Genomic DNA, 57,235 nt, shown 5'->3' with positions numbered 1-57,235 from the left:
GGTCGCCATGCCGGAGGCGCTGCGGGTGGCCGGGCGTCCGGCAGCGCTGCTCGAGGACCTGGTCATCGAACTCACCGACCCGATCGCGCGGTCACTGGCCGATTTGCCGGACTCGCCGCATCCCCTGGTGGCCGCCCTGGTCGGCGACATTCCGCTGGACAACGGCAGCTATCAGGTCGCCGAGGTGCTGGAGGGCTGGCGGGCCAGCCTGACCGGTGACGAGCCGGAACTGGTGCTGCGTCTGCTGGAAGCGGACGGCGAACTCGGCCTTGCCGACGAGTCGGTGGCGTTGTGGCGGCTGGAGGTGTGCCTGCGGCTCACCGGTGAGGCGCCCAGAACCGTTCCGCTGCACGATGACCCGAATCTGGTCCGGATCGCGGTGGACAAGCTCGGCGCGGCCAAGCGGGCGTATCCGAGGCTGCGTGACCTGCCGAGCGATCCGCGCAGCATGGATCTGCTGTTGCCCACCGAAGTGGTGCTCGACCTGGTCGCGCACGGCGTGCACGCCCTGCATGCGGTGGGGGTCCAACTGCTGCTCCCGCGCGCCTGGAGTGTCGCCGAGCCGAGCATGCGGTTGCGGGTGGAGAGCGCGGTGCCCGCCGCGGAGAGCACGGTCGGTCTGCGCGGCCTGGTGTCCTACCGCTGGGAACTCGCGCTCGGCGGCATGGTGCTGACCACGGCCGAGATGGAACGCCTGGTGCGCGCCAAATCCGATCTCGTCCAGTTGCGCGGTCAATGGGTGCAGGCCGATCACAAGGCGCTGGCCGCCGCGGCCAAGTACGTCGCCGCGCACGCCGACGACTCGCCGATCACCTTCGCGGACATGCTCGGCGAGATCGCGGTCTCCCGGGTGCCCCAGGTGCCGATCACCGAGGTCACCGCCTCGGGATGGGCGGGGGACCTGCTCGACCGCGCTCGGCAGCCGGAGGCGGTCGCCGCGCCCGTCGGGTTGAAGGCCGAGCTGCGCCCCTACCAGGAACGCGGCCTGGCCTGGCTGGCGACCATGAGCCGGATGAGTTGCGGGGCGATCCTGGCCGACGACATGGGACTCGGCAAGACCGTCCAGGTGCTCGCCCTGCTGGTGCACGAGCGCGAGAACGCGATGTCCGAGCCGGCGCCGCCGGGCCCGACCTTGCTGGTGTGCCCGATGTCGGTGGTCGGCAACTGGCAGCGCGAGGCGGAGCGGTTCGCGCCCGACCTGCGGGTGTGGGTGCATCACGGCGCGGGCCGGCGGGTGGGCGCCGAACTCGACGAGACGGTCGCCGCCGCGGATCTCGTGATCACCACCTACGCGCTGCTGGCGCGCGACGCCGGGGAACTCGGCAGACAGCACTGGGATCGCGTCGTACTGGACGAAGCACAGCACATCAAGAACGCGGGGACGCGGCAGGCGCGGGCGGCGCGGTCGCTGCGCGCGCGACATCGATTGGCGCTCACCGGCACTCCGGTGGAGAACCGGTTGGAAGAGCTGCGTTCCATCATGGACTTCGCGATGCCGAAAGTGCTCGGCAGTCCGCAGTCCTTCCGCGCCCGCTTCGCGGTGCCGATCGAACGCGAGCGCGACCAGAACGCGATCAGTCGCCTGCGCTGGCTGACCCAGCCGTTCGTGCTGCGCCGGGTGAAGACCGACCCCACGGTGATCAGCGACCTGCCCGAGAAGCTGGAGATGACCGTGCGGGCCAACCTCACCGTCGAGCAGGCCTCGCTGTACCAGGCGGTCGTGGACGACATGCTGGCCAAGATCAAGGACGCGAAGGGCATGGCGCGCAAGGGCGCCGTGCTCGGTGCGCTCACCCGGCTCAAGCAGGTGTGCAACCATCCCGCGCATTTCCTGGGCGACGGGTCGAGTGTGCTGCACCGAGGGGCACATCGCTCCGGCAAGCTCGCCCTCGTCGAGGACGTGGTGGACGCGGTGCTGGCCGACGGTGAGAAGGCGCTGCTGTTCACCCAATTCCGGGAATTCGGCGAGCTGGTCGCGCCCTATCTGGCCGAGCGGTTCGGCGCGGCCATCCCGTTCCTGCACGGCGGCGTGCCGAAGAAGAAGCGCGACGCGATGGTCACCGGCTTCCAGGCACCGGACGGGCCGCCGCTGATGTTGTTGTCGCTCAAGGCGGGTGGCACCGGGCTCAATCTCACCGCCGCCAATCACGTGGTCCACCTGGATCGCTGGTGGAATCCCGCGGTGGAGAACCAGGCCACCGACCGTGCCTTCCGGATCGGCCAGCAGCGCAACGTGCAGGTGCGCAAGCTGGTGTGCGTGGACACGATCGAGGAGCGGATCGACGAGATGATCAACGGCAAGCGGCAGCTCGCCGATTTGGCCGTCGGCGCGGGGGAGAACTGGATCACCGAACTGAGCACCGACGAATTGCGCGACTTGTTCGCCCTGGGCGCGGCGGCGGTGGGCGAATGAGTCCGTTCATCGACTACTCCGAGTACGGGAAGAAGCTGCCGGTGCGCGGCGGAGTGGAAGCACGTAGCAGACGAGGCGGTTTCGGGCGCACCTGGTGGGGCAGGGCGCTGGTGGAATCGGTCGAGCGAATGGCGGAGCCGGGGCGGCTGGCGCGCGGTCGCAACTACGCCAGATCCGGCCAGGTGGTGAACTACCGGATCGAGCCGGGCGCGGTGACGGCGGAAGTGCAGGGCAGCCAACCGCGTCCGTTCACGGCGGTGTTCACCGTGCGCCCGGTGCGCGAGGACGAACTCGAATTGCTCATCGAGACCATCCGCTCGGCGCCGGGCATGCTCGCCGAGATCGCCTCGGGGGCGTTGCCCACCGGGCTGGGGCCGCTGCTGCTGCCGAGCACCGCGGCGGACCTGGATTTCACCTGCAGCTGCCCGGACCCGGGATGGCCGTGCAAGCACGTTGCGGCGGTCTGCTACCTGCTGGCCGAGCGGCTCGACGAACACCCGCGCGAGATCCTGACCCTGCGCGGACTCGACCTGGACACGCTGATCGCGGGCATCGAACGCGAGCCGAGACCCACCGTTTCCGACGATCCGTACGGTGAGCGCGTTTCGCTGCCGGACTTGCCCACGGTCGAATTCCGGGCTGCGCCGGAGGATTTGGATCCGCTGCTGCTCCGTAAGGCGCTGCGGATGACCTCGGCGGACGAGACGATCGCCGCGACCGGTCTGCGCGATCTCACCGCGCTCTATCGGCGGTTCGACCGCTGACGTTGGTTGGCACCCAGCATCGGGGCTGTCGGTTACCGCCGGTCTGTCGGGGCGGGATCGATACCGGCGGAGCGAAGGGACCGGAGACTTCCCGACGCCGGGTGCCGTTATTCAGTGTCGCGCCGCTCAACCCCGCGCGGAACTGCCCCAGCCACGCCCGGATGCTGCCCTTGCACCGCACTTGCCGCATATCTCCCGGCGTGGCCCGATCGTCGCGGCTGGTCTCGCTTTGTCCAGAAAAAGCCGCTGACCTGCGTGAATCTTCTGTTATACGCTGAGAGCGTGGCAGGAAAGAGCCCAGCGGCCGGGTCGCCCCGAGACGACCTCGGTACTCCGGTGGATCTCCGCACACCCCCGCGCCGGGTGGTGTCGCTCGTTCCGTCGCTGACCGAGGCGGTGGCGCGCACTTGTCCGGAAGTCCTCGTCGCCGCCACGCAATGGTGCACGCACCCGGCCGATCTCGCGGTCGAGCGCGTCCGGGGGACCAAGAACCCGGATGTCCGCCGGATCGTCGAACTCGCCCCCGACCTGGTGCTGTGCAACAAGGAGGAGAACCGCCGCCTCGACGTCGAACGCCTGCGCGCGGCTGGAATTCCGGTGTGGGTGACCGAGATAGAGACCGTCGACGAGGCCATGGGCTCCCTGGCTCGGCTCTGCGTGGAGGCGCTCGGCGTCGACTTGCCCGCTTGGCTCACCGAGGCCCGATCGGTGTGGGCCGCACCATCGCCCGAGCCGGCGCGCGCCGCCGTCATCCCGGTCTGGCGCGACCCGTGGATGGTGGTCGGACGGAACACCTTCACCGGCGACATCGCTCGCCGTTTGGGCCTGCGGCTGGTGCACGCCGATCGCCCCGACCGCTATCCGCGCGTCACACCGGCCGAATTGATCGAAGGCGTCGACCTCGCGGTGCTTCCCGACGAGCCCTATGTCTTCACCGAAACCGATGGGCCAGAAGCGTTTCCGGACATCCCGGTCGCGCTGGTCGAGGGCCGCGCCCTCACCTGGTACGGGCCGTCATTGGCGACCGCCCGCGATACCCTCACCGCGCAACTGGCTCGGGCGGCGCAACCCAATTCGTAGTCGAACCAGAGGTGGTGCGTGCCGTCGGCGTCCACGTGCGGTCCGCCAGTGCCCGTGATGCCCGCGAGGTCACCGGTGCCGCTGGCGGGCACGATCACGCGGAATTCGTTCGTGCGGTCGGCGCCGCGGGCACCGACAACCGGCTCAGTCGGCGATCCGGTACACCCGGTGCGCGGTGGTCCGGAAGACCTGCTCGAGTTCGGTCGGACCGCCGCCGTGGCCGGTGACGGCGGTCGCGATCGCCTCGATGCTGTTCGCGATGCTGGTGACCGGCTTGTCCACCGGGAAGTTCGAACCCCAGATGAGACGGTCCGCGCCGAAGACGTCCAAGGCGTGTTCGACCAGCGGACCGATCCGGTCGAGCAGCTGCGGCACCGGCGTCGGCGTGCCGCGCGGCGGGATCGGATGGCCGAGGATCGGCATCATCAGCCCGCTCACCTTCGCGACCACGTTCGGGCGCGCGGCGAGTGCGGCGAGATCGTCGCGCCACCGCACCAGCAACTGTCTGCGCAGCCCGGGATTGGTACCGGTGTGCTTGCCCACCGCCCCGAAGATCCCCGCGGGCGTGCCGAGGTGGTTCAGCACGATCGGCACTTCGGGATAGCGTTCGGCCAGTGCGGTGACGTCGGGAATGGCATGCGAGTACACCCAGGCTTCGAACGACAGGCCGCGCTCGGCCAGCCGCGCGAAGCCGTCCAGGAATTCCTTGGTCGCGAGCTTGCCGGGCGCGTCGGTGAACGACCGGACGCCGGGATCGGGATGGTGGGCGACCATGGTGCGGATACCGCGCAGTAGCGGCGAGGCGGCCGCATGCGCGTCGAGGAGCTCCCCGAACCGGGGGTCGGCCGGATCGCCGCCCGCGAGGATCGCGCCGAGCCGGGGCGCCGCTTCCAGCGGCAGCCCGGCCACCCAGGCGGTCTCCCCGGCTTTCCCGAGCGGTCCCGGTTGCGACCATTCGACTTCGATGTGCGCGACCACCTCCACCGGCGCGTTCCCGGCGTCGGCGCGGTAGTCGAACGGAAGGTAGGGCCGCAGGTAGGCGACCGGGTCACCGACGAATTCCCGGTCCCGGCGCGGCGCGAGGCGCTTCGCGGCGTCCACGGGGACCGGCAACAGCCGGAACAGCTTCGCCAGGGCGCTGAAATCCCGGGGTGTGCCGAACGGATCCCACTGGTGGATGTGTGCGTCGATGATCCGGATTCCCGAGAGGTCCATGTCTGCCGTCCCCAACCGCGCCGAAGGTTTGCTCGGCGATTGTCACATGTCCGGCGCGTGGTGAGTTCGGAATCCGCGCCCGCCGAGTCGGCACGGCGGGTTCCGCCGGATTCGCGGGCGAACCCGGTCCGCGAGCGCGAACCGGGCCACCCGGGCAGACGGCTGCTCGAAACCCGCGCGAGCGACCGGCTCAACACGGCGCGCAAAAGACTCATACGTTGCGGCGATACTGACCTCCGACGGTGAAGAACGTGTCGGTGATCTGCTGCAACGTGCACACGCGGGCTGCGTCCATCAGCACCTCGAAAATGTTGTCGTCGGTGCGGGCGACCGCTTCGAGCCGGGCGAGCGCGGCATGGGCGGCGTCCCGGTTGCGCTGCTGGAACTCGCGCACCCGGCGTAGCTGCGACTGCTTCTCCGCTTCGGTGCCGCGCGCCAGTTCCAGCTCCCGGTGCGGCTCCTCGTGGGAGTTGCGGAAGGTGTTCACTCCGATGATGGGAAGCGACCCGTCGTGCTTGCGCTGTTCGTAGCGCATCGACTCGTCCTGGATCTTGCCGCGCTGGTACCCGGTCTCCATCGCGCCGAGCACGCCGCCGCGTTCGCTGATCCGCTCGAACTCGGTCAGCACCGCCTCCTCGACCAGATCGGTGAGCTCATCGATGAGGAAGCTGCCTTGTAGCGGGTTCTCGTTCATCGCGACGCCCCACTCCCGGTTGATGATCAGCTGGATGGCCAGCGCGCGCCGCACCGATTCCTCGGTCGGGGTGGTGACCGCCTCGTCGTAGGCGTTGGTGTGCAGGCTGTTGCAGTTGTCGTAGATCGCGATCAGCGCCTGCAACGTGGTGCGGATGTCGTTGAAGTTCATCTCCTGCGCGTGCAGCGACCGGCCGGAGGTCTGAATGTGGTACTTCAGCTTCTGCGACCGCTCGTTGGCGCCGTAGCGGTCCCGCATGGCCACGGCCCAGATGCGGCGGGCCACCCGGCCGATCACCGAATACTCCGGATCCATCCCGTTGGAGAAGAAGAAGGACAGGTTCGGCGCGAAGTCATCGATGTGCATGCCGCGCGCGAGATACGCCTCCACATAGGTGAATCCGTTCGCCAGGGTGAAGGCCAGCTGGCTGATCGGGTTCGCGCCCGCCTCGGCGATGTGGTAACCGGAGATCGACACCGAGTAGAAATTGCGCACGCCGTTGCGCACGAACCATTCCTGGATGTCGGCCATCATGCGCAGGCTGAATTCGGTGGAGAAGATGCAGGTGTTCTGGCCTTGGTCCTCCTTGAGGATGTCGGCCTGCACCGTGCCGCGCACCGTGGCCAGCGTGCGGGCCCGCAGGTCGGCCGCTTCGGCGTCGGTGGGCGGCCGTCCCTGCTCCGCGGTGAAGCGTTCCAGCGCCTGATCGATCGCGGTGTTGAGGAAGTAGGCCAGGATGGTCGGCGCCGGACCGTTGATCGTCATCGAGACCGAGGTGGTCGGCGCGGTCAGGTCGAAACCGTCGTAGAGCACTTCCATGTCGTCGAGCGAGGCGATCGACACGCCGGACGTGCCGACCTTGCCGTAGATATCGGGCCGCTCGGCGGGATCGTGCCCGTAGAGGGTGACCGAATCGAACGCCGTGGACAGCCTTTTCGCGTCGGAGTGCTCGCTGAGCACCTTGAACCGGCGGTTGGTGCGGAACGGGTCGCCCTCACCCGCGAACATCCGGGCCGGGTCCTCGCTGTCGCGTTTGAACGGGAACACTCCGGCGGTGAAGGGGAAGCGCCCCGGCAGATGCTCGGCGCGCAGGAAACGAAGCAGCTCACCGTGATCGGTGAAGCGGGGCAGGGCGACGCGCGGAATCGAGTTGCCCGACAGGGTCTCCCGGCGCAGCGGAGTGTGTATCTCCCGGTCCCGCACCCGGACCACCTGTTCTTCCCCGCGGTAGGACTCGGCGAGGGCGGGCCACTCGGCCAGCAGTGCGGCGTTCGCGGGGGCGAGGTCGGCGCGGGCGCGTTCGGTCAGTTCGGCCACGGCGGTGTCGTCCGGCAGTTCGAGCGCCACTTGCTCGAGCCGTTGCAGCCGTTGCGCGGCGACGACCTGCGCGGCGGTCTCGGCGTGGTAGTCGCGCACGGTCTCGGCGATCTCGGCCAGGTAGCGCACCCGTGCGGGCGGGATGAGCTGGGCGAACCTGGTGGACGCGCGGGTGTCCACCCGGGGCAGCGCGCCGGGCTCCAGCCGCAGGCCGTGGTTCGCGAGCAGTCCGGTCAGGTGCTGGTAGAGCGCCGTCACCCCGTCGTCGTTGAACGTCGCCGCGCTGGTGCCGAAGACCGGCATGTCCTGCGGCGCGGCGTGGAACTCCTCCCGGTTGCGGATCAGTTGCCTGGCCACGTCCCGCAGCGCGTCCGCGGCGCCGCGGCGCTCGAACTTGTTGATCGCGACCACGTCCGCGTAGTCCAGCATGTCGATCTTCTCCAGCTGGGAGGCGGCGCCGAACTCGGGCGTCATCACGTACATCGACACGTCGACGTGGTCGATCACCGCGGCGTCGCCCTGGCCGATGCCGGGTGTTTCGAGGATGACCAGGTCGTATCCCGCTGCCTTGCAGGCGGCCACGATGAGATCGATGTTGTCGGGCAGTTCGTGTCCGCCGCGGGTGGCCAGCGACCGGAAGAAGACGTGTTCGCCGTCGAGGGCGTTCATGCGGATGCGGTCGCCGAGCAGCGCGCCGCCCCCGCGCCGCCGGGTCGGGTCGACCGCGAGGATCGCGACCCGCACCTTGTCCTGCTGGTCCGAGCGCAGCCTGCGCACCAATTCGTCGGTGAGCGAGGACTTTCCGGAGCCGCCCGTGCCGGTGATGCCGAGCACCGGCACGGTTCGCGCCGCCGCGGTCTCGGCCAGCTTCCGCCGGTCGGCCTCCGGCAGCGCGTCCGCTTGCAGACAGGTGATGACGCGCGCCAGGGCGGCGCGCTCGCCCGCTAGCACCGCGTCGAGCACCGGCGGCTCGGCCGCGAGGTCGACGTCGCAGGCGCGGATGAGCTGATTGATCATGCCGGGCAGGCCGAGTCGCTGTCCGTCCTCGGGGGAGAAGATGGTCACGCCGGACGCGGCCAGTCGGGCGATCTCCTCCGCCACGATCACGCCACCGCCACCGCCGAAGATCCGCACGTGCTCGGCTCCGGCTTTCCGCAGGGCGTCCGCGAGATATTCGAAGTACTCGACGTGGCCGCCCTGATAGGAGCTGACCGCGACGCCTTGGGCGTCTTCGGTGAGCACGGCGTCGACCACCTCGCTGACCGAGCGGTTGTGACCGAGATGGATCACCTCCGCCCCCTGGCTCTGCAGGATGCGGCGCATGATGTTGATCGCCGCGTCGTGCCCGTCGAACAGGGCCGCCGAGGTAACGAAGCGAACGGGATGGGTGGGCGTGTAGAGCGCGCTGCTGTCGGCCACTGGGATTCCTCCGGGGATTCCATTGTCGCCCGATACTAGGACGTCAAACTAATTCTACGGTGACTGTGATCACACCGCCAGCCGATTGCGGCGGGTCGCGCCCGCTCGGTTTTATCGGACGACGGGCCCTGTGCCGACCGGTTCGCGTGGCCGATCGTGTTGTCATGGCGGCGGACTCGGACATACTGGGCGCATGGTGAGCGACGGCAAAGCGGAAGCCGCGATCGGACGGCTGGTCGCCGACGGCGTGCTGACTCGCGACCAGGCCGACGCGGTGCTCGCGGCGCTGGCCGTCGAGCGGGCCGCGGCGACCGCGCGCGGGAAGGTGCTCGCCGAGATCGCCGCCTACGTCGGCGCAGGTCTGGTGTTCGGCGGGATCGCCCTGGTGGCGGCTTCGTCCTGGGACGCGCTGGACCGGCCGGTCCGGGTCGGCGTGCTCGCCGTCGTGGCGGCCGGCTTGCTGCTCGGCGGAGTAGTGCTCGCAGGGGTGCCGTCCGGCCGCAGGAGCGCGCTGAGCGCCCGCGACAGGTTGGCGGCCGTGCTGTTCGCGCTGGGCTCCGTCGCGCTGGCCGGATCCGTCGGCACCGCGCTCGACGCGGCCGATGCCGCTTGGGTTTTCGCATGCGTGGCGGGGGCGGTGATCGCGGTACTCGGTTATCTCGCGCTGCCCTCCGTCCTCGGCATGCTCGTCTGCGCCTGCTTCGTGCCCGCGGCCGTCGCGGGGATGCTGACCGAAGTGTTCGGTCTCGACGACACGTGGGCCTGCGTGGCGGTGTTGCTGCTCGGTGCGGGGTGGTTCGCGCTGACCAGGATCGGCGTCCTGGTCGATATCAGGGTCGGATACCTGATCGCGATCGTCACCTCCGTCGCGGCCGCGCAGAGTCTCGATATCGACGGTCGTACCTGGGCCTACGCGATCACCGCGGTGATCGCGGTGGTCTGCTTCGCGTTGTATGCGACCCAGCGCTCGGCCGTGCTCGTCATCGGGGGTGGTGTGGCCATCGCGGTGGCGGCGGGGGAGGCGGTCTCGGAATGGACCGGTGACTCGCTCGGCGCCGCGGCGGTGGTCGTGGCGATCGGCGCGATCACGCTCGCGGTGGGCGCGTTCCGGTTGGCGCGGCCACGGCGGGAAAAGGAAGCCGACCCGGCGGTTCCGGTATCGCAGGCGTAGGCCATCCGCGCGGTCGTCCGTGGACACGTGGGATGAATCACATCGCGCCCGACGCCCTGCCAATACTTGGACGTCCAACTATAGGATGACCGCATACCGCTCCGCGGTGTCCCGATCGCTACGAGAACAGGACTGGCATGGTTCGCGAACTCACCCATTTCATCGGCGGACAGCATGTGCCGGGCACGTCCGGCAATTTCGGCGACGTCTTCGATCCCAACCTCGGCCAGGTGCAGGCGCGGGTGCCGCTGGCGAGCAAGTCCGAGGTCGAGGCGGCCATCGCGAACGCCAAGGCGGCGCAGCCGCAATGGGCCGCGTTCAACCCGCAGAAGCGGGCGCGTGTGCTGATGAAGTTCCTGACCCTGGTGCAGGACGAGATGGATTCGCTGGCCGCCCTGCTGTCGTCCGAGCACGGCAAGACCATCGCCGACGCGAAGGGCGACATCCAGCGCGGCCTGGAGGTCATCGAGTTCGCCACCGGCGTCCCGCACCTGCTCAAAGGCGAATACACCGAGGGCGCGGGCACCGGCATCGACGTGTACTCGATGCGTCAGCCGCTCGGCGTCGTCGCGGGCATCACGCCGTTCAACTTCCCGGCCATGATCCCGCTGTGGAAGGCCGGTCCCGCGCTGGCCACCGGCAACGCGTTCGTGCTCAAGCCCTCCGAGCGCGACCCCTCGGTGCCGCTGCGACTGGCGGAGCTGTTCCTCGAGGCCGGTCTGCCCGCCGGTGTGTTCAACGTGGTCAACGGTGACAAGGAAGCCGTCGACACGCTGCTGCACGATCCGCGCATCAAGGCGGTCGGCTTCGTCGGCTCCACCCCCATCGCGCAGTACATCTACGAGACCGCGACCGCGAACGGCAAGCGCGCCCAATGCTTCGGTGGCGCGAAGAACCACGCGATCGTGATGCCGGACGCCGACCTCGACGACGTGGCCGATCAGCTGATCGGCGCTGGCTACGGTTCCGCGGGCGAGCGCTGCATGGCCATCTCGGTGGCCGTCCCGGTCGGCGAGGAGACCGCCGACCGCCTGGTGGCCAAGCTGACCGAGCGGGTGCACAAGCTCAACGTCGGCCGCTCCGACGATCCCGGCGCCGACTACGGCCCGCTGGTCGGTCAGGACGGCGTGAACCGGGTGAACAACTACGTCCAGGTCGGCATCGATGAGGGCGCCGAACTGGTGGTGGACGGCCGCGGCCTGGTCGTGGAGGGCGCCGAGAACGGCTACTTCGTCGGCGCGACGCTGTTCGACAAGGTGACTCCGGAGATGCGGATCTACCGCGAGGAGATCTTCGGCCCGGTGCTCAGCGTAGTCCGCGCCAAGGACTACGAGGAGGGGCTGCGGCTGGCCAACGAGCACGAGTACGGCAACGGCGTCGCGATCTTCACCAGGGACGGCGACACCGCCCGTGACTTCGCCGCGCGCGTGCAGGTCGGCATGGTCGGCATCAACGTGCCGATCCCGGTGCCGATCGCCTACTACACCTTCGGCGGGTGGAAGCGTTCGGGCTTCGGCGACCTGAACCAGCACGGGCCGGACTCGATCCGCTTCTACACCAAGACCAAGACGGTGACGCAGCGCTGGCCCGCTGGGCTCAAGGAGAGCAACGCGTTCGTCATCCCGACGATGGACTGACGCGGATGTTCGCACTCGACGACGACGAGAAGGCGATCCGCGACACCGCGCGCGGCTTCGCCGACGAATTCCTCGCCCCGAACGCGCTGGAATGGGACGAGCAGAAGCACTTTCCGGTGGATGTGCTGCGCAAGGCGGGGCCACTGGGCTTGGGCGGCATCTACGTGCGCGAGGACGTGGGCGGTTCGGGCCTGCGCAGGCTCGACGCCGTGCGCATCTTCGAGCAGCTGGCCACCGGCTGCCCGGCCATCGCCGCCTACATCTCCATCCACAACATGGCGACGTGGATGATCGACCGCTACGGCGACGACGAACAGCGCCACCGCTGGCTGCCCGGGCTGACCGCGATGGAACTGCTGGCCAGCTACGCGCTCACCGAGCCGGGGGTCGGCTCCGACGCGGCGGCGTTGAGCACCAGGGCCGTGCGCGACGGTGACGACTATGTCTTCAACGGCGCCAAGCAGTTCATCTCCGGCGCGGGCGCCACGGATGTCTACGTGGTCATGGCGCGGACGAGTGACGCGGGGGCGCGTGGCATCTCGGCGTTCATCGTGCCCGCCGACACTCCCGGTATCTCTTTCGGAGCCAACGAGAAGAAGATGGGCTGGAACGCGCAGCCGACCCGTCAGGTGATCTTCTCCGATGCCAGGGTCCCCGCGGCCAACCGCCTCGGCGCGGAGGGCGACGGCTTCCGCATCGCGATGAACGGGCTCAACGGCGGCAGGCTCAACATCGCCGCGTGCTCGGTCGGCGGCGCGCAGGCGGCGCTGGACAAGACGGTGCCGTATCTCGCCGAGCGGCACGCGTTCGGCAAGCCGCTGCTGCGGAATCCGGCGCTGCAATTCGAACTCGCCGATATGCGCATCGAATTGGAGGCCGCCCGCACGCTGCTGTGGCGGGCCGCCGCGGCACTGGACGCCGACGCGCCGGACAAGGTGGAGCTGTGCGCCATGGCGAAGCGCTTCGCCACCGACGCGGGCTTCGAGGTGGCCAACAAGGCACTGCAACTGCACGGCGGCTACGGCTACCTGACCGAATACGGCGTGGAGAAGATCGTCCGGGATCTGCGGGTGCATCAGATCCTCGAGGGCACCAACGAAATCATGCGGGTGGTCGTCGCCCGCTCATTGGTAGGAGCGGCATGAACGGCCAGGCCCGGAAGAGGCAGCGCGGCGTGACCACGCAAAGACCCGCGCATGCCGGAAAGGACAGAGCATGAGCGAACCGGAAGTATTGCTCGAACAGCGCGACGGGCTCGGCCTGATCACGCTGAACCGGCCCAAGGCCATCAACGCGCTGAACCACTCGATGGCTCTCGCCATCACCGACGCGCTGCGCGAGTGGGCCGAGGACGACGCGGTGCGCACCGTCGTGGTCACCGGCGCGGGCGAGCGCGGCCTGTGCGCGGGCGGCGATATCGTCGCCATCCACGCCGACGCGAAAAGCGGTGCGAATACGGCAGATTCGGCCACCGGACGGTTCTGGCGCGACGAGTACGTCCTCAACGCCTTGATCGGCCGCTACCCGAAGCCGTACGTGGTGATCATGGACGGCATCGTGATGGGCGGCGGTGTCGGGCTCTCGGGCCACGGCAGCCACCGCGTCGTGACCGAGCGCTCCAAGATCGGCATGCCCGAGGTGGGCATCGGGTTCGTCCCGGACGTCGGCGGCACCTACCTGCTCGCGCGGACGCCGGGTGAGATCGGCACGCACGTCGCGCTGACCACCGCCCGCATGAGCGCGGGCGATGCCATCGCCGCGGGGTTCGCGGACTACTTCGTCGCCTCCGAGCATCTGCCCGCCCTGCTGGAGACGCTGCGCACGGAGAGCGCCGATATCGCGATCGCCAAATTCGCCACGGACGCACCGGAATCCGCGCTGGCCGCCGGGCAGGACTGGATCGACGCCTGCTACGGAGCCGATTCCGTGGAGGAGATCGTCGCGCGGCTGCAAGCGCACGACGCTCCGGACGCGCGTGCGGCGGCCACCGAGATGCTGGCGAAATCCCCGGTAGCGCTGAAGGTGACGGTGCGCTCGCTGCGGGCGGCGCGCACCGCGCCGAGTCTGGAGGCGGTGCTGAACGAGGAGTACCGGGTATCCATCGCGTCGCTGTCGTCGCACGATCTGGTCGAGGGCATTCGCGCCCAGGTGATCGACAAGGATCGTGATCCGCGATGGTCGCCCGCGACCCTCGATGCGGTCACGGACGCGCAGGTGGACGCGTACTTCGCCGAGTTGGGCGATCGAGAGCTGGGTCTGCGGACCCCGGAGGTGGCGTGATGAGCAAGCGAATCGGTTTCCTCGGCCTCGGCCACATGGGCGCGCCGATGGCGGCCAACCTGGTGCGGGCGGGCTACGAGGTGCTCGCCTTCGACCCGGTGCCCGCGGCGCGGGAGCAGGCCGGGCGCGACGGCGCGATCGTGGTGGATTCGGCCACCGAGGCCGCCGCGGCCGAGACCGTGATCACCATGCTGCCCAACGGCAAACTCGTTCTGGACGTCTATGCCGAGCTGCTCCCGGCCGCAGCGCCGGGCACGCTGTTCATCGACTGCTCCACCATCGACGTGGCCGATGCCAAGGTCGCGGCCGAACGCGCCACCGCCGCCGGGCACCGCGCGCTGGACGCACCGGTCTCCGGTGGTGTCGGCGGGGCGGCGGCGGGCACGCTGACCTTCATGGTCGGCGGCGCCGCCGCGGACTTCGCCGCCGCGCTGCCGGTGCTCGAGGTGATGGGCGGCAAGGTCGTGCACTGCGGCGGCTCCGGCGTGGGCCAGGCGGCGAAGATCTGCAACAACATGCTGCTCGGCGTGTCCATGATCGCGCTGTCGGAGTCGCTGGTGCTTGGCGAGAAGCTGGGCCTGAGCCATCAGTCCTTCTTCGACGTGGTCTCCACGGCTTCCGGCCAGAGCTGGGCGCTGACCAGCTACTGCCCGGTCCCCGGCCCGGTGCCGACCAGTCCGGCGAACAACGACTACCGGCCCGGCTTCGCGACGGCGCTGATGTCGAAGGACCTGGGCCTGGCCGCGAACGCGTTGCGCGACAACAACGTCGACGGGCAGCTCGGATTGCTCGCCGCCACGATCTACGACCGCTTCAACCAGACGGATGCCGGACGGGACTTCTCGGCTATCGTCACCGATATCCGTGACCGTTCCGACCAAGAGGGTGCCGAGTGAGCTTCGAGACGATTCTGCTGGAACGCAAGGGCCGGGTCGGCTGGATCACGCTGAACCGACCGAAGGCGCTGAACGCGCTGAACGCGCAGGTCCTCGACGACGTCATCGCCGCGCTCGACGAGCTCGAGCACGACGACGAGATCGGGGCCATCGTGATCACCGGTTCGGAGCGCGCCTTCGCGGCGGGCGCCGACATCAAGGAGATGCAGCCCAAGTCGTACATGGACATGTTCCTGAACGACTACTTCGCCCGCTGGGACCGGCTGGCGCAGTTCCGCAAGCCCACCATCGCGGCGGTGGCGGGCTACGCGCTGGGCGGCGGTTGTGAGCTGGCCATGATCTGCGACATCCTGCTCGCGGCCGACACCGCCAAGTTCGGGCAGCCGGAGATCAAGCTCGGCGTCATCCCCGGCATCGGCGGGTCACAGCGCCTGACCCGCGCGATCGGCAAGGCCAAGGCCATGGATCTGGTGCTCACCGGCCGCAACATGGACGCGGAGGAGGCCGAGCGGGCGGGATTGGTCTCGCGTATCGTGCCCGCCGCGGAACTGCTCGACACCGCCCTCGAGGTCGCCGAGACCATCGCGGGGATGTCGCTGCCGGTCACCATGATCGCCAAGGAAGCGGTGAACCGCTCGTTCGAGACCACGCTCGCCGAGGGACTGCGCTTCGAACGGCGAGTCTTCCACTCGCTGTTCGCGATCGAGGATCAGAAGGAAGGCATGAGCGCCTTCGTCGAGAAGCGTCCGGCGAAGTTCACCAACCGCTGACACCGGTTCCGCCCGGCCGTATCGCTCGGCCGGGCGGTCATCCGGTGGGGGGCGCGACGATCTTCGCGGGCACCTTGTTCCCTTCCGGCGGGGGCGCGTCCTCGTTCGTGGCGAGCAGTCCGGCGATGGTGGCGCCCAGCGCGATGGTGACCGCCGCCGCCGCGATGAGTTTGCGCCGGTCGACGGTGGCCGGGACCAGCGTGGCTCCGGCGCGTAGCCGCGCCATCCGGACGTCGCCGCCTCGTCGTTCCGCGGCGAGCAGCACGGCGCCGCGCGCGGAGACGAAGTCGGGTTCGGGGTCGTAGACGATCGGCAGGTCGATGTGTTCGGCCAGCTCGGCGCGAATGCTGGGACTGCGGGTGCAGCCGCCGAGCAGCACCATGGCCTCCGGTCGCACGCCGGTCTCGTCGATGATCTGCCGCACGAACGACACCGAGTGGTGGATGCCCGCCGCGCACAGTTCGGCCAGGTCGCTGCGGGTGAGAACGGCCCGGTCGCCGGTGCCGTCGTCGATCGCGGTGACCACCCTTGCCTCGCTCAGTTCCTCGCGATGACGCCGGATGGTCGGCGTGTCGGTGAGCACGCCGTCGCGGGCCAGGCGCCAGCGCAACAGCGCGTCGTAGCCGTCGCCGCCGAGCACCGTGCTGCGTTTGCTGGACAGAATCGTGTCGGTGCGGCAATCGGCGTGGGTGATGGTCAGTCCCGAGCTGCCCAGGTCGTAGAGGATCACCGTGCCGCTGTCCGGCAGTTGCCCGGTGAAGCGCAGGTAGCGCAGTTGGGCGAGCGGTTCGTCGACGATGGTCACGTCACGGCCGCCGACGCCTGCGCGGATGGCGTCGGCGTGCAGCGGACAGCGGCACGTCACGGCTGTGCCCGAGATCAGCTCGTCGCGCCGGTCGGCGGCGCCGTTCATCCGGCGGATCGCCTCGAGCGCCGATTCCTCGACGCCGCCGCCCGCCCGCCGCGGCACTTCGCAGCTATCGATCGGGGGTAGGTGTGGCTGATCGGAGTGTGTCAGCATCGCGTGAGCGCCGCCAGCGCCCGCCGATACACCCAAGACCAGCACCATGATCTCCATGGTGGACCTTTTCCGTTCCGCTGCCAAGACGGCATGCCCGGTAATTCGCCGGTTGGATGCCGGAATGTCATCCCTCGGTCGGTCGGCAGCGGTATGCGACCGACCGGTACGTCGAATCAGTCTGTGGCCGTGGCCGACCAGCGCGCCGTTCCCTCCGCGGTCTCGAAGTCGCCCGCGGCATGTCGGAATTCGGCGAGCAGTTGCAGGAGAGTGTGCAGTCGTTCCGGGGGGAGTCCGGGGAGCGCGAAGACTTTCGCGTTGAGTTCCTCGGTCGCCTTCGCCACCAATTCGCGTCCGGCGTCGGTGATTTCGATCAAGGTAGCGCGCCGGTCGCTGGGATGCGGTACCCGCTCGACGAGCTTCGCCGCCTCCAGCCGGTCGACGGTGTTGGTGACGCTGGTGGGGTGCACCTGCAAGCGAGCGCTGGCCTTCGCCATCGGCAGCGCGCCGGTTTTGCTGAAACTGAGCAGCCGGAGCAACTCGTAGCGAGAGAAGGTCAATCCCGTGGGTTTCAGCGCCTCGTCCACCCGTGCCATCACGATTTGCTGAGCCCGAACCAGCGACGTCACCGCGGCCATGCCGTCGGCGACATCCCCCCAGCCGTGGCCGACCCACTGGCGGTGGGCTTCCTCGATCGGATCGTTCGGAAGCGGGCGTGGCCGAGACATGTTCCGATCATTCCATGCCACCACAGGAGGGCGGGGGCATCCGGCCAGGCTTCGGATCACCGTGAGCGCAATGGTGGGCCGGGCCGTCGCCCACAGGCACTATCTAGGGCGAGGCGGGCGTGGCTGAGTGGTTTAGGCAACGGTCTGCAAAGCCGTTTACGCGGGTTCAATTCCCGCCGCTCGCTCCAAACGTCCTCGGTGCTCGGTCACGCCAGTGCCGAGCGCCGAGGCGCATCAGGAAGCGGCGCGTGGTCGTGACGCGAGCTGCCGCTTCAGGCGGCTTGGGTCGGCTCCGAATACGCCACCGCCGATCCGATCACTTCCAGGCGAACCCGCTGCCCGGTGACGGGGGCCGCGACGCTGGCCCGGCGTACGAGAATGGGAGTGCCGGAACCGTCCAGTTCGATCGTCAGGATGACGTCGGCGCCGCGGAAGTCGACGGCCCGCACTCGGCCTGCCTCCGCCTCGCTCTCCGAAGCGACATGGGCGACAAGCTGTTCCGGTCGCAGCATGATCGTCGACGGCCCGCACGCGGCATCGCGCTGCACCGGGATCCGGCCCAGCGCGCACTTGGCCACGTCGGCCTCGACCACCGCGTCCAACAGCACGCAATCGCCGAGGAACCGGGCGGTGAACAGGTCCTTCGGCGTCGCGTACACCTCCTCCGGCGTTCCGACCTGGGTGAAGCGGCCTTCTCGCATCACCGCGACCTGCTCGGCGAAACTGAGCGCTTCCTCCTGATCGTGCGTCACCAGAATGCTGGTCATGCCCGCCTCGCGCAGCGTGTCGGCCACCGCCTGCCTGGTCGTCGCGCGCAGGCCCGCGTCCAGCGCGCTGAACGGCTCGTCCAACAGCATCACCGACGGCTTGCGCGCCAGCGCGCGGGCCAGGGCTACGCGCTGCTGCTGACCGCCCGAGAGCTGATGCGGTCGCCGGTCGGCATAGGACGCGTCCAGTGACACCATCTCCAGGAGTTCGCGCACCCGCCCGCGGCTGTTGCGGCGCAGGCCGGGCAGCCCGTAGGCGATGTTCTGGCCGACGGTCAGATGCGGGAACAGCGCACCGTCCTGGGCGACGTAACCGATGTTGCGGCGCTGCGGCGGTACCGTTACCCGTTCACCGACAACGGTTTCCGTTCCGATCGACACCGAACCCGCATCCGGCGACTCGAATCCGGCGATCACGCGCAGCAGAGTGGTCTTGCCGCATCCGGACGACCCGACCACCGCGGTCGCGGTGTGATCCGGCACGTCGAGGGTGATCCCGCCGAGCACCCGGGTGTGGCCGAAGGTCTTCGAGACATCGGCGACGACAACGCGACTCATATCCCGGCCGCCTTCCGCGAGTTGGTGAACAGCAGGTACGTCACCGGCACGGCGGCGACGATCATGATCAGGGCGTACGGCGCGGCGCCCGCGTAGTCCAATTCGCCCGACAGGCTCCAGAACCGCATCGCCAGGGTGCGGGTTCCGTTGGGCGCCAGCAGCAGCGTCGCGGTCAGCTCGGTCGCCACGGCGACGAACACCAGCGCGGCGGCGGCAGCCGCGGCCGGCGCCGCGAGACGCAGCGTGACCAGGAAGAATGTCGCGGGCCCCGATTTGCCCAGTGACCGGGACGCCTCCTCCAAGCCGACGGGCACCTGAGCGAGCCCGGCCCGCACGCTGACCAGGGCGCGGGGCAGGAACAGCAGGAGATAGGCGGCGATCACCATGCCCGCCGTCTGGTAGAGCGCGGGCGCCCACCGGATGGTCACGGTCACCATGGCGAGCGCGATCACGATGCCGGGCAGCGAACTGGTGATGTAGTTGGCGCCCTCGACCAGTCGCGCGAACGCGGAAGTGGAACGCACCGCGATCCACGCGACCGGGAACGCGCACAGCGTGGTGAGCAGTGCGGCGACCGACGCGAGTCCGATCGTCTGCCCGAGCGCGTTGCCGATATCGGTGAGATCCCACACCGCCGCGCCGCCGATGCGCAACCAGCGCCCGATGGTCCACAGCGGCACGCCCAGCGCACCCGCCGTCACCGCGACGAGCGCGGCCAGCACCGGCAACGTGCCGACGCCCAACCGGGTCCTGGTCGCGGCGCGCGGCGCCCCGCTACCGATCCGCGCGTAGCGCGCCCGCCCGCGCAGCCCCGCTTCGGCCCCGAGTAGCGCCAGGCAGCACAGCACCAGCACACCGGCGAGCATGCTGCCGGCCGGACCGGCGAAGCTGGACTGGTACTGCTCGAAGATGGCCGTGGTGAACGTGTCGAACCGGACCATCACGAAGGCGCCGTACTCGGCGAGCAGATGCAGCCCGATGAGTAGCCCGCCACCGAGGATCGCCAAGCGCAGCTGCGGCAGCACGATCCGCGCGAACACCGCGACCGGGCCCGAGCCCAGCGCCCGCGCCGACTCCTCCACCGCGGGATCCAGGCGGCGCAGTGTGGCCGCCGCGGGCAGATAGACCAGCGGGAAGTAGGACATCGTGGAGATCACCACGCCCGCCCACAGACCGTGCATGGCCGGAAAGACGCTCACCCAGGCATAGCTGTTGACGAACGCCGGAACCGCGAGCGGCGCCGCGAAAACCGGGCCCCACCAAGTTTTCCCCGGCACGTCGGTGCGTTCGACCACCCAGGCGAGCCCGATACCGAGCGCCACGCAGATCGGCACGGTGCACACCACCAGCGCGGCCGTGTTCTCCAGCAGCTCACCGACTCTGGGCCGGAACACCAGCTCCTTCGCCTGCTCGAGGCCGGTGGAGAAGACCGTCGAAACGATGTATCCGAGCGGCACGAACGTTGCCGCCACCAGTAGCAGCGCGACGCCCGTGACCAGCGGCCCCGGCCTGCTGACCCGGGGCGCGGCGACAACGGTCCGGACTGCCACGGCTACAGCAGACCCGCTTCGGTCATCAGCTGCGTGACCTTCTTCGAGTCCAGCTTGGACGGATCGACCGCGGGGGCCTGCAGATCGGCCAGCGGCGGCAGCGCCGGATTCGCGGCCACTCCGGCGGCGACCGGGTACTCCAGCGACGTGCCGTCGCGCAGCACCTCTTGTCCGGTCTTGCCGACGATGAACGCCAGGAACTTCTGCGCCGCCTCCTGCTTCTTGCTCGCCTTCAGCACGCCGCCGCCGGAGACGCTGACGAAGGCTCCCGGGTCCTGGTTCTTGAAGTAGTGCAAGGCGGTGTCGGCGCTGCTCTCCTTCGTGTTCGCCTGGTCGCGGTACCAGTAGTAGTGGTAGATGACGCCGCCGTCCGGGCTGCCGGAATTGACCGCCTTCATGGTGGCGACGTTGTTCGGGAACGGTGTCGCGTTCTCCTTCATGCCCTTCAACCAGGCGCGGGTGACGTCCTCACCCTTCAGCGCGAGCAGGGCCGCCACGATGGCCTGGAAGTCGGCGCCGGAGACGCCCGCGCCCCAGCGGCCCTTCCACTGCGGTTGCGCCAGATCCAACAGCGAGGCGGGCAGCTGACCGGGCTGGAGCTTGTTCTTGTTGTAGACGAACACCGTCGACCGCGCGGCGACGCCGGTCCACTTGCCGGTGGACGGGCGGAACTGCGCGGGCACCTGCTCCAGGGTCTTGGCGTCCACGTCGGCGAACAGGCCCGCGTTCTCCACCAGCGCCATGGCGGGGGAGTTCTCGGTGAGGAAGACGTCGGCGGGCGAGGCAGCGCCCTCGGCGACCAGCTGGTTGCCCAGCGCCGTGTCGCCGCCCTGGCGCAATGTCACCTTGATGCCGGTTTCCTTGGTGAACTGGTCGGCCCACTCTTTGGTGAGCGATTCGTGCTGCGCGTTGTAGACGGTGATCTCGTTCGCGTTGTCGGAGGAATTCGAGCAAGCCGTGCCGCCGATGGCCGTCATGGTGAGGACCAATCCAGCGGCAATCGTCTTCCATCTGACCGGCTTCATCCTCGTCCTTCCGACCGCGTTACCCGTGCATATGTTGAGCCTTACCTAAGGAAGATACCGCGTCCGACATGCGGGAACCCTGGCAGATCTGGGGATTTCTCGCGGACGCTACGTCAGCCCCGAAAAGCCCCGCAGTGCAATGTGATTGCGGTCCGCGCAGGTGCCGAGCGTGTAATCCGGCTGCAGTCCGAAGTACTCGCCGCGGGTGAGCGCGCTCCAGCGCCGGGCGTCCTCGGTGCGGGTCTTGTAGAAATTAACCATGTACCCGCCCTCGTAGAGGCGCAGCAGGCTGTAGCCGCCCGGGTACTCCTTGACCGCGGCGACCTCCAGGAACTCCACCGCGCACGGCGCGTCCGGCCTGGTGCGGCGATTGCGGTGGGTGTGGCCGCTGTGTTGCAGGAAGACGCCGGGGCTGCGGGCGTAGAGCGCCTGCAACTCGGCGCTGTCGCGTCCGTCGAGCACGAAGCCGGGCCCGGCGAGGTTGGTCAGTGCGGACTCCGTCGTGACCGGGTGATGGCCGAACACCAGCGTCGGCCGGTCCGGATCGGCGCGCAGGCGTTCGGCGAGGTGATCGAACTGCGGGCGTTCGATGGAGCCGCCCGCGCCGTCGAGTTGGCTGGTGTCCAATCCCAGCACCCGCAGACCGCCGACCTCGTGTTCGACCATTTCCTGTCGTGCGGAGAAGACATCGGCCCAGCAGTCGCGGTGGTCGGCGGGCGCGGGCGCGCAACCGGCGTATTCGCCGCCCACGTGCGGCCGGTCGTGGTTGCCGCGCACGGCCAGGTAGTCGTGACCGAGCGTGCCCCAGGCATCGAGGCGGGTGCGGACCGTGCGGGTGTCCTGCTCGGAGGCTTCGGCGGTCAGGTCGCCCGCGAGCAGCAAAAGTTCGGCTGCGCGATCGGGACGACGCAAGTCGTCCAGCATCGCGGTGAGCATCACTTCGGGGTAGGGCGCGAGGCCGGGGCCCTGCCGGAAGCCGGGGGGCAGGTCGCCCGCGATCAGCCCGCTGACTTGCTCGCCGTAGTGCAGGTCGTTGGCCAGTGCCAGCGTGCGCAGCCTGCGACCGGGCGGCGGGACCAGGGTGGTGAACTCGCCGCGCGCTTCCGGCGCGGCCGGGTCGGCGGTGGTGAGCGAAAGCGCCGGTGTGGCGCGCAGGCCCGCGGACCAGGCTTCGAAGCGGTAGGCGCGGCCCGGCTCCAGGCCCGCTATCTCGGCGTAGTGGAAAGGGGTCGGGTGGTCGTCGGCGAAGACCTGGGCCGGTGCGCGCGGCGAGTCGGCGGGACCGATCCGCACCTGCGTGTCGGTCTCGACGGGCAGCAGCCGACCGCCGGGGTCGGGCGCGAGCGTGGTCCAGGTGAGGATCACCGAGGTGTCGGTGATCGTCACCACTTCCAGATCCGTCGCGATGGTCGTATTTGGTTGAGCGCGAACCGGTTTCGGTCGACCGGCGAGGGGGAGCAGTGCGGCGAGGCCGAGCGCGCCGAGGACGGTCCTGCGGCTGGGGCCGCAGCAACTCATGCGTGGGTGCATGCGATCAGCGCGTGCCCTCCGGGGAGCAGACCTTCCACTTGCCGTCTTCTTTCTTCAGATGCTCGGTCGTGCTGGTTTCGGTATCGGGCTGCTCGCCCGGCACCGCGACGGTGAGTTTGCCGGTGACCTTCGCGGTCGCGGTGTCCCCGGTGACGACGATGTCGTCGATCCTATCGATGGTGACCGAAACCGAGGTGCGGTCGAATTCCTTCTTCTCGCTCTCGGTCATCGCCTCGAACGCGGCGCGTTCGCGGGCGCATGCCTGTTCGGCCGCCGCGCGGAAGCCGCGCCGATCGAGAGTCTCGTAGAAGTCGCGGATCGCGAGCTCGATCTTCTTCTCGTCCGAGGCGAGCGGGCCTTTGCCCTGCGTGGTCAAGAAGATCCCGGCGATCAGCGCGCCCGCGATCACCAGCACGACTATCACCACCAAGCCGGCGATCAGGCCGGTGTGGCTCTTTCTGGGCTGTGGTGGGTATCCGCCGGGCGCGTAGCCGGGTGGCGGATAACCGGGCCCGGGCGGTGGATAACCCGGTCCGGGCGGTGGATAACCCGGTCCGGGTGGTGGAAAACCCGGTCCGGGTGGTGGGAAGGGTTGTCCCGGTCCGGGTGGTGGGAAGGGTCGTCCGGGTTCGGGTGGCGAAGCGGGTTGGCCCGGACCTGGCGGTGGGAGAGGCTGCCCCGGACCCGGCGGGGAAGGCGGTTGTCCCGGACCGGGTGGGGAGGGTCGCACCGGCTCCGGCGGCGGAAGGGGTCGCTCAGGTTCGGGCGGCGGGGAGCCGGGGGGCGGCTGTTGCGGCTGCGGCGGTCGGTCATCCGGCGGTTGCCCGCCCGGTGGATAAGCCATGTCGTCCTCCGGTCTGCCCCCGGGTGCCTGCATCGCTACGGCAAAGGCGTGCCCGGGTGACCCGAAACCAAACCAGACCGCATCGTTCGGTCAGGTCGTGGAGCCGCCAGGCGGTGACCGGCTCCCGATGTGGTCCGCAGCGTCGTGTTCGGGCTGTCTGCGCGGGTGCCGGTGGGAAGGGTGATCGGCTCGTGATGTGGTCCGGCGCAGGTGTCGCGTTCGGGCTGTCCGCGCGGATGTCGGCGGAACAGCTATCGGCGCGAGGTCGGCACTCGCGGTGTCAGGCGTCCAATGCGGCGTGCCAGCGTGCGGTGTCGGTGTACTGGTGCAGGCGCGTGATGCGCCCGTCGTCGCCGACCTGCCACAGGTGCACGAACTCCGCTTCGTACTCGCGGCCGGTGGCGCGCGCCGCGCCGCGATAATGCCCGGTCACCACGACGGTGCCGTCGGTTGTCTCCTGCCACGTCTCGTCGTACGGCGCGGTGTCGAAATCTCGCGCGACCGGTCCCCAGACACCCGTCATCGCCGCGATCGGCCCGTGGAAGGCGCCGCCCGCGCCGCACGGCATGCCCGGTGCGGTTCGGGCTTCGAACTCCGGATGCAGCAGCGCCAGGATCGCCGGTCCGTCACCGCTCTGCGTCGCGGCGTAGAAGCCCTTGACTATCTCGAACTTCGCCGACATGTCGTACTCCTTCTAATATGATCGTTCTAGAACGAACATACTAGAACGTGGCCCCTGATGGCACTGTGGCCGTCGTCATGCCGCCCGATTCGGGCCGGGTTGCCTGGTGCTTGCCGCATATGTCCGGCTAGCATTCGAACATGGGTTCGATAAGCGATGAAACGCCGCGAACCGAAGGAACGGAACCCGAGCTGGTCTACCCGAACCGGACCGGCCACTACTACCGGACGCTGACCTACCCGCCGCGCCCGGTCTGGGTGCGGCTGGACGCGATCCTGGTCCGCGATCCCGGGACGCCGCGCCATGTGAACGGCGCCGGGGTCATCATGCGCGGCGAGCGACCCGGAACCCTGACGCACTGGTTGCCCACCGTCGACGGCGATTGGATGGGCCGGGTGACCTACAGCATCCAGTTCGCCGACGGACGCCCGGATCTGCAGGTGCGCGATCAGCTGGTTCCCGCCTATGCGCTGCGTCCGCGTGATACCGGACAATCCGGACCGGAATCGGCTCGATCGTCACGCGGGAATGTCGCGCGACCCGAGCCGGACTCATTGCCGTGAATTTGCCTTCCCTCCCAACATCTGTGTGATCGCCGCCAACCAGGTTTGCTGTCGGGCGAACCGCGGCCCGAATGGGTTGTCCCGTCGATTGCCGGCCCGGTTGTCGCCGTAGGGGGCCGGTGATACGTTGCCCGGCATGGGATTTCAGTTGCCGCATCCCGAGGTGTTGTGGGCGCGCGTGACCGTCTTGGACGTGATCACCGCCGCCACCCACACCGATGGGGCCGCGAGCGGACAGGAGATCGGGCAGACGGCCAGAGTGGAAGGCGGCCGGCTGATCAACGACGACGGTGAGGGCAATTGGTTCTCGCTGGTCAGATATCCCGATGACCGCGCGTTGCTATTCGGAAGGGACGAGGACAACGAGGTCGCCGGGACCTCCTATGATCCGCTGGCCGCTGCGCCCGCCTGGGTGCGGTCCGTGGAACCGACGACGAAGCTGCCCGGCGGCGTCGAAGGCCCCGTCAGCTTCGTGCGCTGGTGGGAGTACGGCCGCTGGCAGCACACCCCGACCGACCTCGACGACGGCCTCGAGCTCGGCCTCAGCGCCGCCTCGGATCGGGAGGACTTCACCGGCAGCGTCATGAGCGCCGCCATTCACGCCAAGTGGGTGGACATGGACTACGAGGCGGGCAAACTCACCGCCGTCACAGTCGACCCCACCGCCCTGCAAGCCCTCTGCGACGCCGCCGAGAACGGCGCCGTCACCAAGGCCCACTTCTACTTCCTCCAGCCCGGCTTCACGGCTCCCGCCTTCACCTACCTCACCAACGCGGGCGTCTTCAGTTCCACCGGCAAACCCACCGAACCCCTGCCGTAAACGTCGCGCGTACCCAGCCATTCGAGACGGGCTCCCGGCAAGGGGGCCTTTCTCATATGCGGCGGCATTGCTCATCCGCACCCCACGCCACGGCAGTCGGCGGCCGAGTGCGGGTGGTGGCCACTCAGCTGGAGCGTGGGCGCTCGGGGGCGATGCTCAGCGCTGGACCAACAGGGCGGTCGGGTTGAGTACGACCCACTCCCTGTTCGAGAAGGTGTCGGATCCGTCGATGGCGTCCCAGCCGCGTACGGCACCGTATTGGCCGATGTCGGCCAACGTCAGCTCCTTGTCCTGCAGCGCAGTGTAGCGAGCCATGTCCTCGGCCGTGGGGTTCGCCGAATCACGCAGAGCCCGTAGTTCCCGGGCGACCTCCGCCAGGGTGCGGGTACGTTCGGACTCGAGCGCGCGGAGAGTGATTTTCTTGGCATCGGGGCGTAACGCCATGCGCACCACCCGGGCCTGCCGGGTGGAGAGGTCCTGCGTGCGGGTGGGATCGGCGTAGTGGAGTGCGACCTCCTCCAGCGGCGAAGCATACGTCCCCGATCCGGTGGGCCCACCGCCAGGTCGCACCGGGCCGGCGACGAATGCGTCGAGGTAGCGGTCCTCCTCGAACCCCCGGAACAGCTCTTGCCCGCCCGCCGCGACTGCCGCGTCGACCTCGTGCTGTGTGGCGATGGTGACGGGGCCGTCGAATCCTTGCAGGCGTTGGATCTCTTCGAACGTCGGGTAGGACCCCGAGGACCCGGTTCCCCTTGCCCGCCGCAGTGCGCTGTAGTCCACTTCGTCGATCAGATCGCGGCCGCGTACATAGGTGGAAGACCTTGCGTTGGTGGCGATACCGCCAGGAGAGTCGGAGAATGCCGCACGCAGAGCCGGTGCGTGCGCCGCATCGGCATCCACGAACCTGGCGGCGGTCTCGGTGACGACACGGGCGGCGTTCCTGGGCATCGCGGCGGCGGCGGCGCTGTAGTCCTTGGCGGCCGCGCCGAGCACATCGCGCACCGACCGCCACACCGCGTCCAGCCCACCGACCATAACTGTCACCGTGCCGCACCGCGCACGTCCCCGCAAACTCTCCGTTTACGAGTGGCACATGGCTGCGGCAAATGTCGAGTAGACCTTTCGACAGTGTGCCACTCGTCAACATCATCTCGGGGTCGCGATCCGCGATACTCGCGTAATTCGCCAGAGGACGGTGTGATCACCAAATGTCGTGCTGTGCAACGGTCCTCCTCTCGTGCGGGCAGTCACCGGCCGAGGCGCGAGCGAACCTCGTATCGGTTCTCGACAGCGCCACCGAGGATCTAAAAGAAGTGGTGATCACACGTACCGGGCGCGAACCTGTCGTGGTGGTCGCCCTGAGCGAATATCGAGCGCTGAAGGAGACCGCTTACCTTCTCGGCAACCCAGCTGACGCGCGACCCTTCGAGGGCTCCACAGCATGGGCGAATCTTGGAGCGGTGCCGCTAGCTGTTCTCCAGGATCGAGAGGTACAAGCGTGTTGCTACGGCTTCGGCGTCCTCGGTCATGGGATCTGAGTAGGTCCGTGCTCCTGGAAGGTTGGCGGCGTACGACCGGGCGGCAGTCGCAAGGACGGACATTAGGCCGGATGAACGCTGGATTGGCGACTTCACTGCCCAGGCAAGGTGCTTCACTCCTGATGGAAGCTCTTCCTCACACGCCAAGCGGAGGGCGAGTTTGTCCACAGTCATACCGTCGCGCGATCCGAAAAGTGCTGGGGGAGCGAATCGTTCGGTGATCTGCCACCACCGCACCGTCTGGAATACATGAACAAGCCGATCGGCATACTCATCCAGCAGCGCTGGATAGAAGTGTGGGACGAGCCGGTCATATCTGAAGTTCGCGGCTGACTCCGCTCGAATGATTCGGTCGAGCTCGCCCCTCGCGTCGAGCGATGCCACTAGATGGGTGAGTCGCTTGCCGCCACCGAGGATTGCATCCGCGCCGCTACCGTTCAAGATCGGGCCAAGTTGTGCGATCTTGTCGAAGCTCCTACGAGCGGCGAGTATCGGGATGCCTGCGGTTACCTCCCAGAGTTCCGACGTGCCAAGTCGCCGCATAGTGTCACGAGCCACTTGGCTGACCTCTTGTGGTGTCAGGCGGATGAGGTCATGCCTCAGGCCGAGGGCTGCGGCCGCGGCTGCTGCGTTCTGTTCGTCCGATTGGCCTTCGGTCAAGATCGTGACCGCTGTCGGTTTCGCGCCGAGTGCGACCGTGACGGCTGTGACGTAGATCGAATCGACGCCGCCGCTCAGCAGTACAACCGGCGTTCCTCCGAACTTGTCGAGAACGGCAGTGATCCGCGACCGAGATTCTTCAGCAATAAGGTGAGCGGCCTCGCGCGGATCGGTAAGTGTCCGCAAGTCGGGTTGAGGGCGTCCGATGTCTCCAAGCAGGTCGGTGACGAACTGGAGCGGTTCGGAAGTGTGCGGGGCCAGGCGGGTTGCGTCGGTCATGTCCACCGTTCAGTTGTGTTGTGTAGATGAGGCGATGCCGGTCGCCGGTCACGCTCACCATGCCGTCCTACGGGTCGATCAACCAAGACGGCGCGAAGGACGCCGAGGGCACGCCGTGCTCGGATGGCTCACCCCGCAGCCCGGACAGCTACGACTACGCGCGGGCCGCCCGTGACATCGTGTTCTTCTCCAAGCTGGTCGACCGGTGGATTCAGATCCTGCGCCGCTGCGTCGGCTACGACGTGGACCCCGAAGTTCATGGCGGAAGGCGCGTCCGGCAGTTTCATACCGCGTGGTCGCCCTCCGTCGAGATGCGTAGCGGCGAACGCGCCATCGGCGATCCGAATAACTGCGGTTCCTATCTGTACAGGATCCTGTACATTGGGAATATGAAGCCGATGAACTACACCGAGGCGCGAGCGAACCTCGCATCGGTTCTTGACAGCGCCACCGAAGACCTAGAAGAAGTGGTGATCACCCGTGCCGGGCACGAACCTGCCGTGGTGGTCGCCCTGAGTGAATACCAAGCGCTGAAGGAGACCGCGTACCTTCTCGGCAATCCGGCTAATGCGCGACACCTCGAACGTTCAATAGCGGAACATCGAGGCGGCGGTGCCACACCTCGGGACCTGGCGGACCCAGGTGAGCACGAAGACGACGAAGAAGTTACTCCCGAGCGCAATGCATCCCATCGCGGGGTGGCCGAGTGAAACTGACATTCACCGCTTCCGCTTGGGACGACTACCAGTGGTGGCTCGGCAACGACAAGCGCATCTTGCGCCGGATCAATACCCTCATCGAGGACATCAAACGTAACGGCTACGAAGGCATCGGTAAGCCGGAAGCGTTGAAGCACACCCTGGCTGGCTACTGGTCGCGCCGCATCACCCAGGAACACCGGATCGTGTACGCGATCGAGGGCGATGCGGTCGTGATCATCTCCTGCCGCTATCACTACGAGTAATCGGACCGCGCGACGGCGGGCAGCTCATCTGTCGTAGCGTCGACTGAGCACTTCTCGCCCATGAGGTTGAGGCTGCTGACGAGAAAGGCCCCTGACCGGCTGGTCAGGGGCCTTCGCTCGGTGCCCTCGGCAGGATTCGAACCTGCGGCCTTCTGCTCCGGAGGCAGACGCTCTATCCCCTGAGCTACGAGGGCGGGATAGGGCTCGGTCGGGGCCGTGATGGCGGTCCGATCGGGCTGGGTCAGCCTATCGTATCGGCGGCCGTCCGCCAAAAAGGGCGGACGGCGGCGGGGTTTCGGGTCAGGGGAGGGGGGCGGCGCCCCGGGCGGTGAGCATGGTGGTCATCAGGTCGGATTCGCCGCGCTGGGTGGTGGCCATGGTTTCGGCCAGGGTGCGCACCGCTGTGGTGTCGGCGTGCTGGGCGGCGTAGTCGATCATCGACAACCCGCCCTGGTGATGGCGCAGCATGAGCTGTAGGAACATCGTGTCCAGCTTGGGGCTGGTGGCCTGGCGGAGCGCGGCGAGTTCGGCGGGGGTGGCCATGCCGGGCATGGTGGACACCGGCCCGGAGTGGTGGGGCATGTCGGCACCGGAATGATCGTGGCCGCTCACCGGCTCGGTCATCCAGCCCATGAACCCGTCGACGCTCTGCGCGGGTTCGCCCCACAGCTGCAACCAGCCCTGCATGCGCCCGATCTGGCTCTGCTGGGTGGTGAGGATGTCGTAGGCCAGGCGGCGTACCTCGGTGTCGGTGGAACGAACCAGCAGCACGCCCGCCATTTCGACGGCTTGGGCGTGGTGCGCCGACATGTCCTGGCCGAAACCGACGTCGACCGGGCCCGGGTCCGGCTCGGTTGAACCGTTCAGCGGAATCCGGGCCAGCACGCCGATCGCGAACCCGATCAGGATGGCGCCGATGATGCCGAGGGTCAGCAGCGCGGTGCGCTGGCGGCGGAACTGTCCGCCGACGCCGGATGCTTCGCGGTCATCGGATCCGTCAGCTGCTTCGCGTTCGGATGCGGTAGCTCGGCGATCATCCGATCCGGCAGGTGCTTCGGGCGCGGCGGTTGTTGCCCGATCGCCGGACCCGGCGGCTTGGAGATCGCCGGACTCGGTGACTCCGGTGCCGGCGGCTGTCGTCGGTTCGCTGGACCCGGTTGCGCTGCGATCGGCGGATGTGGGAGTGCCGGACCCTGCGGACGCGGCGCGATCCCCGGACCCAGCGGTTTTGCGATTGCGGGGACCGCGCGCCTTGCGACCGTCGGGTCCGATGGCGTCGTGAGTGCCGGACGCGGTGACTTCAGGAGCGCCGGAACCGGCGGATGCTTCGCGCCCCTCAGACTCGGCGCCTCCCTGATCGCCGGCCACTACTGCCCCGCGCCAGGAGCGGGCTGCGCGGGCGCCGGCGGAACGGGCGCGGGCTGCGCGGGCACCGGAGCGCCGGGCACACCGGGAAGTCCGGGAAGACCCGGCACGCCGGGCACGCCGGGCAGACCACCGGGCATGCCGCCGAGTTCGGTCTGGTCCTGCTGCAAGCCCTTGCCGTCCATCGGCACCGCGTCGGGTCCGGGCGGCGTGGGGTCGAACGGCGGCGGGTTGTCGGTGTCGAAGACGATGGTCGAGCAGTCCGCGCCGACCTCGGGGTAGGCGTAGTTGTTCAGTCGCAGCGCCGTGATGAACTGGCCGACGCGCTTGTCGTCGGGGCTGTCCAGCTTCAACTGGTGCCCCCAGGACTGCAAGGAGACGGCGGAGTCGAGGCCGGGGTAGGGCGACATCAACGTGTACGGCTTGCCCTCGACCTTCGCCTTCAGCGTCGCGATGCCGTCGGCGTTCACCTTGTCCGGGTTGTAGGTGATCCACACCGCGCCGTGCTCGAGCGAGTGCACCGCGTTCTCCACCCGGATCGGCTTGTTGTAGACCACGCCGGTGCAGGTCGCCCACGACTGGTCGTGCGGGCCGCCGAACGGCGGAGCCTGGTCGTAGGCCACGCGCTGGCTGGAGCTGATGTGCAGCCCGGCGGGGTATTCCTTCTTCACCACGCCCGCGATCCCGTCGGACGGGTCCTTCTTCTGCGCGCTCGGCGTGTACTTCTCCAGGTCGGCCTTCTCCCGGTACTTGGGGACCAGGCTGTAAGCCAGCGCGCCGATCAATGCGATGATTACTACGGCCGCGCCGATGGCCAACCAGGGAACCTGGCGATTCTTCTTCGGAAGCTGTCCTTGCCCGCCCCGCTTGCGGGGAGCCGACAACTTCGCCGCGGCCTTGGCGGCCTTGGCCGATTTGGCGCTGGGACTGCTAGGCATCGCTCAGTGTGCTCTTTCGACGTGGATGGATCCGCTGGCTGCGCAGTGCCCACCCGAGGTGCACACCCGCCAAGACCATAGGATAGAGACTCGTGACTCCAGCTGACCTTGCAGATCTCCTTCGCTCTACCGCGGCGAAGGTGCTTGTCGAACGTGGACTGGACCCCGCGGTCCTGCCCGACGAGGTCACCGTGGAGCGTCCCCGCAACCCCGAACACGGCGACTATGCCACGAATGTCGCGATGCAGGTGGCCAAGCGCGCCGGAACGAAGCCGCGTGATCTGGCCACCTGGCTGGCCGACGCGCTGGCCGCCGCCGACGGCGTCGCCGCCGCCGAGGTCGCCGGGCCCGGCTTCCTGAACATCCGCCTCGCGGCCTCCGCGCAGGGCGCGATCATCGAGCGGGTGCTCGCCGCGGGCGCCGCGTACGGCACCGCCGAGACGCTGAAGGGCACCCGGATCAACCTCGAGTTCGTCTCGGCCAACCCGACCGGTCCCGTGCATCTGGGCGGCACCCGGTGGGCCTCGGTCGGCGACGCGCTGGGCCGCATCCTGGCCGCGCAGGGCGCGGACGTGGTGCGCGAGTACTACTTCAACGACCACGGCGCGCAGATCGACCGGTTCGCCGCCTCGCTGGCCGCGGCCGCCACCGGCGCGCCGACCCCGGAGAACGGGTACGCGGGCGCCTACATCGGTGAGATCGCCGACAAGATCGTGGCCGCCACCCCGGACGTGCTGAGCATGCCGGAGGCCGAGCGCCTCGAGCTGTTCCGTGCCGAAGGCGTCGAGCTGATGTTCGCGCACATCAGGGAGTCGTTGCACGAATTCGGCACCGACTTCGACGTCTACTTCAACGAGAGCTCGCTGTTCGCCTCCGGCGCGGTCGAGCAGGCCGTGGAGCGGCTGAAGAACTCCGGAGACCTGTACGAGAAGGACGGCGCCTGGTGGATCGCCAGCTCGGAATACGGTGACGACCAGGACCGGGTGGTCATCAAGAGCGACGGCAAAGCCGCCTACATCGCGGGCGACATCGCCTACTTCCAGGACAAGCGGGCCCGCGGCTTCGACCTGTGCATCTACATGCTCGGCGCCGACCACCACGGTTACATCGGCAGACTGAAGGCCGCCGCGGCCGCGTTCGGCGACGACCCGGCCACGGTCGAGGTGCTGATCGGGCAGATGGTGAACCTGCTGCGCGACGGCGTCGCGGTGAAGATGAGCAAGCGCGCTGGGACCGTGGTCACCCTCGACGACCTGGTCGAGGCGATCGGCGTGGACGCGGCGCGGTACTCCCTGGTGCGTTCGTCGGTGAACTCGAGCATCGACATCGATCTGAACCTGTGGGCCAGTCAGAGCAACGAGAACCCGGTCTACTACGTGCAGTACGCGCACGCGCGGACCGCGTCCATCGCGCGCAATGCCGCCGAATTCGATTACGACTCCGTCGCCGCCGACCTCGCGCTGCTGTCGTCCGACGAGGAAGGCGAGCTGATCCGCACCCTCGGCGAATACCCGCGCGTGGTGAGCGGTGCGGCGAGCTTGCGCGAACCGCATCGGGTAGCCCGCTACCTGGAGGAACTGGCCGGCGCGTACCACCGTTTCCAGACCAACAAGAACCTGCGCGTCCTGCCGCTCGGCGACGACCCCGTCTCGCCGACGAACGCGGCCAGGCTCGCTCTGGTCAACGCCACGCGCCAGGTCTTGGCCAACGGCTTGGGCCTGCTCGGCGTCAGTGCGCCGGAGCGCATGTGACCGTCCGGTCGACCGAAGCGAGGAAGGAAGCGAAAGTGAGCGAGCGTAGCGAGGTGGACGTCGTGAGCCTGCGAACCATCGTTACAGCCGCATGCGCGGTCATGCCGGAGCCGAGCGCTAGCGAGGTGGAGGTATGAGCGCGCATCCCGCCGGTCCCCGGCACGCCGAGATGCCGCATGCGCCGAATCTGCCTGAGCGCCCGAGCGATCCGCGGCAGATGATCGACCTGCCCGCGAACGTCTGGCCGCGCAACGCGACCCGCGACGACGCGGGCGTGGTCCACCTGGCGGGCGTGCCGGTGTACGAGCTGGCCGAGCGGTTCGGGACCCCGCTGTTCGTGGTGGACGAGGACGACTTCCGTTCCCGCTGCCGCGACATGGTCCGCGCGTTCGGGGCGAACGCGCGAGTCCACTACGCGTCGAAGGCGTTCCTGTGCGGCGAGGTCGCCCGCTGGATCCGGGACGAGGGCCTCTCGCTGGACGTCTGCTCCGGCGGCGAACTCGCCATCGCGTTGCACGCGGGCTTCCCCGCGGAGCGAATCGCCCTGCACGGCAACAACAAATCCGTCGCCGAGCTGGAAGCCGCGGTGTCCGCGGGCGTCGGCCACGTCGTGGTTGACTCGCTCATCGAGATCGAGCGCCTGGAAGCCGTCGCGAGCCGCGCGGGCGTGGTGCAGGACGTACTGGTGCGGGTCACCGTCGGAGTGGAAGCCCATACCCACGAATACATTTCGACCGCGCACGAGGACCAGAAGTTCGGTTTCTCGATCGCGGGCGGCGACGCGATGGAGGCGCTCGCGCGCGTCTTCGACGCCGACAACCTGCGCTTGGTCGGCCTGCACAGCCACATCGGCTCGCAGATCTTCGAGATCGACGGCTTCGAGATCGCCGCGCGGCGCATGCTCGGCCTGCTCCGCGAAGCCATCGACAAGTTCGGCATCGAGCGCACCGTGCAGATCGCGACGCTGGATCTCGGTGGCGGACTTGGCATTTCGTATCTGCCGTCGGACGACCCGCCGCCGCTGGACCGGTTCGCGGTGAACCTGCGCGAACTGGTCGCCGCCGAAGCCGAACGCGCGGGCCTGCCCACGCCGACGATCGCGGTGGAGCCGGGCCGGGCCATCGCGGGGCCCGGCACGGTGACGCTCTACGAGGTCGGCACCATCAAGGACGTCTCGCTGGACGGCGGTCTGCGCCGCCGGTACGTGAGTGTCGACGGCGGCATGAGCGACAACATCCGGCCCGCGCTGTACCAGGCCGATTACGACTGCCGTCTGGTGTCGCGGTCGTCGCAGGCCGGGCCGGTGGTGGCGCGCGTCGTCGGAAAGCATTGCGAGAGCGGCGATATCGTCATCCGGGACACCTGGATGCCCGCCGACGTCGGCCCCGGCGACCTGATCGCCGTCGCCGCCACCGGCGCGTACTGCTACTCGATGTCCAGCCGGTACAACCAGTTGACCCGGCCCGCGGTCGTCGCGGTGCGGGATGGACAGCCGCGTCTGATTCTGCGCCGGGAAACGGTGGCGGACCTGCTCAGCTTGGAGGTGGAAGCGTGACGGTCAACGCGAAGAACGGCGTGTGGGGGACCGATCGCCCGATCGGGGTGGCGGTCCTCGGCATGGGCAATGTGGGTACCGAGGTCGTGCGCATCCTGCGTGAGCACGCCGATGACCTGCGTTCCCGTGTCGGCGCGCCGGTGGTGCTCCGCGGTGTGGCCGTGCGCAGTCTCGCCACCGACCGCGGCATCCCCGCGGACCTGCTGACCACCGACGCGGACGCCCTGGTCGCCCGCGACGACGTCGACCTGGTGGTCGAGGTGATCGGCGGCATCGATCCGCCGCGCCGGTTGATCCTGGCCGCGCTGAACGCGGGCAAATCCGTGGTGACCGCGAACAAGGCGCTGCTGGCCGACTACACCGGCGAGCTCGCCGCCGCCGCCGAAGCCAGCCGCGCCGACCTGTACTTCGAGGCCGCCGTCGCGGGCGCCATCCCCGTGGTGCGCCCGCTGATCCAGTCGCTGGCGGGCGACCGGGTGAACCGGGTCGTCGGCATCGTCAACGGCACCACCAACTTCATCCTCTCCGCGATGGACGAGACCGGCGCCGACTACTCCCAGACGCTGGCCGAGGCCACCCGGCTGGGCTACGCGGAAGCCGACCCGACCGCCGACGTGGAGGGTTTCGACGCCGCGGCCAAGGCCGCGATCCTCGCCTCGCTGGCCTTCCACACCCGGGTGACCGCCGCCGATGTCTACCGCGAGGGCATCTCGCGGATCACCGCCGAGGATCTGGAAACCGCCTCCGCGCTCGACTGCACGGTCAAACTGCTGGCCATCTGCGAGCGGGTGGACGCGGGTCCCGGCGAGCCCGGACCGGAGGACGGCGGCAAAGAGCGGGTCTCGGTGCGCGTCTACCCGGCGCTCATCCCCCGCAAGCACCCGCTGGCCGCGGTGACCGGTGCGTTCAACGCGGTGGTCGTCGAGGCGGAGAACGCCGGGCGGCTGATGTTCTACGGGCAGGGCGCGGGCGGCGCTCCGACCGCGTCGGCCGTACTCGGCGATCTGGTGATGGCGGCACGGAACAAGTTCTATGGGGGTCGCGCTCCCGGCGAATCGGTTTATGCTGAGCTACCGATCGCGCCGATCGGCGATACGCCCACCCGCTATCACGTGAACCTGCAGGTCGAGGACCGTCCTGGAGTCCTGGCCGCGGTGGCGGGCGAATTCGCCAAACACGGGGTGAGCATTTCGACCGTCCGTCAAGAAGGGCACGGCTCGGGTGCGCGCCTGGTCGTGGTGACCCACCACGCCGTGGAATCGGCGCTCGCGGACACCGTGGCCGCACTGGCGGGAATGGCATCCGTCACATCCGTGACCAGCGTTCTGAGATTGGAAGGCACCGAAGAATGACCACAGCGTCGCGCAGCGACTCCATGAGGGGCGGCGGCCGGGAGACGGGCGGGCACGCGACCGGCGTCGCGCCACAGGCAGGGGTGCACTCCCGCTGGCCGGGCCTGATCGCGGCCTACCGCGACCGGCTCGCCGGCGCGGCCGACTGGGAGCCGGTCACGCTGTACGAGGGCGGAACGCCGCTGGTGCCCGCGCCGCACCTGTCCGAGATCACCGGTTGCGAGGTCTACCTGAAGGTCGAGGGCCTGAACCCGACCGGCTCGTTCAAAGACCGCGGCATGACGATGGCGATGACCGACGCCAAGTACCGCGGCCAGAAGGCGGTGCTGTGCGCGTCCACCGGCAACACTTCGGCATCCGCCGCGGCGTACGCCACCCGCGCGGGCATGAGCTGCGCCGTGCTGATTCCGCAGGGCAAGATCGCGATGGGCAAGCTGGCCCAGGCCGTGATGCTCGGCGCGAAGATCATCCAGGTGCAGGGCAACTTCGACGACTGCCTCGAACTCGCACGCAAGGTCACCGCTGATTTCCCCAGCATCGGACTGGTGAACTCGGTGAACCCGGCCCGCATCGAGGGCCAGAAGACAGCGTCCTTCGAGATCTGCGACGTGCTCGGCAAGGCCCCCGACGTGCACGCCCTTCCCGTCGGCAACGCGGGCAACATCACCGCGTACTGGCGTGGCTACCGGGAGTACTACGCCGACGGCGTCACCGGCGGGCTGCCGCGCATGCTCGGCGTGCAGGCCGCGGGCGCGGCCCCGCTGGTCAACGGCGCCCCGGTGAAGGATCCCGAGACCATCGCCACCGCGATCCGGATCGGCGCGCCCGCCTCCTGGAACAGCGCGGTCGAGGCCAAGGAGCAGTCCGGCGGCGCTTTCCGCGCCGCCACCGACGAGGAGATCCTCGACGCGTACCGCCTGGTCGCGGCGACCGAGGGCGTGTTCGTCGAGCCCGCGTCGGCGGCCAGCGTGGCCGGTGTGCTCGCCGCACGCAAGGAGGGCTGGCTGGATGCCGGGCTCACCGTCGTGTGCACCGTGACCGGCAACGGTCTCAAGGACCCCGACACCGCGCTGTCCGGCATGCCGCAGGTGCAGCCGATCTCGGTCGATCCGGTCGCGGTCGCCGCCGAATTAGAGCTGGCCTGAGTTGAATTCGCGCGACAGCCAGGTCATGAGCGCGACGCTGCCCGCCGGTCTGACCGTGACCGCCCGGGTGCCCGCGTCCACCGCGAACCTCGGTCCCGGGTTCGACTCGCTCGGTATGGCATTGGGGATCTACGACGAAATCCAGGTGCGCACTACCGATTCCGGGCTCACCATCCGGGTCGAGGGTGAGGGCGCCGACGATGTGCCGTGGGGCCCTTCGCATCTCGTGGTCCGCGCGATCGAGCGCGGCCTGGAGTCGGCCGGGGTGTGGGCCGACGGCCTCGATGTGGTGTGCCGCAACGTGATTCCGCATTCGCGCGGCCTCGGTTCCTCGGCCTCGGCGGTGGTCGGCGGACTTGCCGCCGGGTGCGCCCTCGCCGCGAAACTGGACTCGGCGCTGGCCACGCCTGCCGACCGAATGGTGCAGCTGGCCGCGGAATTCGAAGGACATCCGGACAACGCGGCGGCCAGCGTGCTCGGCGGGATCGTGGTCTCGTGGACCGAGAGTGATCGCCCCGCCGACGAGGCCCCTGGCACGGAATACCACGGTCGCGTCTACCGCGCGGTGCGGCTGGAGGCGCATTCCGCACTGCGCCCGGTCGTGCTGATCCCGGAGGAGCGCTCGTCCACCGCGCACACTCGCGGCCTGCTGCCCGACGTCGTGACGCACGGCGACGCGGCGTTCAACGTCAGCCGCGCCGCGCTGGCCGTGGTGGCGCTCACCCAGCGTCCCGACCTGCTGCTGCCCGCCACCGCGGACCGCCTGCACCAGGCCCAGCGTGCCCCCGCGCTACCGCTGACCACCGCCTGGATCACGCGCCTGCGCACGGCGGGCATCGCGGCCACCGTCTCCGGGGCGGGACCGACCATCCTGGCCCTGGGGACCAGCGAATTTCCCGCGGAACTCCGCGAACTGGCGACGGCCGACGGCCTGCGCGTCGTGGAGCCGGGAATCGCCGAAGGCGTCCTGATCGACTGACGGCGAGTCTGCCTTGCCGAGATTCGCAATGGACAGCTATTCTGGGCAGGTCCGTACATCGTGCGCATCAGACGCCGGTGCTTCATCAGGGCAATCGCTCCAGCAGGCTCCAGGCTCGAGCCTCCAGGCCATGGGGGTGCTGCGTAGCTGCGCAACTGGAATGATCTCTCCCCACCTTTCACCAACGGTGGAGAAGCCGCCGGTCCGGCGGGGCAGGTGATACGGCACACAGCGCCCGGACGGACGCATCCCAGTCCGGCAGAATGCCCGGGCTGCGGGACGAACCCTCGAAACAGCACACGGCGATCGAGGGAAGGAAAGGATTTCCGTGACAGATACGGACCTGCTCGCGACACCCGGCGTGGAATCGAACCCGACGGGCGAGCGCGATAGTGAATCCGGACAGATTTCGAAGATGAGCGAACACACCGACGTCGCACGATCGGGGCTGACTGGAATGTTGTTGCCGCAGTTGCGTGCGCTCGCGGGGGAGCTCGGTATCCGAGGCACCTCCGGGATGCGCAAGGGCGATCTGATCGCCGCCATCAAGGAAAATCAGGCCGCGGGCAAGGCGGCGAAGGCGGAGAAGCCCGCCAAGAGCGAGGCCAAGTCCGCGGCAACCGCGAAGGCCGATGCCACCGCGAAGACCGCCGCTCCCGCTGAGCAGGCGCCGGCCAAGGCCGAGCAGGCGACCCTCGACGTGACGCCCGCGGCTTCGGCCGCGCCCAGCGAGGCTCCCGCCCCGGCGAAGACGGCCCCCGCCGATTCCGCGCCCGCCGCCGAGGCGGCGTCGTCCACGGCGACCGAGACCACCGAGGAGTCCGGCCGAGACAGCGGCCAGCGTGGCCGCGGTCGGCAGCGGCGCGGCCGTGACCAGGCGCGATCCGCGACCGATACCGCGCAGGCCGAGACGCGTACCGAGGAACCGAAGCAGGACGCCGAGCAAGGTGGCGAGCGCCGCCGCGACCGTGGCCAGGGCGACCGCGGCCAGAGCGACCGCGGCCAGGGCGAGCGTGGCCAGGGCGACCGTGGCCAAGGCGAGCGTGGCCAAGGCGAGCGCGGCCAAGGCGAGCGCGGCCAGCAGAGCCAGAACGGCAGCCCGGGTGGCCGCGGTGGCGACGACGAAGAGGGCGGTCGCGGACGGCGCGGACGCCGCTTCCGGGAGCGTCGTCGTGGGCGCGACCGCGACGGCGGCAGCGGTGGCGGCGAGACCCGCGAGCTCGAGATCCGCGAGGACGACGTCCTCCAGCCGGTCGCGGGCATCCTCGACGTGCTGGACAACTACGCCTTCGTCCGCACCTCGGGTTACCTGGCCGGGCCGAACGACGTCTACGTGTCGATGAACCTGGTCCGCAAGAACGGCCTGCGCCGCGGTGACGCGATCACCGGCGCGGTGCGTGCCCCGCGCGACGGCGAGCAGTCCAACCAGCGCCAGAAGTTCGATCCGCTGGTGCGGCTGGACACGGTCAACGGCGGCGACGTCGAGGCGGCCAAGCGCCGTCCCGAATTCGGCAAGCTCACCCCGCTGTACCCGAACCAGCGCCTGCGGCTGGAGACCCAGCAGAACAAGCTGACCACCCGCGTGATCGACCTGATCATGCCGATCGGCAAGGGCCAGCGCGCCCTGATCGTGTCGCCGCCGAAGGCCGGTAAGACCACGATCCTGCAGGACATCGCGAACGCGATCGCGACCAACAACCCCGAGTGCTACCTCATGGTGGTGCTGGTCGACGAGCGTCCGGAAGAGGTCACCGACATGCAGCGCTCGGTGAAGGGCGAGGTCATCGCCTCGACCTTCGACCGTCCGCCGTCGGATCACACCTCGGTCGCCGAACTCGCCATCGAGCGCGCCAAGCGCCTGGTGGAGATGGGCAAGGACGTCGTCGTGCTGCTCGACTCGATCACCCGGCTCGGGCGCGCGTACAACAACTCCTCGCCCGCCTCGGGCCGCATCCTCTCCGGTGGTGTGGATTCCACCGCGCTGTACCCGCCCAAGCGGTTCCTCGGCGCGGCCCGCAACATCGAGAACGGCGGCTCGCTGACGATCATCGCCACCGCCATGGTGGAGACCGGTTCGACCGGTGACACGGTGATCTTCGAGGAGTTCAAGGGCACCGGTAACGCCGAGCTCAAGCTGGACCGCAAGATCGCGGAGCGGCGGGTGTTCCCGGCGGTGGACGTCAACCCGTCCGGTACCCGCAAGGACGAGCTACTGCTCAGCCCCGACGAGGCGGGGGTGCTGCACAAGCTGCGCCGCGTACTGTCCGGCCTGGACTCGCACCAGGCGATCGATCTGCTGATCGACCGTCTGAAGAAGTCCAAGAACAATATCGAGTTCTTGATGCAGGTGAGCAAGACCGCGCCGGGCGCGCTCGACGAGTGAGTAGCGGCGCCAGGTCGGCGCCGTGACAACGGCCGAAAGGGTCCCGCCGCTGCGGGACCCTTTCGGCGTCTGGGGAGCGAAGAAGACGAAGCCGACCGTGGCCGCGCCGCCGATGAGGAGAGCGATGATCAGGGCGCAAGACCTCGCGTCGGGATCGGGGGCGGCGGATTCCGAGGTGTGGACGTACACGGCGTTCTTCGGCGCGGGATAGTTCGGGGTCGCGGCGAGCGCGGATACACCGACGGCCACCGAGAGAATCAGCAGAACGAAAATCGCGGCCGCGATCCGGACGTTCACGGGGTCTCCTTTCCTGTCTCGGCACGCCGATGTGCACCAGGTCTGCAACTCTATGAACGAATTCGTTCACATTCGTGAGTAGCGGACTACCCGACTTCAGGGTCCAGGAGGTGGCGCGGATTCGCGTGCCCGGACTTCCGGGGGCGTGAACGATGGGGGAGTACCTGGGGCGGGAACAAACCACTCGCCGGGGGCGTTTTGGGAGCGTAACGGCAGTTCTGGCATACTGAACGGTCGTTGCGTCTGCTCAGGTGAGCAGAGCTCCCGCCTAGTCGGTTCCGGTTCACGCTTCGCGTTCGCGCGGGCGACCCGGCGACCACAATCGAGAGGACATCCATGAAGGCAGGAATTCACCCGACGTATGTCGACACCACGGTCGTCTGTGGTTGCGGCAACACCTTCCAGACTCGCAGCACCAAGGAGTCGGGACACATCACCGTCGAGGTCTGCTCGCAGTGCCACCCGTTCTACACCGGCAAGCAGAAGATCCTCGACACCGGTGGCCGCGTGGCCCGCTTCGAGGCTCGTTACGGCAAGCGTGCCGGCAAGAAGGCCGACGCCAAGTAGCTTCCTCGCCGACGCCCGGTCCTGCCCCGCAGGCCGGGCGTCGGTGTTTTGTATGGACAGCTACCAGGAGAAGGAAGCACTGTGACGCAACCGTCCGCCATCGACGACATTCTGGCCGAGTACGCCGGCCTGGAGACGCAGCTGGCCGATCCGTCGCTGCACAACGATGCGGGCGCCGCGCGCCGGGTCGGCAAGCGATTCGCCGAGCTGGCCCCGGTCATGGCCACCTATCGCAAGCTGGAGACGGCCCGCGGCGACTTGTCCGCCGCGCGGGAACTCGCCGCCGACGACTCCGCGTTCGCCGCGGAGGTCCCGGATCTGGAACGACAGGTCGAGGAACTGGAACAGGCTCTCGCCGACCTGCTGGCCCCGCGCGACCCGCACGACGGCGACGACGTCGTGCTCGAGGTGAAGTCCGGCGAAGGCGGCGAGGAGTCCGCGCTGTTCGCCGCCGACCTGGCCCGCATGTACGTGCGGTACGCCGAGCGCCACGGCTGGAAGGTCGAGATCCTCGATGCCGCCCTGTCCGACCTGGGCGGATACAAAGAGGCGACGCTGTCGATCAAGAGCCGCGACGCGGCGCGCGACGGTGTCTGGTCGCGATTCAAGTTCGAGGGCGGTGTGCACCGGGTGCAGCGCGTCCCGGTGACCGAATCGCAGGGCCGCATCCACACCTCGGCGGCGGGCGTGCTGATCTACCCGGAACCCGACGAGATCGAAGAAGTGCAGATCGACGAGTCCGATCTGCGCATCGACGTGTACCGCTCCTCCGGCAAGGGCGGTCAGGGCGTCAACACCACCGATTCCGCGGTGCGCATCACCCACCTGCCCTCCGGCATCGTGGTCACCTGCCAGAACGAGCGTTCCCAGCTGCAGAACAAGGCGCGCGCCATGCAGGTCCTCGCGGCGCGTTTGCAGGCACTGGCGGAAGAACAGGCCGATCAGGAGGCCGCGGCGGGCCGCGCCAACCAGATCCGCACGGTGGACCGCTCCGAGCGCATCCGCACCTACAACTTTCCGGAGAACCGGATCACCGACCATCGGATCGGCTTCAAGGCGCACAACCTCGACGCCGTGCTGGACGGGGAACTCGACGCGCTGCTCGACGCCCTGGGGAAGGCGGATCGCGAAGCGCGTATGGCCGCGGAATGATCGTCGTTCGGGCAGAGTCGGTGTCATGTCCACGAGCCGAGTAGCGCTGCGCCCCGTCATCAACGACGCCATCGAGACGTTGCGGACCGCCGGGGTGCACAGCCCGCGGGCCGACGCCGAACATCTCGCCGCGCACGTCCTCGGCGTGGAGCGGACCAGGCTGGTGCTGACGCCGCTCGTCCCGCCAGGCAAGTTGGACGAGTACCGCGAGTTGGTCGCCCGCCGGGCACGGCGAATCCCGTTGCAGCACTTGACCGGAACGGCCGTGATGGGTGCGCTCGATCTCGCGGTCGGCCCCGGCGTCTTCGTGCCGCGCCCGGAGACCGAGTTGCTGTACGCCTGGGCGCTGGCGCAGCTGGAGGCGCTGCCGCACGATCACACGCCGATCGTCGTCGACCTGTGCACCGGATCGGGCGCGCTCGCACTGGCCCTCGCGCACGCCCGCCCCGACGCCGAAGTGCACGCCGTGGAACTCGATCCCGCCGCGCAGGTCTGGGCTCGGCGCAACGCCGACGACCGGATCGCAGCGGGCGATACCCCGATCACCCTCTACGCCGACGATGCCACCGATCCGGGCCTGCTCACCGACCTGAACGGCCGGGTGGACATCGTCGTGTCCAACCCGCCCTACATCCCGGAGGGCGCAGGTCTCGACCCCGAAGTGGCCGAGCACGATCCGTCCGTCGCCTTGTTCGGCGGCCCGGACGGATTGTCGGTGATACGCGGCATGATCCCGAACATCACCCGGCTGCTGCGCCCAGGCGGCGCCACCGCCATCGAGCACGACGACACCAACGGCTCCGGCGTAGCCGCCCTCCTCACCGCCACCGGCGCCTTCACCGACGTCGTCGAACACCCCGACCTGGCAGGCAAACCCCGCTTCGTCGCCGCAACGCATACATGAGCAAGTCCTCTGCACGATCTGCCGCGCGCCGTTGCGCACCGAATCCGTGTGGTCCTTCCCGGCGTCTGTGCTGCCGACCAAGCCCACTCCGCTGATGGTCGCGTCCTCCGACGACCGCACCGCCGCGATGAGGCAACACGACGACGCCTGCACGACTGTGGGGCGGCATCGCACGAACAGGTTGCGCGGGGCGTCTCGCGACCGGTCGCTGGGCCGAGGAACAGACGCGACACACCGGCGCGGCCTCCGCGCAGCACTGCGCAACCGAACAACGGCGGGGGATGCTCGAGACGATGGCGTGCGGTGCGGCGGAGTACGGATCCAGGCATGGTGCCGAGCCGCAAAGGTCGCATCGAGGACGCTCCCGATGCGCGGCGACAGCCGCCGCAGCCCACGTGACGACTGATTTCGCAAGCACACGGGTAACTCACCGGGCACGCCCAGAACTCGCTCGGCACCCGACGCAAGACCTGAACGCGGCTCTCTTTTCACCCAACTAGTACGGCCTGAGTTCTCGGAGAGGCGGCCCAGCATGCCAGGATGGTTGCCGTGAGTACCGTCTACGACTGCGCGGATCCCGACTCGCGCGCCGCGGGACTGTCCGCAGCCACGAGCGCCCTGAAATCCGGACGTCTGGTCGTGCTGCCCACCGACACCCTGTACGGGCTGGGCGCCGACGCGTTCGATTCGACCGCGGTGAACTCGTTGCTCGCGGCCAAGCGCCGCGGCAGGGACATGCCGGTGCCGGTGCTCGTCGGTTCCTGGCACACCATCGACGGCCTGGTGTTCTCGGTGCGCCCGCAGGCGCGCGAGCTGATCCGGGCGTTCTGGCCCGGCGGTCTGAGTCTGGTTGTGCAGCAAGCGCCTTCGCTCGCCTGGGATCTCGGTGACACCCGTGGGACGGTGATGTTGCGGATGCCGCTGCACCCGGTCGCGCTCGAACTGTTGCGTGAGGTCGGCCCGCTGGCGGTGTCCAGCGCCAACGTGTCCGGGCAGCCGCCGGCGAAGACCGCCGCCGAGGCACGCGATCAACTCGGCGATCTGGTCGGCGTCTATCTCGACGGCGGCCCGGCCGAACACGCGGTCGCGTCCACCATCGTCGACCTGACCGCCGATCAGCCGCGGATCCTGCGCGTGGGCGCGGTGCCCGTCGCCGACATCGCCGAGGTGCTCGGCATGTCGCCGGAAGCGCTCAGCGGCGCCGCGCAGCTCGGATGATGGGTTCGAGCGCCGTCGTCCCGCTCCGGGAGCTGCTCGTCGTGCTGCTCATCTCCGCGGTGGTGACGTTCCTGGCCACCGGTGGGGTGCGGGTGCTGGCGATCGGCTTCGGCGCGGTGGCCGTGCCGCGTGACCGGGACGTGCACGTCAAGCCGATTCCGCGGATGGGCGGCGTCGGCATGTACATCGGTGTGGTCGCAGCGGTGCTGTTCGCCCACCAGCTGCCCGCGCTGCGCAGCGGCTTCGACTACAAACCCAACATCCCGATCGCCGTGCTGGTGGCTGCCACGATCATCGTGCTGGTAGGCATCGTCGACGACCGCTGGGGACTCGACGCGCTGACGAAGTTCGCGGGCCAGGTGACGGCGGCGGGCGTGATGGCCGTCATGGGATTGGGCTGGTATGTGATCTACAACCCGTTCAGCAACACCACGGTGGTGCTGGACGGATTGCAGGGCGGGCTCGTTACCGTCGCGGTCACCGTCACCCTGGTCAACGCCATGAACTTCGTCGACGGCCTGGACGGCCTCGCGGCGGGCTTGGGGCTGATCGCCGCGCTCGCGGTTTTCGTGTTCTGCCTCGGTCTGATGAACGAGCAGGGCGGCTCGGTCGACACCTATCCCCCCGCGTTGCTGGCCGCCGCGCTCGCGGGTGGCTGCCTCGGATTCCTGCCGCACAATTTCCAGCCCGCGCGAATATTCATGGGCGACTCCGGTTCGATGTTGATCGGATTGATGCTGGCCGCGGTCTCGACCGGCGCCTCGGGGCGAATCCCGCTGCAGGGATACGGTCCGCGCGACATCGTCGGTCTGCTTTCTCCGCTGTTGCTGGTCGGTGCGGTGATGTTCATTCCGGTGCTGGACCTGTTGCTCGCCATTGTGCGACGGGTTCGCGCGGGCGTGAGTTTCTCGACGCCGGACAAAATGCACTTGCATCATCGCTTGCTGCAGATCGGCCATTCCCATCGCCGCGTGGTGTTGTTGATCTATTTGTGGGTCGGTGTGCTCGCGTTCGGCGCGGTCGGCACCTCGCTGATGGATCGCAGGCTGGTCGTGTTGCTGATGGCGGGCGGGCTGGTTTTCGCTTTGGTGATCACCGCTATTCCGGGGCTGCGGCGTGGGGACCCGGCGGGCGACGGATCCGCGTCCGGGTAAAGTCGGCGACTGTGAGCTTCACACCCGAACCCGTCCCCGGCCCCGACGCGCCGCTGCGGTCCGCGCTGCGCTACGGACTGATCGGCTTGGGCGTGCTGGTGGTCCTGTCGGTCGCGCTGGGCGCGGCCGTCTCGGGTGTCGCCGGCGTGTGGGGCGCGGTGCTCGGCGCCGCGATCGGCGGCGGCTTCATCCTCACCACCGCGGCCGTGGTGCTGTTCGGCGCGAAACTGCCACCGAGCACCGCGGGCCTGGTCATGCTGGTCAGCTGGGTGGGGAAGGTCCTGGTGGCGCTGATCGTCGTCGGGATCCTGCACCGATTCGACTTCTACGACCGGGTCGTGTTGTTCCTCACCGTGGTCGGCGCCCTGGTCATCGTGCTCGGCGCGGAGACGTACGGCGTTGTCCGGCAGAAGGTTCCGTACGTGACGACGACCGACTCGGAACCCACGTCCGATACCCGCCAGTAACGAAAACCCCCCACCCCCTACACGCTGTCGTAGATGACTTGGTAAAGTGTTGGTAAGCAAGCGACCAAGTCGGGGATCAGCGAGGGGTCACCGCCGAGATCCCCTGCATGGGCCGCTATGCTTACTGCCGTGCCGGGCTCCGAGGTGTGTTCCGGTTCTGCATGTCGACGAATGTCGCCGACACACGTACAGACGCCTGGTGGATTTCGAATCACCGCACAGCTGCTGACGAACTTCGAGCCGACCTGAGTCGACCCAAATTGATCGTCAATGTCCGATCGAACCGCGGGAATGACCGTACCCGCGGCCCGAACACGGGAGAGAACGCTGAGCGTCACCACACTGGCGGCCGAGTTCCACGCGCCGTCGCTTACCGACTTCTTCCCTCCAGCTGTGCTGTTCGAGGGAACGCCGTTCGAACTCGATCGATTGATGCTGATCCGCATTCTGATGACGGCTGTTCTGGTGGTTGTGATGGTGCTGGCATTCCGCTCGCCCCGGATCGTTCCGCGCGGCCTGCAGAATGTCGCCGAAATCGGCCTGGTCTTCGTCAAAGAGCAGATCTGTGAGGAGGTCCTCGGCAAGGAAACGGGACGGAAGTTCTTCCCGCTGATCGCGACGATCTTCTTCACGGTCCTCTTTCTGAACTTCTCGGGTGTCGTTCCGGGGTTGAACATCTCGTCGAACGCCCGAATCGGCATGCCGCTGGTGCTGGCCGTCATCGCGTACCTGGCGTTCAACTACGTCGGTATCAAGAAGTACGGCTTCTTGAACTACATGCGCAGCAGCATCGTCGTTCCGAACGTTCCCCCAGCACTGCATGTGCTGCTGATTCCGATCGAGTTCGTCTCGACCTTCATCCTGCGTCCGTTCACGCTGACCGTCCGACTCATGGCGAACATGCTCGCCGGCCACATCATGCTGGTGCTGTTCTTCAGCGCGACCTGGTTCTTCCTGTTCGACGCCGCCGCGTGGATGAAGGTGTTCTCGCCGTTCTCGCTGCTCGCGGGACTCGGATTCACTCTTTTCGAGCTGTTGGTCATCTTCCTGCAGGCTTACGTGTTTGCGCTGCTGACCGCCGTATACATCGGACTCGCACAGCACGCGGCCGATCACTGACCTGACACCGACACAACTACCGGAAACCTGCTACACCACGCCGACCGGCGGGTGAGCAACAGAAAGGGAATGGAAGACTCATGAGCCTCGCTTACCTGGCCCAGCAAGCCGCCACGAACGAGAGCACCTTCAAGGGCCTGGGCGCCGTCGGCTACGGTCTCGCCGCGATCGGCCCCGGCATCGGCGTCGGCATCGTCGTCGGTAAGGCCATCGAGGGCATCGCGCGTCAGCCTGAGCTCCAGGGCACCATCCGCACCAACATGTTCCTCGGTATCGCGTTCACCGAGGCCCTTGCCCTCATCGGTCTCGTCGCCGGCTTCATTTTCTGATTCCGATGTACGAGTCAGTTTTGCTCGCGGCGGCGGAGGGAGAGGATGTGAATCCTCTCCTCCCCGAAACGTACGACATCGTCTGGTCGATCGTCTGCGTCGCCATCATCGCGGCCCTGTTCTACAAGTACGTGGTCCCGCGCCTGATGAAGACGCTCGATGAGCGGTCGGACAAGATCGAAGGCGGCATCGCTCGCGCGGAAGCCGCGCAGGAAGAAGCTCAGCTCACCCTGCAGCAATACCAGCAGCAGCTGGCCGAGGCCCGGCTCGAGGCCGCGCGCATCCGGGAGGACGCGCGCACCCAGGGCCAGGAGATCCTCGCGCAGATGCGCTCGGAGGCCCAGGCCGAAGCCGATCGCATCATCGCGGCAGGCCACACCCAGCTGGAAGCACAGCGCCAGCAGATCCTGACGGAGCTGCGCCACGAGGTCGGCCGCACGGCCGTCGACCTGGCCGAGAAGATCATCGGGCAGTCGGTTTCGGACGAGGCCAAGCAGGCGGCCTCGATCGACCGGTTCCTCGACGAGCTCGACCAGACCGACGCAGGCATCGGGGTCGGAAGGTAACGACGCGAAAGTGAGAAGCATGTACGCAGCGAGCCGCGAGGCCAGTGCCCGGTCTCGGGAGGCGCTTCGGGCCGCTCTGACCGGAAGCGACAGTGCTGCGGCCACGACGGGCTCGGAACTGTTCGCCGTTGTCGCCGTGCTGGACGACCAGCGTTCGCTGCGTGTGGCGCTCGCGGACGTGTCGGTGCCGGGTTCCGTGCGCGCGGAACTGTGCGAGCGGGTCTTCGGCGGCAAGGTCAGCGCTGCCACGCTGGCAGTGCTGACCACCGCGGTGGCCCAGGACTGGTCGCGCACCTCCGACCTGGTGGACACCCTGGTGCTGCTCGGCCAGGAGGCGTTGCTGGAGTCGGCGGCCCAGCGTGGCCGGCTCGAAGCGGTGGAGGACGAGCTGTTCCGGCTCGGCCGGATCATCAGCGACAACCCCGAGTTGGAGCAGGCACTCTCGGATCGGTCGCAGCAGGCTTCGGCCAAGCGCGAGCTGGTCAACCGGCTGCTCGCCGGTAAGACGGAGCCCATCACCCTGACCCTGGCGGAGCAGGTGGTGACCAGGCAGCGGTCGGGCATCAGCGCCGCCTTCGACGAGCTGGCCGACCTCGCGGCGGCGCGTCGCAATCAGATCGTCGCGCACGTGCGCGCCGCGATCGGGCTCAGCGAGCAGCAGCGCGACCGGCTGGCCGCCTCGCTGCAGCGCATCTACGGCAAGGCGACCACGGTGCACATCCAGGTCGACCCGAGTCTGCTGAGCGGAGTCGTGGTGCGCGTCGGTGACGACGTGATCGACGGCAGCGCACTCGGCCGACTGGAGAAGCTGCGCCGGGCCCTGACCTAGCGCGCTTCCACCACCCCCGACATTCCAGACCCAGACAGCGAGAGCAGGAAGAACATGGCGGAGCTGACGATCTCCTCCGACGAGATCCGTAGCGCGATCGAGAGCTACACCCAGAGCTACACCCCCGAGACCTCCATCGAAGAAGTCGGTGTGGTCACCGACACCAGTGACGGCATCGCGCACGTCAGCGGCCTGCCTTCGGCGATGGCCAACGAGCTGCTCGAGTTCCCGGGCGGCGTGCTCGGCGTGGCGCTGAACCTCGAGGACCGTGAGATCGGTGCGGTCATCCTCGGCGAGTTCGCCGAGATCGAGGAGGGCCAGGAGGTCCGCCGGACCGGTGACGTGCTCTCGGTTCCGGTCGGCGACAAGTTCCTCGGCCGCGTGGTGAACCCGCTGGGCCAGCCGATCGACGGCCTCGGCGAGATCGAGTCCGAGGAACAGCGCGTGCTCGAGCTGCAGGCCGCCACCGTGCTGGAGCGCCAGCCGGTCGAGGAGCCGCTGGCCACCGGCATCACCGCGATCGACGCGCTGACCGCCATCGGCCGTGGTCAGCGTCAGCTGATCATCGGTGACCGCAAGACCGGCAAGACCGCGGTCTGCATCGACGCGATCCTGAACCAGAAGGCCAACTGGGAGACCGGCGACCCGACCAAGCAGGTGCGCTGCATCTACGTCGCCATCGGCCAGAAGGGCTCCACCATCGCGGGCGTGAAGGCCGCGCTGGAGCAGCACGGCGCGCTGGAGTACACCACCATCGTCGCCGCCCCGGCCTCCGATTCCGCCGGCTTCAAGTGGCTGGCCCCCTACACCGGTTCGGCCATCGGCCAGCACTGGATGTACCAGGGCAAGCACGTGCTCATCGTGTTCGACGACTTGACCAAGCAGGCCGAGGCGTACCGCGCCATCTCGCTGCTGCTGCGTCGCCCGCCGGGCCGCGAGGCCTACCCGGGTGACGTCTTCTACCTGCACTCCCGGCTGCTGGAGCGTTGCGCGAAGCTGTCCGACGAGCTGGGCGCAGGCTCGATGACCGGTCTGCCGATCATCGAGACCAAGGCCAACGACATCTCGGCGTTCATCCCCACCAACGTCATCTCCATCACCGACGGCCAGGTGTTCCTCGAGTCCGACCTGTTCAACAAGGGTGTCCGCCCGGCGATCAACGTCGGTACCTCGGTTTCCCGCGTCGGTGGCGCCGCCCAGACCAAGGGCATGAAGAAGGTGGCCGGTTCGCTGCGCCTCGAACTTGCGCAGTACCGCGAGCTGGAGGCGTTCTCCGCCTTCGCCTCCGACCTGGACGCGGCCTCGCTGGCTCAGCTGGAGCGCGGCGCCCGCTGGGTCGAGCTGCTCAAGCAGGACCAGTACTCGCCGGTGCCGGTCGAGGATCAGATCATCTCGATCTACCTGGTCGACCGTGGCTACTTCGACTCGATCCCGGTCGCGGACATCCGCCGCTTCAACGCCGAACTGCTCGAGGAGCTGCACCGCAGTGTCCCCGAGGTGTTCAAGGCGATCGAGGGCGGCAAGGTGCTCGAAGGTGAGGCGGCCGAGAAGGTCGAGGCGGCGACCAAGAAGTTCTTGGGAACCTTCCTCACCTCCGACGGCACCCCCGTGGTGAACGAGGCCGAAGCCGGCCAGCTCGACCACGAAGAGGTCGAGTCGCTGTCGGTGACCCGCAAGCACGTCGAGAAGTAACGCGGGTCGGCAAATGCGCTATTCGATCCGCGGCATGCGCGACGGGCACGAGGGTGGCAGCGACCACCTCGTGCCCGGCGGATGCCGCCAATCCCACGCAGCGAACGAAGGGAGTGTGAACCGCTGATGGCAAGCTTGCGTGAATTGCGCTCCCGCATTCGTGGTGTGAATTCGATCAAGAAGATCACCAAGGCCCAAGAGCTGATCGCGACCTCGCGCATCTCCAAGGCCCAGGCCAGGGTCGCGGCCGCGAAGCCGTACGCGGAGGAGATCACCAAGGTCCTCAGCGAGCTGGCGAGCGCGTCGAAGAACCTTTCGCATCCGCTGCTGACCGAGCGCGCCAACCCGCGCCGGGCGGCCGTGCTGGTGATCACCAGTGACAGCGGCATGTGCGGTGGCTACAACTCGAACGTGCTCAAGCGCGCGGAAGAGCTGATGACCACCTTGCGTGACGAAGGCAAAGAGCCGGTGCTCTACGTCATGGGCAACAAGGGCCTGACGTACTACGCCTTCCGCAATCGCTCGTACGTGTCGGCGTGGACCGGGTTCTCGCAGCAGCCGAAGTACTCCGATGCTTCGTCCGCGTGCCACCACCTGGTCGACGCCTTCATGGCCGGCTCCGACGGGGCGGTGCCCGCTCCGAACGGGACGGGCGACATCGCCGGTGTCGACGAGCTGCACGTCGTGTACACCCGCTTCGTCTCGATGCTGACGCAGACCCCGGAGGTGCGCCGGTTGGCGCCGATCCAGGTGAGCTACGTCGACGAGAAATTCGACCTGGGTGAGGACATCGTGTCGGATTCACCGACCGCGGAGGTCCACGCGCAGTACGAATTCGAGCCCGACGCCGATGTGCTGCTGGCGGCGCTGCTGCCGAAGTACGTCAACACGCGCATCTACGCGTCGTTGCTCGAGGCAGCGGCATCCGAGTCAGCGGCTCGGCGCACCGCAATGAAGGCCGCCACCGACAACGCCAATGAACTCGCGAGCGTGCTCCAGCGCGAGGCGAACTCGGTGCGCCAAGCCCAGATCACGCAGGAAATCAGCGAAATCGTCGGCGGCGTGAACGCGCTGGCGTCGAGCTCGGACCGCGACTGAGCGCCACCCGCGGCCTGAGCGACGGGCACATAGAAGGCCCCTCGAAGGCCGCACATCGACACGGAGAGAACCAACACCAATGACCGCAGCTGTCACTCAAGACAACACGAGCCGGACCGGCGGCGCCGCAGGCCGCGTCGTCCGGGTCATCGGCCCCGTCGTGGACGTCGAGTTCCCGCGCGGAGCCATTCCCGAGCTGTTCAACGCTCTGCACGCCGAGATCACCCTGACCTCGGTGGCCAAGACCCTGACCCTCGAGGTCGCCCAGCACCTCGGCGACAACATCGTGCGCACCATCTCGATGCAGCCGACCGACGGCCTGGTCCGCGGTGCCACCGTCACCGACACCGGCAAGCCGATCTCGGTGCCGGTCGGTGACGTGGTCAAGGGCCACGTCTTCAACGCCCTGGGCGACTGCCTGGACACCCCCGGCCTCGGCCGCGAGGGCGAGCAGTGGGGCATCCACCGCAAGCCGCCGTCGTTCGACCAGCTCGAGGGCAAGACCGAGATCCTGGAGACGGGCATCAAGGTCATCGACCTGCTCACCCCGTACGTGAAGGGTGGCAAGATCGGTCTGTTCGGTGGCGCCGGCGTCGGCAAGACCGTTCTGATCCAGGAGATGATCACCCGTATCGCGCGGGAATTCTCCGGCACCTCCGTGTTCGCCGGCGTCGGCGAGCGCACCCGTGAGGGCACCGACCTGCGCCTGGAGATGGAGGAGATGGGCGTCCTCCAGGACACCGCTCTCGTCTTCGGCCAGATGGACGAGCCGCCGGGCACCCGTATGCGGGTCGCGCTCTCGGCCCTGACCATGGCCGAGTACTTCCGCGACGTGCAGCACCAGGACGTGCTGCTGTTCATCGACAACATCTTCCGGTTCACCCAGGCTGGTTCCGAGGTGTCGACCCTGCTCGGCCGCATGCCCTCCGCCGTCGGTTACCAGCCCACGCTGGCCGACGAGATGGGTGAGCTGCAGGAGCGCATCACCTCGACCCGTGGTCGGTCGATCACCTCCCTGCAGGCCATCTACGTGCCCGCCGACGACTACACCGACCCGGCTCCGGCGACCACCTTCGCCCACCTCGACGCGACGACCGAGCTCTCCCGCCCGATCTCGCAGAAGGGCATCTACCCGGCCGTCGACCCGCTGACCTCGACCTCCCGCATCCTGGAGGCCTCGATCGTCGGCGAACGGCACTTCCGGGTGGCCAACGAGGTGAAGCGGATCCTGCAGAAGTACAAGGAACTGCAGGACATCATCGCCATCCTCGGTATGGACGAGCTGTCCGAAGAGGACAAGGTGCTCGTCGGCCGCGCCCGTCGTCTGGAGAAGTTCCTCGGCCAGAACTTCATCGTGGCCGAGAAGTTCACCGGTCAGCCGGGTTCGGTCGTGCCGCTCGAGCAGACCATCGACGACTTCGACCGCGTCTGCAAGGGTGAGTTCGACAACTACCCGGAGCAGGCCTTCAACAGCTGCGGTGGTCTCGACGATGTCGAGGCGGCCGCGAAGAAGATCCTCGGAAAGTAGTCACCGATGGCGGAAATGTCAGTCGATCTCGTCGCGGTCGAACGACTGCTCTGGTCCGGCCAGGCGACGTTCGTCAGCGCGCAGACCACCGAGGGCCAGATCGGCATCATGGCCGGGCACGAGCCGTTGCTCGGCCAGCTGGTCGAGGGCGGCACCGTGGCGATCGTGGACACCGATGGTCAGCGGGTCGTCGCCGCGGTGCACGGCGGCTTCTTCTCGGTGACCGCGAACTCGGTTCGGGTGCTCGCCGAGTCGGCGGAATTCGCCGACGAGGTGGACGTCGAGGAGGCCCGCCGGGTGCTGGCCGACTCCGACGCCAGCGAGGAGCAGCAGCGAGCCGCTCAGGCTCGGGTGCGCGCGGTCGAGCAGAACGCGAACGCCTAGCAACAACCTGTCATCGAGAACGATCGCTGTCGGCGGTGAAGCTTCCTTCACCGCCGACAGCGTCTTTCAGGCGAGTCGGACACGGCCGGGGCATTTGTGAACTCGGGGCCGTGATTGAATGACCGCACGCGGTGTCAGCATCGGGCTCGGGGCGAAAGCCCGCGAAATCACGAAAAGCTGGTACACCGCCAATCGAATGCCGTGGACGACACGGCGGCGGAGCGAAGGGACGTACGGCATTGCAAACCGGGATGGTTCTCCTGATCATTCTGGTGCTAACGCTCGTGTTCCTCGCCCTGGCCTCGACTTACCGCCTGATCATGTTGCGGCGCGGCGGAACTGCCGCGATCCTGCGCGTACTGCCCGCCCGCGGCGGTCAGGGGTGGCGGCACGGCCTGATCCGCTATGACGAGGATCGTCTCGTCTTCTTCAAACTCACCAGCCTGAAACTCGGCCCGGATTCCACCATCCGGCGTCAGGGCATCGAGATCGGCGATCGCCGCGGCCCCCGTGGCGACGAATACGACATCATGACCGACGACATCGCAGTGATCGCGGTGTCCGACCGCGCGGGCGACTTCGAGTTGGCCCTGGATCGCGACTCTTTGACCGCCTTCCTCTCCTGGGTGGAGTCCCGCCCCTCCGATCGCACCCGGCGGATGCCGGGGCTGTAGTTCCCGGTCCGACGGCTATTGGCGGGCCCGCGCAGGCCGCGCCCGTTAGGGTTGTGCTGTGAGCGTGCATTTGACCCGGATCTACACGCGGACCGGCGATGACGGGACCACGGGATTGAGCGACTTCTCCCGGGTCGCGAAGACCGACCAACGCCTGGTCGCCTACGCCGATTGCGATGAGACGAACGCCGCCATCGGCGTCGCGATCGCCCTCGGCGGCCCGGACGAAATGATGCTCGCGGTGCTGCGGCAGATACAGAACGATCTGTTCGACGCCGGGGCCGACCTCTCCACCCCGGTGATCGCGGAGCCGAAGTACCCGCCGCTGCGGGTCACCCAGCCCTACATCGATCGGCTCGAAGCGTGGTGCGACGAGTTCAACGCCGGGCTGCCTGCGCTCGATTCGTTCATCCTGCCCGGCGGCACTGCGCTGGCGGCCCTGCTGCACACCGCGCGTACGGTCGCCCGCCGTGCGGAGCGCTCGGCCTGGGCGGCGATCGAGTCCCATCCGGAGGACACCAACGCGCTGCCGGCCAAGTACCTCAATCGCCTCTCGGATCTGCTGTTCATCCTGAGCCGGGTCGCCAATCCCGGCGGCGATATCCTGTGGAAGCCCGGCGGGTAACGGCCGGGCGTCTGATCGCGTAGCACCCGAGGCGAGTACCCGAGCGATCACTGGGTATCGCTGGCAAGGTGACGAGACCACCTCGTCGATCGCAGTACGCCCATCCCGCGGCACTCGCACGAACGGCGAAAACGTCCGGAGGCGAGGGGAGTCGTGGAGAGGCGGCACCGTGGTGCGCCGCCCCAACTATCCTTGCACCAACAGTGCGCCGAATACGCGGAGAGGCGGCATGGAACGGTTTTTGGTTACCGGCGGAAATCGACTCGTCGGTGAGGTCACGGTCGGGGGCGCCAAGAACAGCGTCCTCAAACTGATGGCCGCTGCGCTGCTGGCCGAGGGCACCACCACGATCACGAACTGCCCGGACATCCTCGACGTGCCGCTGATGGGTGATGTCCTACGCGGTCTCGGCTGCGACGTGACCATCGACGGCGGAGTGGTCGCCATCACCACGCCCGCCGAACCGAAGTATCACGCGGACTTCCCCGCGGTGACCCAGTTCCGCGCGTCGGTGTGCGTGCTCGGTCCGCTGATGGCGCGGTGCAAGCGCGCCGTCGTGGCGCTGCCCGGCGGTGACGCCATCGGCTCCCGCCCGCTGGACATGCACCAGGCCGGTCTGCGCCTACTCGGCGCGACGAGCGAGATCGAGCACGGTTGTGTGGTCGCCAAGGCCGACGAATTGCAGGGTGCGCGCATCCGCTTGGATTTCCCCTCGGTCGGCGCGACCGAGAACATCCTCATGGCGGCGGTGCTCGCCGAGGGCGAGACGGTGATCGACAACGCCGCGCGCGAGCCCGACATCGTCGACCTGTGCAACATGCTCGTCCGGATGGGCGCGCGGATCAGTGGCGCGGGCACGTCGGTGCTCACCATCCAGGGGGTCGAACGTCTAGAGCCCACCACGCACCGCGTCATCGGGGACCGCATCGTTGCCGCGACTTGGGGCATCGCCGCGGCGATGACCCTTGGCGACATCCGCGTCACCGGCGTGAATCCCAAGCACCTGTCGCTGGTGCTGGACAAGCTGCGGTCCGCGGGTGCGCGCATTTCGTTCGAGCAGGACGGCTTCCGGGTGGTCCAGGCGGAGCGTCCGCGCGCCGTGAATTTCTCGACCCTGCCGTTCCCCGGTTTCCCGACCGACTTGCAGCCGATGGCCATCGGGCTCGCGTCGATCGCGGACGGGACCTCGATGATCACCGAGAACATCTTCGAGGCGCGCTTCCGGTTCGTGGAGGAGATGATCCGGCTCGGCGCCGACGCGCGCACCGATGGGCACCACGCGGTGGTTCGTGGGATCCCGCGGTTGTCGAGCGCTCCGGTGTGGTCGTCGGATATTCGAGCCGGCGCGGGTCTGGTGCTCGCGGGCTTGGTCGCCGACGGGACCACCGAAGTGCACGACGTCTTCCACATTGATCGCGGATATCCGAATTTCGTCGAGCAGCTGCAGGCGCTCGGTGGCGATGTGAGGCGCGTCGGCGTCGCGGATTGAGTGCCGCGGCGTCCGGGTCGGTGGCGAGTTACCAAAAGCGTTCCGAAAAATGCGTCCTGACCAGGCGATTTGACATGACGCACGCAGACACGTAACTTATTCCAAGTCAGAGCGACACGGACACCGACCCGGAGCCGAGAAGCTGAGCGGAAACGCTGAGTGGGAGGCCAGGGAAACGAGGTAGGACGAGGAGCGCCTGACGGTCACACTAGCTCGAACGAGACCCCAGTTTGCAACTGGGTTCACGGCTGAGCTAAGCTGGAAAAGTTGCTTCACCGATCAATCGGCTTAAACCGGGCGATGGTGGATGCGTGTGTTCTTTGAGAACTCAATAGTGTGTCGATGAATGTCAGTGCCAATTATTTTTGGTTTCGGCTCTTCATACCCCCGTGTGGAGTGTCGGATATTTTTTGTCAGCTAATTTTCCGGCTGGCGATTGTTTTGCTGGGTTTTCGGACTCTAGTTTAGATATTTCTGATTCACCCTTTTGGGG

At 68.2% G+C, this 57,235-nt stretch carries 52 protein-coding genes and 2 tRNA genes (1 of these 54 cut by a window edge); 39 read left to right on the top strand and 15 right to left on the bottom strand.

From position 1 onward, the window contains the following. The 3 genes from ACWEO7_RS06545 to ACWEO7_RS06535 all read left to right on the top strand — a co-directional run. Positions 1–2,413, top strand: partial view of a DEAD/DEAH box helicase gene (locus tag ACWEO7_RS06545; protein ID WP_452421320.1) — the 3' portion only. The gene continues 407 nt to the left of window position 1, outside the view; 2,413 of the gene's 2,820 nt are visible here — the last part of the coding sequence; its start codon lies beyond the left edge, outside the window; the stop codon is at positions 2,411–2,413. Next, positions 2,410–3,177, top strand: a complete 768-nt coding sequence (locus ACWEO7_RS06540) for an SWIM zinc finger family protein (protein WP_452421318.1) — start codon at positions 2,410–2,412, stop codon at positions 3,175–3,177. Before ACWEO7_RS06545 ends, ACWEO7_RS06540 begins: the two co-directional genes overlap by 4 nt. Positions 3,178–3,459: 282 nt before the next feature. Further along, positions 3,460–4,257: a helical backbone metal receptor gene (locus ACWEO7_RS06535; protein ID WP_452421316.1), complete on the top strand. Its 798-nt coding sequence runs from the start codon at positions 3,460–3,462 to the stop codon at positions 4,255–4,257. Positions 4,258–4,401: 144 nt separating this feature from the next. Here ACWEO7_RS06535 and ACWEO7_RS06530 read toward each other — a convergent pair whose 3' ends face one another. Continuing rightward, positions 4,402–5,472, bottom strand: coding sequence for an amidohydrolase family protein (locus ACWEO7_RS06530; RefSeq protein WP_452421315.1), 1,071 nt, complete (start codon positions 5,470–5,472; stop codon positions 4,402–4,404). A 211-nt stretch (positions 5,473–5,683) separates the two neighbouring features. Further along, positions 5,684–8,902, bottom strand: coding sequence for a fused isobutyryl-CoA mutase/GTPase IcmF (gene icmF, locus ACWEO7_RS06525; RefSeq protein ID WP_452421314.1), 3,219 nt, complete (start codon positions 8,900–8,902; stop codon positions 5,684–5,686). A 193-nt stretch (positions 8,903–9,095) separates the two neighbouring features. On the opposite strand from icmF, the gene ACWEO7_RS06520 reads away from it, so the two are divergent. The 6 genes from ACWEO7_RS06520 to ACWEO7_RS06495 all read left to right on the top strand — a co-directional run bounded on the left by ACWEO7_RS06520 (position 9,096) and on the right by ACWEO7_RS06495 (position 15,656). Beyond that, the gene (locus ACWEO7_RS06520) at positions 9,096–10,073 is read left to right on the top strand and encodes a DUF2157 domain-containing protein (protein ID WP_452421312.1); all 978 of its coding nucleotides are present in this window, start codon (positions 9,096–9,098) and stop codon (positions 10,071–10,073) included. Between the two features lie 137 nt (positions 10,074–10,210). After that, the gene (locus tag ACWEO7_RS06515; RefSeq protein WP_452421310.1) at positions 10,211–11,710 is read left to right on the top strand and encodes a CoA-acylating methylmalonate-semialdehyde dehydrogenase; all 1,500 of its coding nucleotides are present in this window, start codon (positions 10,211–10,213) and stop codon (positions 11,708–11,710) included. A gap of 5 nt (positions 11,711–11,715) precedes the next feature. Further along, on the top strand, positions 11,716–12,855 hold the full coding sequence (locus ACWEO7_RS06510) for an acyl-CoA dehydrogenase family protein (protein WP_450016361.1): 1,140 nt from the start codon (positions 11,716–11,718) through the stop codon (positions 12,853–12,855). Between the two features lie 70 nt (positions 12,856–12,925). Continuing rightward, positions 12,926–13,990 carry an enoyl-CoA hydratase/isomerase family protein gene (locus ACWEO7_RS06505; protein WP_452421308.1) on the top strand — a complete coding sequence of 355 codons (1,065 nt, stop codon included), beginning with the start codon at positions 12,926–12,928 and terminating at the stop codon, positions 13,988–13,990. Further along, positions 13,990–14,886, top strand: coding sequence for a 3-hydroxyisobutyrate dehydrogenase (mmsB, locus tag ACWEO7_RS06500; protein ID WP_452421307.1), 897 nt, complete (start codon positions 13,990–13,992; stop codon positions 14,884–14,886). The genes ACWEO7_RS06505 and mmsB overlap by 1 nt, the downstream gene beginning before the upstream one ends. Further along, the gene (locus tag ACWEO7_RS06495) at positions 14,883–15,656 is read left to right on the top strand and encodes an enoyl-CoA hydratase (RefSeq protein ID WP_355073647.1); all 774 of its coding nucleotides are present in this window, start codon (positions 14,883–14,885) and stop codon (positions 15,654–15,656) included. Before mmsB ends, ACWEO7_RS06495 begins: the two co-directional genes overlap by 4 nt. Before the next feature lie 37 nt (positions 15,657–15,693). On the opposite strand, the gene ACWEO7_RS06490 is transcribed toward ACWEO7_RS06495, so the two are convergent. Both ACWEO7_RS06490 and ACWEO7_RS06485 read right to left on the bottom strand, forming a co-directional pair. Then, the gene (locus tag ACWEO7_RS06490; RefSeq protein WP_452421305.1) at positions 15,694–16,725 is read right to left on the bottom strand and encodes an Hsp70 family protein; all 1,032 of its coding nucleotides are present in this window, start codon (positions 16,723–16,725) and stop codon (positions 15,694–15,696) included. A 125-nt stretch (positions 16,726–16,850) separates the two neighbouring features. Then, positions 16,851–17,402, bottom strand: a complete 552-nt coding sequence (locus ACWEO7_RS06485) for a MarR family winged helix-turn-helix transcriptional regulator (RefSeq protein WP_355073651.1) — start codon at positions 17,400–17,402, stop codon at positions 16,851–16,853. 113 nt (positions 17,403–17,515) lie between these two features. Between ACWEO7_RS06485 and ACWEO7_RS06480 the strand changes: the two genes are divergently transcribed. Beyond that, positions 17,516–17,590, top strand: a tRNA-Cys gene (locus tag ACWEO7_RS06480). Positions 17,591–17,674: 84 nt separating this feature from the next. On the opposite strand, the gene ACWEO7_RS06475 is transcribed toward ACWEO7_RS06480, so the two are convergent. The 6 genes from ACWEO7_RS06475 to ACWEO7_RS06450 form a co-directional block, all read right to left on the bottom strand. Next, the gene (locus ACWEO7_RS06475; RefSeq protein WP_452421303.1) at positions 17,675–18,727 is read right to left on the bottom strand and encodes an ABC transporter ATP-binding protein; all 1,053 of its coding nucleotides are present in this window, start codon (positions 18,725–18,727) and stop codon (positions 17,675–17,677) included. After that, positions 18,724–20,277, bottom strand: coding sequence for an ABC transporter permease (locus tag ACWEO7_RS06470; protein ID WP_452421301.1), 1,554 nt, complete (start codon positions 20,275–20,277; stop codon positions 18,724–18,726). Before ACWEO7_RS06470 ends, ACWEO7_RS06475 begins: the two co-directional genes overlap by 4 nt. Positions 20,278–20,279: 2 nt before the next feature. Then, positions 20,280–21,302, bottom strand: coding sequence for an iron ABC transporter substrate-binding protein (locus ACWEO7_RS06465; RefSeq protein ID WP_452421300.1), 1,023 nt, complete (start codon positions 21,300–21,302; stop codon positions 20,280–20,282). 108 nt (positions 21,303–21,410) lie between these two features. Then, positions 21,411–22,691 carry a metallophosphoesterase gene (locus tag ACWEO7_RS06460; protein ID WP_452421298.1) on the bottom strand — a complete coding sequence of 427 codons (1,281 nt, stop codon included), beginning with the start codon at positions 22,689–22,691 and terminating at the stop codon, positions 21,411–21,413. Positions 22,692–22,836: 145 nt separating this feature from the next. Then, positions 22,837–23,676 (bottom strand): Rv0361 family membrane protein, encoded by an 840-nt coding sequence (locus ACWEO7_RS06455; RefSeq protein ID WP_452421296.1) that lies wholly within the window; start codon positions 23,674–23,676, stop codon positions 22,837–22,839. 280 nt (positions 23,677–23,956) lie between these two features. Beyond that, positions 23,957–24,358 (bottom strand): nuclear transport factor 2 family protein, encoded by a 402-nt coding sequence (locus tag ACWEO7_RS06450; RefSeq protein ID WP_452421295.1) that lies wholly within the window; start codon positions 24,356–24,358, stop codon positions 23,957–23,959. A 140-nt stretch (positions 24,359–24,498) separates the two neighbouring features. On the opposite strand from ACWEO7_RS06450, the gene ACWEO7_RS06445 reads away from it, so the two are divergent. Further along, positions 24,499–24,921, top strand: a complete 423-nt coding sequence (locus ACWEO7_RS06445; RefSeq protein ID WP_452421293.1) for a hypothetical protein — start codon at positions 24,499–24,501, stop codon at positions 24,919–24,921. 136 nt (positions 24,922–25,057) lie between these two features. Then, entirely contained in the window at positions 25,058–25,741 is a 684-nt protein-coding gene (locus ACWEO7_RS06440) for a hypothetical protein (RefSeq protein WP_452421292.1), read from the top strand. 156 nt (positions 25,742–25,897) lie between these two features. Here the strand turns inward: ACWEO7_RS06440 and ACWEO7_RS06435 are convergent, their stop codons facing one another. After that, positions 25,898–26,785 (bottom strand): hypothetical protein, encoded by an 888-nt coding sequence (locus ACWEO7_RS06435; RefSeq protein WP_452421291.1) that lies wholly within the window; start codon positions 26,783–26,785, stop codon positions 25,898–25,900. A gap of 164 nt (positions 26,786–26,949) precedes the next feature. Between ACWEO7_RS06435 and ACWEO7_RS06430 the strand changes: the two genes are divergently transcribed. Continuing rightward, complete coding sequence (locus ACWEO7_RS06430; protein ID WP_452421289.1) at positions 26,950–27,279, top strand: type II toxin-antitoxin system Phd/YefM family antitoxin; 330 nt, start codon at positions 26,950–26,952, stop codon at positions 27,277–27,279. On the opposite strand, the gene ACWEO7_RS06425 is transcribed toward ACWEO7_RS06430, so the two are convergent. Then, on the bottom strand, positions 27,208–28,218 hold the full coding sequence (locus tag ACWEO7_RS06425; RefSeq protein WP_452421287.1) for an asparagine synthase-related protein: 1,011 nt from the start codon (positions 28,216–28,218) through the stop codon (positions 27,208–27,210). The two genes, ACWEO7_RS06430 and ACWEO7_RS06425, sit on opposite strands and share 72 nt — an antisense overlap. A 59-nt stretch (positions 28,219–28,277) precedes the next feature. On the opposite strand from ACWEO7_RS06425, the gene ACWEO7_RS06420 reads away from it, so the two are divergent. After that, on the top strand, positions 28,278–28,928 hold the full coding sequence (locus ACWEO7_RS06420; protein ID WP_452421285.1) for a type II toxin-antitoxin system prevent-host-death family antitoxin: 651 nt from the start codon (positions 28,278–28,280) through the stop codon (positions 28,926–28,928). Continuing rightward, positions 28,925–29,182 carry a Txe/YoeB family addiction module toxin gene (locus tag ACWEO7_RS06415; RefSeq protein WP_452421283.1) on the top strand — a complete coding sequence of 86 codons (258 nt, stop codon included), beginning with the start codon at positions 28,925–28,927 and terminating at the stop codon, positions 29,180–29,182. The genes ACWEO7_RS06420 and ACWEO7_RS06415 overlap by 4 nt, the downstream gene beginning before the upstream one ends. A gap of 121 nt (positions 29,183–29,303) precedes the next feature. Here the strand turns inward: ACWEO7_RS06415 and ACWEO7_RS06410 are convergent. The 3 genes from ACWEO7_RS06410 to ACWEO7_RS06400 all read right to left on the bottom strand — a co-directional run bounded on the left by ACWEO7_RS06410 (position 29,304) and on the right by ACWEO7_RS06400 (position 31,485). After that, positions 29,304–29,376: transfer RNA gene (locus tag ACWEO7_RS06410), tRNA-Arg, on the bottom strand. Between the two features lie 106 nt (positions 29,377–29,482). Next, positions 29,483–30,118, bottom strand: coding sequence for a DUF305 domain-containing protein (locus ACWEO7_RS06405; RefSeq protein ID WP_452421425.1), 636 nt, complete (start codon positions 30,116–30,118; stop codon positions 29,483–29,485). A 431-nt stretch (positions 30,119–30,549) separates the two neighbouring features. Then, positions 30,550–31,485, bottom strand: a complete 936-nt coding sequence (locus ACWEO7_RS06400) for a DUF3105 domain-containing protein (protein WP_450016336.1) — start codon at positions 31,483–31,485, stop codon at positions 30,550–30,552. Between the two features lie 92 nt (positions 31,486–31,577). Between ACWEO7_RS06400 and argS the strand changes: the two genes are divergently transcribed. From argS to murA, 24 genes are all read left to right on the top strand, one after another. Next, the gene (gene argS, locus ACWEO7_RS06395; protein ID WP_452421281.1) at positions 31,578–33,236 is read left to right on the top strand and encodes an arginine--tRNA ligase; all 1,659 of its coding nucleotides are present in this window, start codon (positions 31,578–31,580) and stop codon (positions 33,234–33,236) included. A 133-nt stretch (positions 33,237–33,369) separates the two neighbouring features. Beyond that, the gene (gene lysA, locus ACWEO7_RS06390; RefSeq protein ID WP_452421280.1) at positions 33,370–34,791 is read left to right on the top strand and encodes a diaminopimelate decarboxylase; all 1,422 of its coding nucleotides are present in this window, start codon (positions 33,370–33,372) and stop codon (positions 34,789–34,791) included. Next, the gene (locus ACWEO7_RS06385; RefSeq protein ID WP_450016331.1) at positions 34,788–36,143 is read left to right on the top strand and encodes a homoserine dehydrogenase; all 1,356 of its coding nucleotides are present in this window, start codon (positions 34,788–34,790) and stop codon (positions 36,141–36,143) included. The genes lysA and ACWEO7_RS06385 overlap by 4 nt, the downstream gene beginning before the upstream one ends. A 23-nt stretch (positions 36,144–36,166) precedes the next feature. Then, positions 36,167–37,288, top strand: coding sequence for a threonine synthase (thrC, locus tag ACWEO7_RS06380; RefSeq protein WP_452421423.1), 1,122 nt, complete (start codon positions 36,167–36,169; stop codon positions 37,286–37,288). A gap of 25 nt (positions 37,289–37,313) precedes the next feature. Next, positions 37,314–38,267 (top strand): homoserine kinase, encoded by a 954-nt coding sequence (thrB, locus tag ACWEO7_RS06375; RefSeq protein ID WP_452421278.1) that lies wholly within the window; start codon positions 37,314–37,316, stop codon positions 38,265–38,267. Between the two features lie 328 nt (positions 38,268–38,595). Next, on the top strand, positions 38,596–40,650 hold the full coding sequence (gene rho, locus ACWEO7_RS06370; protein WP_452421276.1) for a transcription termination factor Rho: 2,055 nt from the start codon (positions 38,596–38,598) through the stop codon (positions 40,648–40,650). Positions 40,651–40,672: 22 nt separating this feature from the next. Continuing rightward, the gene (locus ACWEO7_RS06365) at positions 40,673–40,861 is read left to right on the top strand and encodes a hypothetical protein (protein ID WP_452421275.1); all 189 of its coding nucleotides are present in this window, start codon (positions 40,673–40,675) and stop codon (positions 40,859–40,861) included. Between the two features lie 422 nt (positions 40,862–41,283). Then, positions 41,284–41,514 (top strand): 50S ribosomal protein L31, encoded by a 231-nt coding sequence (gene rpmE / locus ACWEO7_RS06360; RefSeq protein ID WP_039796334.1) that lies wholly within the window; start codon positions 41,284–41,286, stop codon positions 41,512–41,514. An 81-nt stretch (positions 41,515–41,595) separates the two neighbouring features. After that, a complete protein-coding gene (gene prfA, locus ACWEO7_RS06355) occupies positions 41,596–42,666 on the top strand; it encodes a peptide chain release factor 1 (RefSeq protein ID WP_452421273.1) in 1,071 nt (356 codons plus the stop codon). 25 nt (positions 42,667–42,691) lie between these two features. After that, complete coding sequence (gene prmC, locus ACWEO7_RS06350; protein WP_379252169.1) at positions 42,692–43,570, top strand: peptide chain release factor N(5)-glutamine methyltransferase; 879 nt, start codon at positions 42,692–42,694, stop codon at positions 43,568–43,570. Positions 43,571–44,119: 549 nt separating this feature from the next. Further along, positions 44,120–44,788: an L-threonylcarbamoyladenylate synthase gene (locus tag ACWEO7_RS06345; protein WP_450016493.1), complete on the top strand. Its 669-nt coding sequence runs from the start codon at positions 44,120–44,122 to the stop codon at positions 44,786–44,788. Next, a complete protein-coding gene (locus ACWEO7_RS06340) occupies positions 44,785–45,942 on the top strand; it encodes a glycosyltransferase family 4 protein (RefSeq protein WP_355073701.1) in 1,158 nt (385 codons plus the stop codon). Before ACWEO7_RS06345 ends, ACWEO7_RS06340 begins: the two co-directional genes overlap by 4 nt. Before the next feature lie 11 nt (positions 45,943–45,953). Further along, positions 45,954–46,409 (top strand): hypothetical protein, encoded by a 456-nt coding sequence (locus ACWEO7_RS06335; RefSeq protein ID WP_355073702.1) that lies wholly within the window; start codon positions 45,954–45,956, stop codon positions 46,407–46,409. A 270-nt stretch (positions 46,410–46,679) separates the two neighbouring features. Next, on the top strand, positions 46,680–47,528 hold the full coding sequence (gene atpB, locus ACWEO7_RS06330; protein ID WP_452421271.1) for a F0F1 ATP synthase subunit A: 849 nt from the start codon (positions 46,680–46,682) through the stop codon (positions 47,526–47,528). 80 nt (positions 47,529–47,608) lie between these two features. Next, complete coding sequence (locus tag ACWEO7_RS06325; protein WP_450016318.1) at positions 47,609–47,857, top strand: ATP synthase F0 subunit C; 249 nt, start codon at positions 47,609–47,611, stop codon at positions 47,855–47,857. A gap of 5 nt (positions 47,858–47,862) precedes the next feature. After that, on the top strand, positions 47,863–48,423 hold the full coding sequence (locus ACWEO7_RS06320; protein ID WP_452421269.1) for a F0F1 ATP synthase subunit B: 561 nt from the start codon (positions 47,863–47,865) through the stop codon (positions 48,421–48,423). Positions 48,424–48,442: 19 nt separating this feature from the next. Next, positions 48,443–49,252 carry a F0F1 ATP synthase subunit delta gene (locus ACWEO7_RS06315; protein WP_452421267.1) on the top strand — a complete coding sequence of 270 codons (810 nt, stop codon included), beginning with the start codon at positions 48,443–48,445 and terminating at the stop codon, positions 49,250–49,252. Positions 49,253–49,306: 54 nt separating this feature from the next. After that, positions 49,307–50,944, top strand: coding sequence for a F0F1 ATP synthase subunit alpha (gene atpA, locus ACWEO7_RS06310; RefSeq protein WP_452421265.1), 1,638 nt, complete (start codon positions 49,307–49,309; stop codon positions 50,942–50,944). A gap of 126 nt (positions 50,945–51,070) precedes the next feature. Continuing rightward, the gene (locus ACWEO7_RS06305; RefSeq protein ID WP_450016310.1) at positions 51,071–52,042 is read left to right on the top strand and encodes a F0F1 ATP synthase subunit gamma; all 972 of its coding nucleotides are present in this window, start codon (positions 51,071–51,073) and stop codon (positions 52,040–52,042) included. Positions 52,043–52,121: 79 nt separating this feature from the next. Next, on the top strand, positions 52,122–53,570 hold the full coding sequence (gene atpD, locus ACWEO7_RS06300) for a F0F1 ATP synthase subunit beta (RefSeq protein WP_450016308.1): 1,449 nt from the start codon (positions 52,122–52,124) through the stop codon (positions 53,568–53,570). A gap of 6 nt (positions 53,571–53,576) precedes the next feature. Then, positions 53,577–53,954: a F0F1 ATP synthase subunit epsilon gene (locus ACWEO7_RS06295; protein WP_355073713.1), complete on the top strand. Its 378-nt coding sequence runs from the start codon at positions 53,577–53,579 to the stop codon at positions 53,952–53,954. 251 nt (positions 53,955–54,205) lie between these two features. Then, the gene (locus ACWEO7_RS06290; protein WP_039796346.1) at positions 54,206–54,628 is read left to right on the top strand and encodes a DUF2550 domain-containing protein; all 423 of its coding nucleotides are present in this window, start codon (positions 54,206–54,208) and stop codon (positions 54,626–54,628) included. Between the two features lie 58 nt (positions 54,629–54,686). Then, positions 54,687–55,253 (top strand): cob(I)yrinic acid a,c-diamide adenosyltransferase, encoded by a 567-nt coding sequence (locus ACWEO7_RS06285; RefSeq protein WP_452421263.1) that lies wholly within the window; start codon positions 54,687–54,689, stop codon positions 55,251–55,253. Positions 55,254–55,482: 229 nt separating this feature from the next. Continuing rightward, positions 55,483–56,742, top strand: coding sequence for a UDP-N-acetylglucosamine 1-carboxyvinyltransferase (gene murA, locus ACWEO7_RS06280; RefSeq protein ID WP_450016304.1), 1,260 nt, complete (start codon positions 55,483–55,485; stop codon positions 56,740–56,742). Positions 56,743–57,235: the final 493 nt, after the last annotated feature.

The organism is Nocardia sp. NPDC004260 (genome assembly GCF_053603155.1).
This window is presented reverse-complemented; position numbering and strand designations above follow the sequence as displayed.

Excerpts from the sequence above, each read along its gene's own strand:
- ACWEO7_RS06540 (WP_452421318.1), top strand. The coding sequence starts at position 2,410 with ATGAGTCCGTTCATCGACTACTCCGAGTACGGGAAGAAGCTGCCGGTG.
- ACWEO7_RS06530 (WP_452421315.1), bottom strand. The coding sequence starts at position 5,472 with ATGGACCTCTCGGGAATCCGGATCATCGACGCACACATCCACCAGTGG.
- ACWEO7_RS06520 (WP_452421312.1), top strand. The coding sequence starts at position 9,096 with ATGGTGAGCGACGGCAAAGCGGAAGCCGCGATCGGACGGCTGGTCGCC.
- ACWEO7_RS06515 (WP_452421310.1), top strand. The coding sequence starts at position 10,211 with ATGGTTCGCGAACTCACCCATTTCATCGGCGGACAGCATGTGCCGGGC.
- ACWEO7_RS06510 (WP_450016361.1), top strand. The coding sequence starts at position 11,716 with ATGTTCGCACTCGACGACGACGAGAAGGCGATCCGCGACACCGCGCGC.
- ACWEO7_RS06505 (WP_452421308.1), top strand. The coding sequence starts at position 12,926 with ATGAGCGAACCGGAAGTATTGCTCGAACAGCGCGACGGGCTCGGCCTG.
- mmsB (WP_452421307.1), top strand. The coding sequence starts at position 13,990 with ATGAGCAAGCGAATCGGTTTCCTCGGCCTCGGCCACATGGGCGCGCCG.
- ACWEO7_RS06490 (WP_452421305.1), bottom strand. The coding sequence starts at position 16,725 with ATGGTGCTGGTCTTGGGTGTATCGGCGGGCGCTGGCGGCGCTCACGCG.
- ACWEO7_RS06485 (WP_355073651.1), bottom strand. The coding sequence starts at position 17,402 with ATGTCTCGGCCACGCCCGCTTCCGAACGATCCGATCGAGGAAGCCCAC.
- ACWEO7_RS06475 (WP_452421303.1), bottom strand. The coding sequence starts at position 18,727 with ATGAGTCGCGTTGTCGTCGCCGATGTCTCGAAGACCTTCGGCCACACC.
- ACWEO7_RS06465 (WP_452421300.1), bottom strand. The coding sequence starts at position 21,302 with ATGAAGCCGGTCAGATGGAAGACGATTGCCGCTGGATTGGTCCTCACC.
- ACWEO7_RS06455 (WP_452421296.1), bottom strand. The coding sequence starts at position 23,676 with ATGGCTTATCCACCGGGCGGGCAACCGCCGGATGACCGACCGCCGCAG.
- ACWEO7_RS06450 (WP_452421295.1), bottom strand. The coding sequence starts at position 24,358 with ATGTCGGCGAAGTTCGAGATAGTCAAGGGCTTCTACGCCGCGACGCAG.
- ACWEO7_RS06445 (WP_452421293.1), top strand. The coding sequence starts at position 24,499 with ATGGGTTCGATAAGCGATGAAACGCCGCGAACCGAAGGAACGGAACCC.
- ACWEO7_RS06440 (WP_452421292.1), top strand. The coding sequence starts at position 25,058 with ATGGGATTTCAGTTGCCGCATCCCGAGGTGTTGTGGGCGCGCGTGACC.
- ACWEO7_RS06430 (WP_452421289.1), top strand. The coding sequence starts at position 26,950 with ATGTCGTGCTGTGCAACGGTCCTCCTCTCGTGCGGGCAGTCACCGGCC.
- ACWEO7_RS06425 (WP_452421287.1), bottom strand. The coding sequence starts at position 28,218 with ATGACCGACGCAACCCGCCTGGCCCCGCACACTTCCGAACCGCTCCAG.
- ACWEO7_RS06420 (WP_452421285.1), top strand. The coding sequence starts at position 28,278 with ATGCCGTCCTACGGGTCGATCAACCAAGACGGCGCGAAGGACGCCGAG.
- ACWEO7_RS06400 (WP_450016336.1), bottom strand. The coding sequence starts at position 31,485 with ATGCCTAGCAGTCCCAGCGCCAAATCGGCCAAGGCCGCCAAGGCCGCG.
- lysA (WP_452421280.1), top strand. The coding sequence starts at position 33,370 with ATGAGCGCGCATCCCGCCGGTCCCCGGCACGCCGAGATGCCGCATGCG.
- thrC (WP_452421423.1), top strand. The coding sequence starts at position 36,167 with ATGAGGGGCGGCGGCCGGGAGACGGGCGGGCACGCGACCGGCGTCGCG.
- thrB (WP_452421278.1), top strand. The coding sequence starts at position 37,314 with ATGAGCGCGACGCTGCCCGCCGGTCTGACCGTGACCGCCCGGGTGCCC.
- rpmE (WP_039796334.1), top strand. The coding sequence starts at position 41,284 with ATGAAGGCAGGAATTCACCCGACGTATGTCGACACCACGGTCGTCTGT.
- prmC (WP_379252169.1), top strand. The coding sequence starts at position 42,692 with ATGTCCACGAGCCGAGTAGCGCTGCGCCCCGTCATCAACGACGCCATC.
- ACWEO7_RS06340 (WP_355073701.1), top strand. The coding sequence starts at position 44,785 with ATGATGGGTTCGAGCGCCGTCGTCCCGCTCCGGGAGCTGCTCGTCGTG.
- atpB (WP_452421271.1), top strand. The coding sequence starts at position 46,680 with ATGTCCGATCGAACCGCGGGAATGACCGTACCCGCGGCCCGAACACGG.
- ACWEO7_RS06325 (WP_450016318.1), top strand. The coding sequence starts at position 47,609 with ATGAGCCTCGCTTACCTGGCCCAGCAAGCCGCCACGAACGAGAGCACC.
- ACWEO7_RS06320 (WP_452421269.1), top strand. The coding sequence starts at position 47,863 with ATGTACGAGTCAGTTTTGCTCGCGGCGGCGGAGGGAGAGGATGTGAAT.
- ACWEO7_RS06315 (WP_452421267.1), top strand. The coding sequence starts at position 48,443 with ATGTACGCAGCGAGCCGCGAGGCCAGTGCCCGGTCTCGGGAGGCGCTT.
- atpA (WP_452421265.1), top strand. The coding sequence starts at position 49,307 with ATGGCGGAGCTGACGATCTCCTCCGACGAGATCCGTAGCGCGATCGAG.
- ACWEO7_RS06305 (WP_450016310.1), top strand. The coding sequence starts at position 51,071 with ATGGCAAGCTTGCGTGAATTGCGCTCCCGCATTCGTGGTGTGAATTCG.
- atpD (WP_450016308.1), top strand. The coding sequence starts at position 52,122 with ATGACCGCAGCTGTCACTCAAGACAACACGAGCCGGACCGGCGGCGCC.
- ACWEO7_RS06295 (WP_355073713.1), top strand. The coding sequence starts at position 53,577 with ATGGCGGAAATGTCAGTCGATCTCGTCGCGGTCGAACGACTGCTCTGG.
- ACWEO7_RS06290 (WP_039796346.1), top strand. The coding sequence starts at position 54,206 with ATGGTTCTCCTGATCATTCTGGTGCTAACGCTCGTGTTCCTCGCCCTG.
- murA (WP_450016304.1), top strand. The coding sequence starts at position 55,483 with ATGGAACGGTTTTTGGTTACCGGCGGAAATCGACTCGTCGGTGAGGTC.